Genomic DNA, 57671 nt, shown 5'->3' on the forward strand with positions numbered 1-57671 from the left:
GTCATACCTTTATGAATTTTGGACGCGTCATTAGGTGATAAATAGTTACCCTGATTAATATCAGGCCGGTAGACCACCTTCTCCAGCGTTGAACAACCCGCAGTAAGCATTGCAAGCATCACAGCGGCGGCAGTCAGCATTTTACAGCGCATAGTAATCACATTCCTTTAGGGCGTAGGATGACGATGATAATAGACCTTGCAGCAGTTGGAAACCTTTACAGGGCACCTGTATGACCTCTGGAAAGGAAAAAAGTTAATCTTTTCTACGCTGCGAGCAATTCTTTTGCATTTGCCAAGGTGTTTTTCGTCACTTCACTGCCACCCAGAAGGCGCGCCAACTCTTGCAAGCGGGCTTTTTTATCTAACCGATGCATATGGGTTTCGGTTTCTGTGCCATCGGTTTGTTTGCTCACAAAGAAATGTTGATGACCACAACCCGCAACCTGCGGAAGGTGAGTGACACACATAACTTGAGTCGATTCACCAAGCTGACGCAACAGGCGGCCTACTATGGCTGCCGTTGGCCCACTGATACCAACATCTACTTCATCGAAGATAAGCGCCGGAGTGTCCATTTTACGCGCTGTAATCACCTGAATCGCCAATGCGATGCGAGACAGTTCACCACCGGAGGCCACTTTAGCCAGCGCTTGCAGCGGTTGACCAGGGTTGGTAGTGACGCAGAACTCAATGCGGGTCGCCCCTTCAGCACTGAGGTGCTCTGGCTCAAAATGGGTATCAATCGTGAATCGACCATGTGGCATTGATAATTCATGCATACTTTCGGTAATTAGCGCGGCCAATTCATCAGCATAATGCTGGCGCTCGTGGTGCAACCGCTTAGCTATCTCTAAAGCATGTTGATAGTGAGTATTTACTGCATGGCTGAGTTGCTCATGATCGTTTTCTTGGCGTGATAGCTGTTCTTGCTCATCCAGCAACTGCTGATAAAACAACGGTAATTCTTCCGGCGTTACATGGTGTTTACGGGCCAGATTTAATTGACGAGATAACCGTTGCTCCAGTTCATACAAGCGGTTAGGGTCCATATCAAATTGTTCTGCATAGTGGCGCAATTCATCGCTGGCTTCACTAATTTGAATAGAAGCCTCTTCTAGCATATTCAAAAGGTTATTAAATTGCTCATCCATACTAGCCAGTTCAGTTAACTGATGTTTGGCGGAGTAGAGTTGGCTGAGAATGTTATTCTGTTCATCATCTGACAGTAATTGTAAGGTCTGTTGGCTGAGTGACAGCAATTGCCCACTGTTGGCCAGGCGTTTATATTCGATATCAATTTGTTCATATTCCCCCGCTTGTGGGGCAAATGAATTTAGCTCTTTCAACTGATATTGCAATAATTCCTTTCGAGCGTTACGTTCCAGCGATTGCTGTTGATGAAGTGCCAGCGCCCGGCAGCTTTGGTGCCAGATTTGATAGGCTGCTTTCATTTCGCTTAGCAGAGCAGGTTGGTCTGCGTAGGCATCTAATAACTGTTTTTGATGATCTGCTCTTAATAGCAACTGATGGGCATGTTGGCCGTGAATCTGGATGAGATGCTGGCCTAACTCCCGCAGTTGTGACAGCGGGACTGCTGTACCATTAATAAAGCCTCTTGAGCGGCCATCGGTTCCAATAGCTCGCCGCAGTAGGCACTCATTGCTGTCATCAAGATGGTTATGTTCCAACCATTGGCGGGCCGATGGGGTGTCTGCCAGTGAAAAGCGAGCACAAATATCGGCACGCGTTGCACCTAAACGCACCATACTGCCATCTGAGCGGCTACCAAGGCATAGCCCCAATGCATCTATGGCGATAGATTTACCTGCCCCTGTTTCGCCAGTAATTGCTGTCATTCCGGGTTGAAAATCAATTTCTAACTCACGCACAATTGCAAAATTACTGATGGTTAATTGGGCCAGCATGGTAAATCTCCTGTACATAAACACATGGCTGTATTTGAATACAGTATAAACTGGTTTTATATACAGTAAAGTCCTTGCGGTGTTTTTTAGAATAATTTTTTCGACCAACCCAATTTTGTGCTTAACGTATTGAAATAACTGTAGTCCTTTGGATGAATAAGATTGAGGTGGAAATCACTACGGCGAATTAATACTTCTTCACCTTCTTGAATCGGTAGCGCTATCTGGCTATCACAGCTTATTTCCAGGTCGCTGGTGATTTGCGAAAACTTCAATCGGATGGTGCTGCTACTATTAATAACCAAGGGTCTGGCGGTTAGAGTGTGGGGGAACATCGGGACCAATACGATGGCGTCCAGTGTGGGGGTGAGGATTGGGCCACCTGCCGAGAGCGAATAAGCCGTCGAGCCGGTGGGGGTGGCAATGATCAGGCCGTCTGAACGCTGAGAGAACGCGAAGCGGTTATCGATATACACTTCGAATTCAATCATATGTGCCACCTTACCCGGATGCAAAACCACTTCATTGATTGCTGTGCTGATGCGGCTTTGTTGATTGGTGCGGGTCACTTGTGCTTCCAGTAAGAAGCGTTGTTCGCTTAGGTATTCACCTTCCAATACATCTGAAAGTTGTTGTTGGGCGTTATCTGGGTCTAAATCAGTTAGAAAGCCCAGATTGCCTCGGTTGACACCGATGACTTTGATATCATAGCGAGCGAGTACTCGTGCGGCACCGAGCATGTTGCCATCGCCTCCGACCACCACGGCTAAATCAGCTTTTTGGCCAATATCAGCCAGACTGCCGGTAACGGCATCGGTTAAATTAAGATCTTTGGCGATCTGCTGTTCAACCATCACGGCATAACCTCTGGAGTTCAACCAGTGGTAGAGCATCTCATGGGTGGCAAGTGCAGCCGGGTGCCGTGGGTGACCGACAATACCAATACAATTGAATCTTTTATTATTCATTGCCGTGATTTTCCTTACTGGGGGCGTCTTTTACCCCACATTATGACCGGTTCCCTTGAATCCCCGGTTTTGATCCCCATAATAAGCCAAGTAGCGAGATTAATGCTAAAACGCGGAGATATCCATGAGTAGTAAAGAACAGAAAACACCAAACGAGCAAGTCTCGGAAGAAATGGAAAATGCAGCAGAGCAGCAAGTGGAAGCGACACAAGAGACGGGTGAAGGTGTAGATCCGCGTGTTGCCGAGCTTGAAGCGCAGTTGGCTGCAGCCGTACAGCGTGAGCGCGAAAGCTTGCTACGCGCTAAGGCTGAAGTTGAGAATATCCGTCGTCGTACTGAATTGGATGTTGAAAAAGCGCATAAGTTTGCACTGGAAAGATTTTCATCTGAATTATTGCCAGTGATCGATAATCTGGAACGTGCACTGGATACTGCTGATAAAACCAATGCCGAACTGACTTCGATGATTGAAGGCGTCGAGTTGACGCTGAAATCACTGCTTGATGCAGTAGGTAAATTCGGCATTGAAGTTGTTGCTGATACCCATGTGCCGTTTAATCCTGATGTTCATCAGGCAATGACGATGCTTGAATCTGCTGATCATGAACCAAATCATGTGATGATGGTGATGCAAAAAGGTTACACGCTGAATGGTCGTCTGCTACGCCCTGCGATGGTTGCGGTATCTAAAGCGAAAGCTTAAGGTGTTTTGACGTGAAAAAGGCACCTTCGGGTGCCTTTTTTTATTTAACTACCTTGGTAGTTTATTCTGCTGTTGGTAGTTTTGGTTGCCAATCAATAGGCTGTTGACCCTGTTGTTTTAGTAACTGATTTGCTTGTGAAAAGTGCTTGCAACCAAGAAAACCACGATGGGCAGACAGCGGTGATGGGTGTGGTGCTTTTAAAATAAAGTGGCGTCGGGTATCAATGATTCGGCCCTTCTTCTGAGCATGTGCCCCCCACAACAGAAAAATCACTCCATCACGATGCTCATTCAGTGCTGCAATGACTTTATCAGTGAAGGTTTCCCAACCAAGGTTAGCATGTGAGTGTGCATTACCTGCTTCAACGGTTAGCACCGTGTTAAGCAGTAATACCCCTTGTTCAGCCCAGCTTTGCAAGAAACCATGGTTAGGGCGTTCAAAACCGGGGATATCAGTAGCCAACTCTTTGTACATGTTCACCAAAGAGGGGGGAGCCGGCACGCCAGGTAACACAGAAAATGATAATCCATGTGCCTGATTGGGGCCGTGGTAGGGGTCTTGCCCCAAAATAACCACTTTAACCTGATCCAGTTCGGTCAGGCGGAAGGCGTTAAAGACATCTTTTTGTGCAGGATAGATAGTCTTGCCCGCACTGCGCGCTGCTGCCACATAGGCCAGTGTATCTTTGAAGTAAGGCTGTTCTTTTTCCAGGCCGATCACATCGTGCCAGGTAAGGGAGGCAGACATAAACACTCTCCTTGGTTTCTGTAAAGTATTGATGTGCGTTAGCTTACCGGTTCAAACCGGTGAGTGAAACCGTTAAACCTGACTCTGTGACGTGATGATGCTTTTTTGACCTCTTTATGCAAAAAATGTTGAAAATTTACAAAAATAATTGCTGTCAGTGCTTTTGATAAAATTGATATAAAACATAAATTTGCTGATTGAGCCGTTGCTGGTGTGGCTGAAAGATTGATTTAAGTCAAAGAATTGCGGCTGTCTGGCTGGTATACAGAACAATAAGACAACAATGGTTTTACCAAATAACCAAGATAGTTTCTCCCCCTTGGAATTTATATCCGCATTATGGAGGCACCAAATGATTACTGGTATTCAAATTACTAAAGCTAACAATGAAGCCTTGCTGAACTCTTTTTGGCTGTTGGATGATGAAAAATCTGAACTGCGCTGCGTTTGCGCTAAAGCCGGTTATGCCGAAGATCAGATAGTTCCTGCCAGTGAGTTAGGCCAGATCGAATATCGCGAAGTTCCACTGGAAGTGCAGCCTACAGTGCGTGTTGAAGGTGGTCAGCATTTGAACGTTAACGTTCTGCGCCGCGAAACACTGGAAGATGCAGTGAAAAATCCAGAAAAATATCCTCAGTTGACGATTCGTGTTTCTGGCTATGCAGTGCGTTTTAACTCACTGACACCAGAACAACAACGTGATGTGATTACCCGTACTTTCACTGAAAGTCTGTAATTTTTGCCATAACGTTTAAGTCATTCAAAAATCTTAAGGGAGCTTCGGCTCCCTTTTTCATATCTGCTATTTATTGGTCGATAAATTTGATAACGATCACACTTCTCTGTATTTATAAATAAATCTTACCATTTCCATTTAAGAACTCATCCGATGTGTCGATAGATAAACTCATAACGCCGAAATAACTATCTGGATTATCTTTCGACAAGGAGTTGGCATGAGTGGATCTGTCAGTTTGATTGGGCCTACTGCATTAGCAGGCTTAATGAGTCAAGTGAATCCATCGGAACTGGTCGGGAGCGATGCTACCACCGCAGACAAGCCTTCAGTGGCGCAAACAACTCATTTTACAGCAGCAACGTTGGCCGGTAATGAGCTTTGTTACAGTATGCAGGCTAACGTTAGCTTGCCACGAAGTGATGGATCCACCATAGGGAGTGAGCGTGTTGCGATATCTAGTGGACAAGGATCACAGCAAGGGGACTATTCATTAGCATTACTTGCTAAAGATGTTTACGCTCCTGCTGTCGGGAGCATCGGCGGGTTTACACGTTTGAGTGATGGTGAGTTACTCACTGCGGGAATAGATCCGGCAAGTTTATTTGATAGTGCTTCAGGCTTTCAGGCTGGAGTTTACCGTGATAGTCAGCAGTATGTTTTATCCTTTGCGGGTACCAATGATTTCAGTGATTGGTTAAGTAACATCCGGCAAGCCACTGGCTATGATGATGTTCAGTATAATCAAGCAGTTGCTTTAGGTAAAACAGCAAAAATGGCATTTGGTGATGCGCTGGTGATCACTGGGCACTCATTGGGAGGCGGTTTGGCGGCGACCGCAGCATTAGCGAGTGGAACATTTGCGGTGACATTTAATGCCGCGGGTGTTTCAGACTACACAATAAATCGCCTTGGCATGGACCCGACTCAAGCACGCATTTTCGCAGGAAACGGCGGTGTAAGGTGCTATAGCGAACAATATGATTTGCCGACAGATGCTCAGGAATCGACCTCGCTAATTCCTGATGCGATTGGCCATAAAATCACGCTGGCAAATAGCGACAAACTCACCGGAGTGGATGACTGGCTGCCACATAAGCACCTTGAACGCGGCTTATCGGCACATAGCATTGATAAAGTGATCAGCTCAATGAGTGAACAACAACCTTGGGAGCGGCAGTATGCCTGAATCGACACTGGCAATGAGGGTTAAGCGCCATTTGCGTTATGCCATCTACGGTGTTTTGATGCCATTAATCAGTTTTGAGGGGCAGGCGATGACAGATATTAATACAGCTTTTACTGATCCGGCGATAATGCCGATCGCTGATGCGATTGTTCGCGGAGATGTGAAACAGATCCATCAGTTAGCAAATGAAAAGTTGTTACAGCAGCAAGGTGATCGGTCAGTAACACTGATGCAGTGGGCTATTCTCAACCAACAGCCAGAAAGTTTAGCCGCGTTGCTGCAAGCACATGCTGATCCTTTTCAGTCGGGGATGCAGGGTGATACCGCCTGGCATACGGCGGCCAGCGTGCAAGATGCGCATTACATGCAAATTTTACTTGAAGGCAGCATGAAACCTGATGTGCGCAATAGTGTGACACTGGCGACGCCTTTGGCCGCTGCTGTTATGGCGGGGCGCGGGGTTCAGGTGATCCTGCTGCTGGTTGCCGGGGTTGATCCGAATATAGCTGATCGGATGGGGGATACCCCCCTGCATTTAGCGGGTAAAACCAATGCGCCAGACCTGGCATTACGGTTATTAAAAGCCGGAGCTGACCCTGAATTACGCAACAAGCAGGGGGCAACTTTTCAACAATATTTTGCGATGACGCCTTTGAATATTCAAAGTGCTGAAATGCAGCAAAAACACCAGCAATTGAATACCTGGCTGCGCGGGAAGAAACTCGCTGAGGTCTATCAGCAGTAGCAGAATATTCGCCGGATAGGCTAAAACGCGACTTGGGTGCGAAACACACTGCGGTTGTCGCAATAGTGCTGATAATAAAAAAGCCGCTGTTATAAGCGGCTTTTTCGCAAGGATGCTAAATCAATCGGCACTCTTGGTATCTGGTTTTTCCTTTGGCTTACGCCGCTTACCTACATTTTTGGCATCGCGGTGACGGACCTTAACCTTGACCTTCTCTTTGCTGGCTTCTTTTAGCTCTTTACGCTTTGCTAAAACCTTTTTAGAGGGCTTGCCGGTGGTTTTTTCGCTTGGTGCCTTGCTGGTCGGGCGCAATTCATCAATAACCCGTGGCTTCAGCGGCTCGTTAAGATAACGGCCAATTTTACCCAGCAATAAATGGTCATGTGCTTCAACTAATGAGATAGCAACACCTTTGCGCCCGGCACGGCCAGTACGGCCAATTCGATGCAGGTAGACGTCAGACGTCAGCGGCAGATCAAAGTTGAAGACGTGGCTGATATCGTCGATATCCAGGCCGCGTGAAGCTACATCAGTGGCAACCAGAACGTTAACTCGGCCATCGCCTAAACGAATAACTGCTTCGGTACGCTTAGCTTGAACCATTTCACCTTCAAGGAACCAGGCGTTAATTCCGGCCTCACGTAACCAACTGACCAGTTGGTGTACCTTTTCACGGGTGCGCACGAAAATAATGGATTTCTGCACTTCCGGTTGCTTGAGCAGATGCACTAGCAGCGCGGTTTTGTGTTCTATATTGTCTGCACGATAGTACCATTGCTGAATTTTTTTACGTTCGCGACGAGATGGATCGGCTTCCAACTCTACCGGCTCATTCAGGATGCGTTCCGCAAACTCACGGATAGCTTCACCTTCAAGGGTGGCGGAGAACAGTAAGGTTTGTTTACGCCAGCGGGTTTCTGCGGCAATGGTTTCAATGTCCTGCGCAAAGCCCATATCCAGCATCCGGTCGGCTTCATCCAGAATCAGGGTTTCTACTGCCCGGCAGTCAAAGTTCTCTTCTTTGATGTATTGCAACAAGCGGCCAGTGGTAGCAACAACAATATCCTGATTTTCACTAAACACTTCCGCGTGGTTCATATAAGCCACACCGCCGGTGATCGTGGCGATATCCAACTGTGTATGCTTGGCCAATTCACGGGCTTGATCCGCAACTTGCATAGCTAGTTCACGGGTTGGCGTCAGGATCAGTATTCGTGGTGGGCCAGATTTTTTGCGTGGGAAATCGAGCAAATGCTGCAAGGCGGGCAGCAAAAAGGCGGCAGTTTTGCCAGTACCTGTTGGAGCCGAACCCAATACATCGCGCCCATCCATAGCTGGCGGAATAGCCGCAGCTTGAATGGCTGTAGGGCGCTCATAGCCTTTGTCGCGCAATGCGTCAATCAGGCGTTCATCGAGATCGAGTTCGGAAAAATTGGTTACAGTCATGGTCTTCCTCTACTTGGGGCGCCGATTATAGACGGGTTAGCCGAATTCTTCACCTGTTTAAGCGGTAATGATGTCTTTTCCCTTCAATCATATTGTCCTATGCTACGCCGGTTATGGATTCTGGTGACTAATGTGGGCGATCAATTGAAAAAAAAACCGGCGTTGCGTGGTGGTGGTTTCACTTTTAAACAATTCTTTGTGGCACATGACTGTTGTGCGATGAAAGTCGGTACTGACGGTGTTCTACTTGGGGCTTGGGTGCCGGTAGAAAAAGCCCGTAAAGTGTTGGATATCGGTTGTGGCAGTGGGCTTATTGCTCTAATGATTGCTCAGCGTTCAACATCTGAGGTATTGATTGATGGCGTTGAACTGGAGCCAGAAGCCGCGCGGCAGGCAAGCAGCAATGCAGCATTATCTCCCTGGGCTGAGCGGGTTTGTATCTATGAGCAGGATGTGCACCAGTTTGCTGAAAACCACTCTCATCAATACGATCTGATCGTCAGTAATCCACCTTATTTCGCTCCGGCGGTCGCTTGCCGGGATGAAGCCCGTGATACTGCGCGTTACACCGGCTCCTTAACGCATGATGCTTTATTAAACTGTGCAGAGAAGCTTATCACAGAGAACGGTGTGTTTTGTGTGGTTTTACCTCACGACTTGGGAATTGAGCTTTCCCGCCGGGCTGTTCAACAAAATTGGTATGTGCGCTGCCAGGTAGACATCAGGGATCGCCCTGGTAAGCCGTTAAATCGAATGCTATTGACGTTATCGCGCCAGCCGGGAGAGACAGAATATCAGCATTTGGCTTTGCGCCAATCTGAGGGGGTCTATTCCGCTGAGTTTTGTCAGTTGATCAGCGAGTTTTATCTCAACTATTAGTTGTAGTGATAAATGATTGTAGTGATAAATCAAGATAAGCAGGGCGCGATATTGAACCGCGCCCTGAAACGCTACTATGGGTGGAGAATGGTAGGTTGTGGGTTCTCTATTTGATCAGGATAATCAAGCGTATAATGCAAACCACGGCTCTCTTTACGCGCCATGGCACAGCGCACGATTAACTCGGCTACTTGCACCAGATTACGTAATTCCAGCAAATTATTGGAGATACGGAAATTGGCATAATACTCATCAATCTCCTGCTGTAATGTATTAATCCGACGTAAAGCGCGTTCTAAGCGTTTAGTGGTGCGTACAATACCGACGTAATCCCACATGAATAAACGCAGTTCATGCCAGTTATGCTGAATGACGACACGCTCATCAGAGTTATCAACACGGCTTTCATCCCAATCAGGCAAATGTTTCGCCAATTTGGCATGTGGTAAGCGCATAAGAATATCCTCAGCAGCAGACCAGCCATACACCAGACACTCAAGTAGAGAGTTAGAAGCCATACGGTTAGCGCCATGCAAGCCGGTATAGCTGACTTCGCCAATCGCATATAAACCATCGAGGTCAGTACGCCCATGTTGGTCTACCATTACACCGCCACAGGTATAGTGGGCGGCAGGCACGATAGGGATGGCTTCTTTAGTCAGATCGATACCCAGCGACAACAGCTTTTCATAGATCATTGGGAAGTGCTGCATCACGAAATCAGTCGGTTTATGGCTAATATCCAGATACATGCAATCAGCACCGAGGCGCTTCATTTCATGGTCAATCGCGCGGGCGACAATATCACGCGGGGCCAGTTCACCACGCGGGTCGAAATCAAGCATAAAGCGGCTGCCATCAGGGCGCTTAAGGTAAGCACCTTCACCACGTAATGCTTCGGTCAGCAAAAAATTACGCGCTTGCGGGTGGAATAGGCAGGTAGGATGAAATTGGTTAAATTCTAAGTTAGCAACACGGCATCCGGCACGCCATGCCATGGCGATACCATCGCCAGAGGAGATATCTGGGTTGGTGGTATATTGGTAAACTTTGGCGGCACCACCGGTAGCTAAAACGACGGCTTTAGCCCGAAAAGTTTCAACTTTCTCAAGCTCACGGTTCCAGATATAAGCGCCGACCACACGTTTAGTGCCTGTCAGACCAATTTTGTTGGACGTGATAAGATCGACAGCATTGCAGCGTTCTTTCACTAAAATATTAGGGTGGGTCCTTGCTTTACCTACCAGTGTGGTTTCTACTTCTTTACCTGTAGCATCAGCAGTATGCAGTATACGGCGATGGCTATGGCCGCCTTCACGGGTAAGGTGATAACGTTCTACGCCGCTGGCATTGGTTTCGGTATCGAACAGAACGCCTTGATCAATAAGCCATTGCACGCAAGAACGGGCGTTACTGGCAATAAACTCTACGGCGTCTTTGTCACAAAGCCCGGCCCCAGCAATCAGGGTGTCATCGACATGTGAACTAATGCTGTCAGTTTCATCAAAAACGGCAGCAATGCCCCCCTGAGCATAAAACGTGGCCCCTTCATTAAGTGGCCCTTTGCTCAGAACAGTTACTTTACAATGTGGCGCCAGGCGTAAAGCCAATGACAAACCGGCGGCGCCACTCCCGATGATCAATACATCGCTAACGTGTTCAGATGATGATTGCATATCGTATGATGTGTGCAGAAGAAGAGTGAAATTCATGTTAGCCTATCTGCCAGAGCAAAAGCTATGGCTATAAGATGTCTAAAGAATATTCAGACAAATAATCTGGCAACATGGAACTTTGCAATTTTTATAAACTCCAAGCGTGTGCTTGCTCAGGAAAATAAAGATATGGCTGGCAGTACTACTTTTAGCGTGGGGATAGATTTCGGGAGAGTTCACCTCGGATGAGCGAGCAGTTAACGGATCAAATGCTGGTTGAACGGGTCCAGAAAGGTGATCAGCAATCGTTCAATTTACTGGTAATTCGATACCAGCATAAGGTTGCGAGCCTCGTATCCCGCTATGTGCCTCAGGGCGATGTCCCTGATGTAGTTCAGGAATCTTTTATTAAAGCTTATCGTGCGCTGGAGTCTTTCCGTGGCGATAGTGCTTTCTATACATGGCTTTACCGTATTGCTGTGAATACAGCAAAAAATTACTTAGTTGCTCAGGGGCGGCGTCCGCCATCCAGTGATGTAGATGCAAATGATGCTGAAAATTACGAAAATGCAGGTGCATTGAAAGAAATATCGAACCCTGAGAACTTAATGTTGTCTGAAGAATTGAGGCAGATAGTTTTTAAAACCATAGAGTCACTTCCTGAGGATCTGCGGATGGCGATTACACTCAGGGAGTTAGATGGTCTAAGCTATGAAGAGATAGCTGTGATTATGGACTGTCCGGTCGGTACTGTTCGTTCCCGTATCTTCCGCGCCAGAGAGGCTATCGATAACAAAGTTCAGCCGCTAATTCAGCGATAAGCGGACACATAAAGGGTATTTGGCATGCAGAATGAAAAGCTTTCCGCTCTGATGGACGGAGAAACTCTCGATAGTGAGCTGCTTGGTTCTTTATCAAGAGATAAAGCATTGCAGCAAAGCTGGCAGAGCTATCATTTAATCCGTGATACCCTGCGGGGGGATGTTGGTGAAGTCTTGCATCTGGATATCGCCAGCCGCGTCGCAGAGGCACTCAAAAACGAGCCAGCTCGCTTTGTACCTATTGCTGTGCCCGAATCTCAGCCACAACCTCATGTCTGGCAGAAAATGCCTTTCTGGCAAAAAATCCGCCCATGGGCAAGTCAGATTACTCAGGTTGGTGTCGCCGCGTGTGTTTCTTTAGCGGTAATTGTTGGTGTCCAACAATATAACCAACCTGAAACCGGTAATTTGCAATCAGAATCACCTGCATTTAATACCTTACCGATGATGGGCAAAGCCTCACCAGTAAGTTTTGGTGTGCCTGCTGATGGTTCTTTCGGAACGTCTCAACAACATCAGGTTCAGGAGCAACGTCGGCGCGTCAATATGATGACTCAATTGCAAGATTTTGAGTTGCAACGTCGCTTGCCACAAACGGATGTGTTGCAGCAGCCTTCAACATCAACGCAAGCCGCTATTCAGGTCCCTGGAACTCAGTCCTTAGGAATGCAGCAGCAGTAATGAAGCAACTTTGGTTTTCCGTCTGTTTAATGGCGGGCAGCCTGCTCATGCCAACAATTGCTTCGGCGGAAACGACGCCGATAGCAATGTTGCAGGATATGAGCAGTGCCAGCCAGTCGCTCAACTATGAGCTATCCTATATTAATGTTAACAAGCAAGGGATTGATTCCCTCCGCTACCGGCATGCCATTCTAGATAAAAAAACATTTGCGCAATTACTGCGTATGGATGGCCCGCGTACTGAGATTTTACAGCGCGGTAATGAAATAAGTTATTTCGAACCCGGTTTCGACGCTTTCACATTGTCTGGTGAGCATATAGTTGATGCATTGCCATCTATTGTATTCCCCGATTTTGAAAAATTGTCAAAATACTATAACTATATTGCACTTGGTCGTGCCCGCATTGCAGACCGACCATCTCAGGTTATTCGGGTGGTAGCTCGTGATAGCACGCGATACAGCTATATTATTTGGATGGATGAAACGAGCAAACTCCCGATGCGGGTAGATCTGTTAGATCGTGATGGTGAAACACTCGAGCAGTTTCGTGTGATTTCTTTTGCCATCGGTGAACCTATCAAGGATATTCTGCAAGACATGGTTAAACTCTCGTTACCGCCACTGCTGGCGTTACCGGCTAAAACTAAGGTCGACTTTACCTGGGTTCCTCGTTGGTTACCGGACGGTGTTAGCGAAGTTTCACGTAGCCGCCGTACATTACCAAATATGGATGCACCAACCGAATCACGGTTATATTCTGATGGCTTATTCAGTTTTTCAGTAAATATAAACCCAGCGGGTAAAGATGCGCCTTCAGAGCAATCTTTGCGTCAGGGGCGGAGAACTGTGCATACTGAAGCGCGTAATAATATTGAAATCACCATAGTGGGTGAACTGCCGCCTTCAACCGCGAAACGTATTGCTGATAGTATCGTTTTGGAATCAGCTAAATGATGAAAGAATGGGCTACGGTTATCTCGTGGCAAGATGGTGTAGCACTGCTGCGTTGTGAACCACAGTCTGGCTGTGGGAGCTGTAATGCGCGTACTGGATGCGGTAGTCATTTATTAAATGAGCTGGGGCCGGAATCGGAACACCAATTGCAAATAGCCATCTCGCAACCGCTTGAGCCAGGCCAAAAGGTTGAAGTTGGCATTAGCGAAGGCAGCTTATTACGTTCTGCTTCTCTGGTTTATTTAACGCCTTTAGCCGGATTAATCGCGGGTGGTGGTTTGTTCCAAACTTTATTTATCACCGATGCTTTTACTGCTCTTGGTGCTATTTTGGGGGCGGGGCTTGGTTTCTTGCTAGCCAGAACATTAGCCAGCAGAATTGAAGGGCAGAGTGATTATCAACCGACTATTTTGCAGATCGGTTTACCACCAACAGCGATACGTATTCAGTAAGAGTAATTATCCCTTTCCTATTCCCCATGATAGGCTGGAATACGGTTTTGTATCATGTGCTCAACTAAAGCAATAAAAAGGTCGGCACTGACCAGCGCTGAGTAATCTACTGAGAAAAGCATGTTACCTTTGGCATCGAATAATCGGATTTTATCATGATGTTTCTCACGTAACGTCTCGATACGCAGAATATCTTCAATGCTGATAATACCCTCCGTTGTAATTAATGAGTGTGCGCTAAGGGACAGTGGCGTGGTGTCCATCGGAACATTTTTTATCATGATGATATTTAAAAGACCATTGTATATGAGTGATTTTAGCCAGTTATCATTTTTTTTAATTACATCAAATACAATCGTATTTCCTCTTGATAACATATTCAAACTGATTATCCCGACATGCATGACTTGCTGATGGATTATTGTATTTATCAGAGGATAAGCATTGGTTATATTATTGATTATAATATTCCATGGTTGGAGTTTTGAAGTGCGAAATGCCATGGTGTTTATTTTACCATTAGGGTTTATTCCGCTATGGTATTTATGAATGTATTGTATTTTACTAAACGTAATAAAATAGACATTTCCATTATGATGATTGAAAACTCGGACACCTTTCTCATAAAGGAAGTAGGTAAACATTGGATTACTGTATAAGCGTAAATACAGGAAGGTACTCAGCGAAATAGCTGCAATAGTGACACATAAGATTGAAAGAACCGACGGGGTTGAAAAAACAGATGTTGTCACTGATAGCGTAATTATTACAAAACTAAATACCAATATAAATATTATTGCGGCAATTGTTGCTAGGGAGTTTTTTTTTCTAAACTCATGGCGGCTCAGTATTTTTCCTTCGTCAATCATAATATTCTCCATATGTCCGCCAAGAGAATATTTCACTTGGTGTTATAAAGTCACATTACTACTCTAGATTATTACCCAACCGGGTAAATGAGCATTTTCCGAAAATGAATGAATAATCAGTTTGGCAAAATAGAAATATATCAACCGACTAAGTTAGGGCGTTATTGTATCTATATCACTGATTGTTATCAGTAAAATATTGGGTTTCAGCAAGGGCTATAAGCTATAGCCATAATATAATTATAGGTATTAAGCTGTTTTTACCGGGATATCAGCCAGGAGTAGCGCTAAGCGTGTGTGCTATCAATCACTATGTGAGGTAAAGCGCTGATACATTTTAACAGGGCAAATCAGCTAACAAGCTAAGTGTGATGCCTTTCACGAGGCAGACTTACAGTGTAAGATGCGTGCATATTTATGTGGGTAGTTTTGGGTTTGAGTCCATCGCTGTGTCCACCAATAATCAATTAAAGACAACGACTAGAGAAAAATTCATATAAATGAAGCACATAAGAAACTTTTCTATTATTGCCCATATTGACCACGGTAAATCGACACTGTCGGACCGTATTATTCAGATTTGTGGCGGATTAGCTGAGCGTGAAATGGCCGCTCAAGTGCTGGATTCTATGGATCTGGAGCGTGAGCGTGGTATTACCATCAAGGCACAGAGTGTGACCCTTGATTACCATGCTAAAGATGGTCAAACCTATCAGCTCAACTTTATCGATACTCCTGGCCATGTTGACTTCTCCTATGAAGTTTCCCGCTCTTTGGCGGCTTGCGAAGGGGCATTGCTGGTTGTGGATGCAGGGCAAGGTGTTGAAGCGCAGACGCTGGCTAACTGCTATACCGCGATGGAAATGAATCTGGAAGTGGTGCCGGTTTTGAATAAAATCGACCTGCCTGCAGCCGATCCTGAGCGCGTTGCTGAAGAGATTGAAGATATCGTAGGCATTGATGCCACCGATGCGGTGCGTTGTTCAGCGAAAACCGGCGTAGGCGTGCCTGATATCCTTGAGCGTTTGGTGCGTGATATTCCGCCGCCACAGGGTGATCCTGATGGCCCATTGCAAGCGCTAATTATCGATTCCTGGTTTGATAATTATCTGGGTGTTGTATCGTTAATTCGTATTAAAAATGGCTCATTGCGTAAAGGCGATAAGGTCAAAGTAATGAGTACCGGGCAGAGTTATAATGCTGAACGCCTCGGTATTTTTACACCAAAACGTATAGATCGCGATGTGCTGAACTGCGGTGAGGTTGGCTGGTTGGTGTGTGCGATAAAAGACATTTTAGGCGCACCGGTCGGCGATACATTGACTCTGACCCGTAACCCGGCAGAGAAGTCATTACCTGGCTTTAAGAAAGTAAAACCACAGGTTTATGCAGGTCTGTTCCCTATTAGTTCAGACGATTATGAAGCTTTCCGTGATGCGCTGGGCAAGTTGAGTCTTAATGACGCCTCTTTGTTCTACGAACCAGAAAGCTCTACTGCATTGGGCTTTGGTTTCCGCTGTGGCTTCCTCGGCTTACTGCACATGGAGATCATTCAGGAGCGTCTGGAGCGTGAATACGATCTGGAGTTGATCACCACTGCACCGACGGTCGTATATGAAGTAATCACCACCAGTCAGGAAACCGTTTACGTTGATAGCCCATCCAAGCTGCCTGCGTTGAACAACATCGAAGAGCTGCGTGAGCCGATTGCTGAGTGTCATATGCTGTTGCCACAGGAATACCTGGGTAACGTCATCACTTTGTGTATTGAAAAACGCGGTATGCAGACCAACATGGTTTACCACGGTAACCAAGTGGCACTGACGTATGAAATCCCGATGGCTGAAGTGGTTCTCGATTTCTTCGATCGCCTGAAGTCAACATCCCGTGGCTACGCCTCGCTGGATTACAATTTCAAACGTTTCCAAACCTCTGACATGGTGCGTGTTGATGTGTTAATCAACAACGAACGTGTTGACGCGCTGGCGCTTATTACCCATCGTGATAATGCGCAATACCGTGGCCGTGATCTGGTTGAGAAAATGAAAGAACTGATCCCGCGCCAGCAATTTGATATTGCTATTCAGGCTGCTATCGGCAACCACATTATTGCTCGTTCTACTGTGAAACAGTTACGTAAAAACGTACTGGCGAAATGTTATGGCGGTGATGTTAGCCGTAAGAAGAAACTTTTGCAGAAACAGAAAGACGGTAAGAAACGTATGAAGCAGGTCGGTAACGTTGAATTACCGCAAGAGGCTTTCCTGGCTATTCTGCACGTCGGAAAAGACAGCAAATAAGGAGTTTTGATGGCTAACATGTTTGCCTTGATTTTAGCGATAGCGACACTGCTGACAGGGATTATCTGGTGCTTTGAGCGGTTTAAATGGGGACCGGCTCGCCAGGCAAAAATTGCGGCTGTTAATGCGCAAACTGCGGCGATCAAGGCACAAACGGGTTGTGCTGTAGATAATAAGACTTTAGCACAGGCAGCAAGGCAGCCTGGCTGGATAGAGACTTGTGCGTCAGTCTTCCCGGTGTTAGCTCTGGTATTTATCGTCCGTTCGTTTATTTACGAACCCTTCCAGATCCCTTCTGGTTCGATGATGCCAACGCTCTTGATCGGTGACTTCATTCTGGTTGAGAAGTTTGCTTATGGGATTAAAGACCCCATCACGCAAACCACGCTGATCCCTACGGGGCATCCCAAACGTGGCGATATTACGGTATTTAAATATCCGCTAGATCCACGTTTGGACTATATCAAGCGAGTCGTGGGCTTGCCGGGGGACCGGGTGAGTTATAATCCAATCAGCAAAGAGGTCACGGTTCAGCCTGCGTGTAATACCGGTACTTCTTGTGATAGCGCGTTGCCGATTACTTACAGTGCATCTGAGCCAAGCGACTTTGTGCAGACATTCCGCTATAGCGGCAATGGTGAGGCTTCTGCTGGCTTCTTCCAGATCCCGACAAACCAAGCGGTGCCTGATGGTGGCGTGCGTCTGCGCGAGCGTACTGAAACGCTTGGGCCGGTTGCACACCATATTCTGACTGTCCCTGGGCGTCAGGATCCGATTGGTTCTTATTATCAGCAACCTGGCCAGCCGTTAGGGGTATGGGTGGTGCCGGAAGGCCATTACTTTATGATGGGCGACAACCGGGATAACAGCGCCGATAGCCGCTTCTGGGGTTTTGTGCCGGAACGTAATCTGGTTGGTAAAGCTACGGCTATCTGGATGAGTTTTGAAAAGCAAGAAGGTGAATGGCCAACGGGTGTTCGTTTAAGTCGAATTGGTGGAATTCATTAATATCGGCTATACCCAAAATCGTTGGAGTTGCAGCAAGCGAGTAAACGAGTAAATCACGATGAGCTGACAAAAGTCAGTGATTCGGGTGACAAATCTGCTGGGAGTAGATTTGAACGCCGTTTGCGGCGGCCTCGTAAAGGCGAGGCCCAAGGATGGGCTGAGTAACGAAAGCCGCTAGCGCTGCTGCAACTTCAAGTAAGCAGGGTATTTAAACGCAGCATTATATTTCCACTCGTTGTAGAATAACCTTTCGAGCGATAAAAGTTGGCTTCTTTATGGGAGCCACTGCAAACGAAACAGCTTTGTCCTGCATATTGGCGGATCAGACCTGTTCCGTATGCTGTAGTTTTTGACGCATTCTTGATCTATTGGTAACTCATGAACCCCATCGTAATAAACAGGCTACAGCGGAAGCTGGGCTACACTTTTCAACAGCAGGAGCTCTTGCTGCAAGCACTGACTCATCGTAGCGCCAATAGCAAACACAATGAGCGTTTGGAGTTCCTGGGTGACTCTATATTAAGTTTTGTTATCGCCAATGAGCTGTATCACCGTTTTCCCCGTGTTGATGAAGGGGATATGAGTCGGATGCGCGCCACATTGGTTAGAGGGAATACACTCGCCGAAATGGCCCGTGAATTTGACCTTGGTGAATGTTTGCGCCTTGGGCCGGGTGAATTGAAAAGTGGTGGTTTCCGCCGTGAATCAATTTTGGCAGATACCGTCGAAGCCTTAATTGGCGGTATATTCCTCGATAGCGATATTCATATGATTGAACGGCTGATTCTCGACTGGTATCGCAGTCGCTTAGATGAGATCAGCCCTGGTGATAAGCAGAAAGACCCAAAAACGCGCTTGCAAGAATATTTGCAAGGCCGTCATCTGCCATTACCTTCTTATCTGGTTGTGCAGGTTCGCGGTGAAGCGCATGACCAGGAATTTACTATCCACTGCCAGGTGAGTGGCTTGAATGAACCGGTAATAGGTACCGGCTCAAGTCGCCGTAAAGCTGAGCAGGCGGCAGCGGAACAAGCGCTGAAACAGTTGGAGCTTGAATGAGCGAAGTAGAAAAAACGTATTGTGGTTTTATTGCAATTGTAGGTCGCCCGAATGTGGGGAAATCTACCTTGCTAAATGAACTGTTGGGGCAAAAAGTCTCCATCACTTCACGTAAACCGCAAACCACACGCCACCGGATTATGGGGATCCATACTGAAGGGCCTTATCAGGCCATTTATGTTGATACCCCAGGGCTGCATATTGAAGAAAAACGCGCCATTAACCGCTTAATGAATCGCGCGGCAAGCAGCTCTCTCGGTGATGTGGAATTAGTGATTTTTGTCGTTGAAGGCACCAATTGGACTGCCGACGATGAAATGGTTGTTAATAAGCTGCGCAGTTTACAATGCCCGGTATTATTGGCGATCAACAAAGTTGATAACGTAACAGACAAAACCAAGCTGTTGCCCCATATTCAGTTCTTAAGTAAGCAGATGAATTTCCTGGATGTTGTTCCTATCTCTGCTGAGAAAGGAATGAACGTGGATACCATCGCCAGCATTGTACGCAAGCTTATGCCGGAAGCGGGTCATCATTTCCCAGAAGATTACATTACAGACCGCTCCCAGCGCTTTATGGCGTCAGAAATCATCCGTGAAAAACTGATGCGCTTCTTGGGTGAGGAATTACCTTACTCGGTAACGGTTGAAATTGAACAGTTTGTACCAAATGAGCGCGGTGGTTATAACATCCATGGGCTGATTTTGGTTGAACGCGAAGGCCAGAAGAAAATGGTCATCGGTAATAAAGGTTCGAAAATCAAGACCATCGGTATTGAAGCCCGTCAGGACATGGAGCAAATGTTCGAAGCAAAAGTACATCTTGAGCTGTGGGTGAAAGTGAAATCAGGTTGGGCAGATGACGAACGTGCATTGCGCAGCTTAGGCTATACCGACGATCTGAAGTAAGGCTCGCCAATGGACGGTTGGCAACGCGCATTTGTCCTGCATGGGCGGCCCTACAGTGAAACCAGTTTAATGCTGGATTTATTCACTGAAGGGGAGGGGCGTATGCGGGTGTTGGCAAAAGGTGCACGGGGTCGCCGTTCTAATCTAAAAGGCTGCTTGCAGCCTTTTACGCCATTATTGGTCCGTTGGGCTGGGCGCGGTGAAGTTAAAACCTTACGCAGTGCTGAGCCTGTATCATTGGCTCTTCCATTGACTGGCTCTATGTTATACAGCGGCTTATATGTCAATGAGCTGCTCTCCCGCGTGTTAGAACATCAAACCAATTACTCTGCTCTATTCTTCGATTATCTGCATTGCTTACAGGCGTTGGCAGGCAGCGATGGATCGCCTGAATATGCTCTGCGCCAGTTTGAGTTGGCGATATTGGCCCATCTTGGTTATGGTGTGGACTTTCTCCATTGTGCAGGGAGTGGTCAGCCAATATCAGATACCATGACCTACCGCTATCGGGAAGAAAAAGGATTTATCGCCAGCTTAGTGGTTGATCACTATAGCTTTACCGGTCGCCAATTATCAGCCTTAGCTAACCGTGAGTTTCCTGATGCTGATACTTTACGCGCCGCTAAGCGATTCACCCGCATCGCCCTTAAACCCTATCTGGGCGGTAAGCCGTTAAAAAGCCGTGAACTGTTTCGCCAGTTTGTGATTAAACCGCCAGCAGATCCCACACCATAGCGGCAATCCCCTCATTTTTTAAACTGCCCACCATCAACTTTCCCGCACAGTAACCTATCCGCTGACAGTCTAGTCGGTGTAAACTGCGAGGCACTTACGCGTTTAAGGGCAGGCTTTCTTTGCGTGCTTATTGACCTATTAAAGATGCATCCATATCTGGAGGGCTGTCATGGCTGATTTATTGTTGGGCGTCAATATTGATCACATTGCGACATTACGAAATGCACGTGGGACCATTTACCCCGATCCTGTTCAGGCAGCGTTTATTGCCGAGCAAGCCGGTGCCGACGGTATTACCGTGCATTTACGTGAAGATCGTCGCCATATCACTGATCGGGATGTACGCATCTTGCGCCAAACCATCCAGACCCGCATGAATCTGGAGATGGCGGTTACTGATGAAATGGTTGATATTGCCTGTGAGTTACAACCGCACTTTTGCTGTCTGGTGCCGGAAAAACGCCAGGAAGTCACCACCGAAGGCGGGCTGGATGTTGCCGGTCAACTCGATAAAATGACCATTGCGGTGAGCCGATTATCTGAGGCTGGTATTCTGGTGTCACTGTTTATCGATCCCGACATGCGCCAGATTGATGCAGCCGTTGCCGTGGGTGCCCCATATATTGAGATTCATACCGGCGCATACGCGGATGCTACTACCGATTTGGTGCGTCAGGCTGAATTAGTACGCATAACCAAAGCCGCGACCTATGCCGCAGGCAAAGGATTGAAGGTAAATGCAGGCCATGGACTGACTTATCACAATGTGCAACCGATCGCAGCCTTACCAGAGATGCATGAGCTGAATATCGGTCATGCCATTATTGGTCAGGCAGTAATGACGGGCCTGGCGGCTGCCGTTACTGATATGAAAGTATTAATGCGGGAAGCGCGTCGTTAATGGCGATTTTGGGGTTAGGCACTGATATTGTTGAGATTTCAAGGATTGAGGCCGTGGTGGAACGCAGTGGCGAAAAACTGGCTCGGCGTATCCTTAGCCCATCGGAATGGCAGCATTATCAGCAGCATCAACAGCCAATTCGGTTTCTGGCAAAACGCTTTGCCGTTAAAGAGGCCGCAGCTAAGGCATTTGGCACCGGTATTCGTAATGGTTTGGCATTTAATCAGTTTGAAGTCGTTAACGATGCACTGGGTAAGCCGACATTGCATTTACATCAACGAGCGGCAGAATTGGCCGTTGAGCTGGGTGTCAAATCCCTGCATGTAAGTTTGGCCGATGAACGGCGTTATGCCTGCGCGACCGTCATTATTGAAAGTTAAGACAGTGTTAGCGGCTAACCGTGGCAAGAGAGAACGAGGGTGTGCATGAGAATGCAGCCCTTTTTGCTATGCGCAAATGTAGGTATTAAAAACGAATATTGCAGCGGGTATTACAAACGTTCGGCGTGATGCAGTTGGACAAACTTATCCCACAGTTGTTCGTTACTCTCAACCCAGGCAGGATCGATAGCAATCGTATTATCGATAGGACAGACCAACTGGCAGGTTGGTGTTTCGTAATGACCGACACATTCCGTACAGCGCATCGGATCAATCTGATAGATCTCTGCACCCATGGAAATTGCCTCATTAGGGCATTCCGGCTCGCACATGTCGCAATTAATACATTTACGAGTGATCAACAGGGCCATGCTTTCTTTTACCTTAGGTCGGGTATTCTCAACTGCGGGGGATTATACCCCTCTGGTATCCTTAGACCAGTTTTTTTACCAGTGCCGCACTGTGCTTAATATGATCCTGAGCGCTTTCCAAGTCTTGCTGGATCATCGCCATAAATAATAGATCAGTTAGAGCATATTGCGCGGTACTTGAGGAGATCGCTGCACTGCGAATCGCTGGCTCTTCCGAAATGGTATATAAGCAATGGTCGGCACGTTGCTGCAAACTGTTAGGGGAGAAGCTGGTCAGTGCCAGCACTTTGGCACCAGAACGCTGTGCCTCTTCAGCCGCCAGATTTATCTCGCGGCGTTCACCGCTAAATGAGATAGCCAGCAGTAAATCCCGCGCATCCAATGCTTGTACTGCGGCCAATTGTGCATGCATATCGGTTTCCGAGACCGCCATAATACCGATTTTCAGTAGCTTATAAGCCAGATCTTTTGCTACCAGCCCGGATGCTCCAATACCGGTCAGAATAATTCTTCGCGCCGACAATAACATCTCTAATGCTTGCGTAAGTCGTTGTTCACTGTTGATATCCAGAGTTGCCCGTAGTGCTGCGGCTTTCTCGCTCAGGAGTTTTTCCCCGACGATCTTCAAACTGTCAGTGCTCAAGATTTGATTATGCAGTGTTACAGCCTGTGCTGGGGCCGCGACAATTTCACTCAGGGCCAGTTTTAGCGCCGGGAAGCCTTTGTAGCCTAATTTTTGGGCAAATTTAACTACCGCAGATTGGCTGACACCGGTTTGCTGCGCCAACTTTTGCGAACTAAGATGGCGTGCCTGCTCAGGATTGGTTAGCAGGAAATCGGCTAACTTACGGTCATTTTGTGCCAGCGTCGGATAAAGCTGACGGATGCGAAGAAGACTACTCATAAATCAGTTCCTGAATGCGGGAAAAATAATACCCGGAAATACTCAAGATAAACGGCAAGTGATGGAGCATAGCACCCTTTTTTGTGTTCATTAGATGAATAGCGCAAGAAAATAGTCGCTTAAATGAATATAATATTCATTTGTAAATTAAATGTTATGAATTAAAAATTCAATGAAGGACATATCATGAATTTGGGTACATTGATTTCAGAAAGTCGTAATCCGGCTACGATGGAGTTGGATAAGTTTTCTACGCTCGAGATGTTGACCTGCTTTAATGATGAAGATCGCAAAGTGCCGGAGGCCATTCGTTTGGTCTTACCGGCTATCGTTCAAGCGGTAGATTTAGCCGCAGAGTCCTTAAAGCAAGGTGGGCGGCTAATTTATCTGGGGGCCGGTACCAGCGGGAGGCTCGGCGTGTTGGATGCTTCCGAATGTCCACCGACCTTTGGCGTACCTCATGGCAGGGTGATCGGCTTAATTGCCGGAGGCCCAGGCGCTTTACTTAAGGCGGTGGAAGGTGCTGAGGATGATATCGCGCTCGGTGTACGGGATCTGCAAGATTTAAAGCTGACAGCCACTGATATGGTGGTCGGGTTGGCAGCGTCTGGTCGCACGCCTTATGTCATCGGTGCGCTACGTTATGCCCGCCAGCTTGGGTGCCCAACGGCGGCCATTTCTTGTAACCCAGACTCTCCCATCGCGCAGGAAGCTCAGGTTGCGATTTCACCGGTAGTCGGGCCAGAAGCCCTCACTGGCTCTACGCGTATGAAGTCGGGTACTGCACAAAAGTTGGTGCTGAATATGTTATCCACTGGGGCGATGGTGAAACTGGGTAAGGTTTATCAAAATCTGATGGTCGATGTGAAAGCGACCAACGTGAAGCTGATCGATCGCGCTTGCCGCATTGTGGTTGAAGCCACCGGTGCCAGCCGTGTAGAGGCTGAAAATGCCTTATCACAAACGGAGTTTGAGGTAAAACCGGCCATTTTGATGATTCTGAAAGGCGTGAGTGCCGAGCAGGCTCGTCAGGACCTACAGCAGCATAACGGCTATTTGCGTGCTGCATTGTAAGACTCACACTCAGGGAGCCAGCATCAGTTGATTGTTGGCCCTGGTGCCACAGGCAAAGTGATGTTGTATTTAGCTACGATGGTTGTCACCATACTCGTAAGCTTTATATTTACCTGGTTTATGGGATTCAATGACCCTGAGGAGTAACGTTTGAGCGCAGAGCAGGCTACATCAACCTTTAAGCATGCTGGCAATAAGTGCGAGGGGACGGCTGAGGCACCATCAACAAGTGCCAAACGCATTGTCTTCTTTGATCTGGATGGCACGTTGCATCAACAGGACATGTTCGGCAGTTTTTTGCGTTTTCTGTTGCGACATTTGCCGCTAAATCTGTTGCTGGTGGTCCCATTATTGCCGGTGATTGGGCTGGGATTGCTGGCGGGAGGCCGTTGCGCTCGTTGGCCTATGAGCCTGTTACTGTGGGCGATAACCTTCGGTCGGCGCGAAGCGCATTTGAACGATCTGGAATTACGTTTTGTGAATGATTTTCGCCAGAAAGTGACGGAATTTCCCGTGGTCGTGATGCGTTTGCGCCAATATTTGGAGAGTCATGACGTACAGGTATGGTTGATAACCGGCTCGCCGCAACGGCTGGTGGAACAGGTTTATCATGATTCTACATTTATTCACCGTTTGCGGCTGGTCGGTAGCCGCATGGCGCGGCGTCATGGCGGTTGGGTGCTACCTTTACGCTGTTTGGGGCCAGAGAAAGTGGTGCAACTGGAACAGCGTTTGGGATCACCGCTGAAACTTTATAGCGGATACTCGGACAGCAAGCAGGATAACCCGCTATTGTATTTTTGCGAGCATCGCTGGCGGGTCAGTAAAAGCGGCGAATTACAGCAATTAGAATAAACGTCCATTGAAGTCATTCGCCATGTTAAGCGGTTTGGATTTTAGTGGGTGACGTCATTGTCATGGTGGCCAAGCCGCCATATGCGCTCGGCATGTCGGCCCAATAACCACAAGCTGATGCCGAGCAGCAGGAAGAAAATAGTTTTCGGCATCGCATCCCAGAAGAACTCAAAGAAACGGGTATATAAGTTGATGGCTAGAAACGTTAGGCCAAACCCGCGTAACATAGCATCATCGCGCTTTAGTCCTAGCCAAATAGCCACACTGGCAGCAATAGCAAACAGTAGGCTCCAATGCAGCAACTCGATCTGGCGCACCTGGTACCAATAGTCCAGGTCACCGTAATTGCCAAAAATAGACAATAACCACAGGGCAATAAACAGATAAAGCAGCCCCATCGCCTGTGACACCCTATCTAGCCTGCGTTGTGCCAACTGTGGTTGTAATGTCAGTGCCGCTGCACAAAGTAGCAGGCCAAACGCAATAAAGCGTATCGGGTAGCTCATTCCCAGCCAGTAAGCTCCCCAACCGGACAGATAACCGGTTTCCGCCCCAAACGCATTACCCAGTGACAGCAAGGCAAATAGCCATACCAACGGCGCACGGCCAAACCAGCCCACGACACCGTAGATGACGGTACCCAAAAGCAGTAATACTGAAATGCGCCCACTACCGTTATCCAGCCACACGCCGAGTTGGCCGATGGCGGCTGCGGTAAATATTACGCCGAGAAAGAGTACGGCCTCATTACTGTAGATCTTACTGGCGTCTCGCCGGCGGCGGTTAAAGCCCCAACCGTAAAAAGCGGCGGCCAATATCGCAGTGACCACCACCCGTACCGGGGGATCGAAGCGGAAAAACTGGCTTATCCAGTTGAGCAGGAAAGTATCAGCCATCAGGCTGCCAATGGCGATAACCAGCGAAGCCAGTGCGGCAAGAAAGGCGTAACCGGCTAATCTGCGCCAGTCAAAAGGTTGAATATCGATATTCTGTAACAGACGTTGATGCTCGCCCTCAGGGATAACGCCTTCACTGGCCCATCCACTCAGGGTTTTACGCACCACAGCGGCATTTTTCTTACTGAGTTTCATGTGTTTGCCTTCTCATATTTCTATCCTGCCGGAACATTAACCGATCATTATGGACTGAGCTACTTTATATTGGAGATAGCGGGTATAGCGGTTGTCGCTGGCTGTGTATAATGCACGCCGCCAAAGTACCAGAGAGGTTTATGTGTCTGCTGATAAAAGTTTGTCTTCTGAATTTGATTCGCCTGCTGAATACAGTGATGAGTACTGGATGCAGCGGGCGTTGACGCTGGCTCTGCGGGCGCAGAATGAGGGGGAAGTCCCGGTAGGTGCGGTGTTGGTGCTGGGTAATCAGGTTATTGGTGAAGGGTGGAATAAATCTATTCGCGATAACGACCCTACCGCTCATGCAGAAATCATGGCGCTACGGCAAGGCGGGCAGGTGGTGCAGAATTATCGCCTGCTGGAAGCCACGCTATATGTGACGCTGGAGCCATGCGTAATGTGTGCCGGAGCCATGATACACAGCCGGATCCGTCGCTTGGTCTATGGGGCTAATGATTTAAAAACCGGTGCTGCCGGTTCGCTGGTGGATATCTTGCACCATCCGGGGATGAATCATCAAATAGAGGTCAGTGCCGGGGTACTGGCAGAGACGTGTTCCCACCAATTAAGTGCTTTTTTCCGCCTACGGCGTGAGCAGCAAAAGGCGTTGAAACTCGCGCAGCAAGCCTCTACCCGTCAGCCATGACTCGGCCCATCCGTGGGCCTCTCCCTCTACGGAGCCACTGCTGGCAGCATCTTAGTTATTGATTGACCAGCCTGGGCCGACAACGGGATAAGCTTTACCCAGTTCTGCTTCGATAGCGGCATGTTGGGCTGCTTTTTTCTCTCTTTCCTGCAAATATCCCACCAGACTGACCTGATAACGACGGATGTTTTCGACATAGTTATAAGCCTCATGACCACGGGCGTAACCATAGGTGGTGCTTGGGTAGTAGCGTTTTTGACTCAACATGGGTAAACGCATTTTTACATCAACCCAACTGTCTGGATTACCATTCTGATTTTTAGTCAGGCGACGAGCATCCAGCATGTGGCCATAACCTAGATTATAGGCAGCCAGCGCAAACCAGATACGCTCATCTTCTGGAATGGTCTCCGGCACTTTTTGCATTAACCGCTGCAAGTAAATGGAACCGCCTTTAATGCTTTCCTCAGGATCAACCCGGTCTTTAACCCCTAAACCATCTGCTGTGGCGCGGGTTAGCATCATCAAACCGCGCACGCCAGTGGGCGAGGTGGCTTGCGGGTTCCAATGGGATTCTTGATAAGCAATTGCTGCCAGCAGTTTCCAGTCAATTTCCCCGGCATGTTTTTCAAACAAGGATTGGAAAGCGGGCAACACACTGTCGATGGCTGAGAGGAATGTTTTGGTATCGACATAATCAAAGCTACCGACATGGCCGAGATATTTTTCTTCCAGCCGTGCCAGACTGCCGTCTTCAACCATCTGGCTGTAGAAATCGAGCATTGCGGCATACAGGCTGTCATCATCCCCCTTTTGGAAATACCAAGTGACTGGCTCTTCATCTGTGACATCAAAAGCAACCGCCAATTGCGGGTGGATGCGTTGCAGTAGGGCGATTGTCACCGAATCACCCAAGGTATAGTCAAGTTTGCCGTCCGCGACCTGTTCCAGTAACTCTTTGCCAGAACGATCAATGGATGATCCCCAGTTAAGATCGGGATATTTGCTCTGCTTAAGTTGTTTGAGGGTGGTCATATGGGCTGAACCAGAGGCGACAATCAACTGACCCTTCAGATCACTGAATGATTTTGGCCGTGGTTTACCCAGTCGATATACTAATTGTTGCGAGACTGAATAATAGGCAGGGCCGGTACGCGCCCGATTAAGACGCTCACGGTTATAAATTAGCCCGGCAGCCAGCATGTCTGCATCATCGCTATCAAGTGCATCAAACAAGTCATCAATATTATGATGCGGGGTAATGACTAGCTTAACCCCCAGATAGTCGGCAAAACGTTTGGCTAGCTCGTAGTCAAGACCGGAAGGGCCATCCTTTCCGGTGAAGTAGATAAGTGGTGAGCTAATCGTGCTAACACGTAGCTCGCCACGGGCTTTTATACGGTCTAGTTGTCCTTCTTGACTACTGCGCCAGGGAATATTGGGCCACAGCGCGAGGGCCAGAAGTAAGGCAACTACACCGATAACAAAGTAATTTAATTTTATGCGCGTCAAATAGTTATCTCTCGGCAGCGCTCTTTATGTGTGTGTTGTGAAGTAAGAATCGACATGGTTAAATCCCCAGTGGAGTGGCATTTTGCGCAACAAATCGTCAGTGTGCAACTTTATTGCGAGCTTATTTATCTGCTATTCATCTTCTAGAGATAACGACAATTTCTGACGCAATTATTAATAATAGCTACGCAAACGGTTTCGTCGGAGGTTTAGATTCACTATAATGGCGCGCGTTTTCCCCTGTTTTGCGCCAATAAATGCTGCGCCCAATGAAGTGCTGTTCCAGTCGCTTCGAAGAGAGAGAAACTTAGATTATGGAAATACTGCGTGGTTCGCCCGCTTTGTCGGCTTTTCGCATTACCAAACTGCTGTCCCGTTGCCTGGATGCTCACCTTTTAGTGAGTGATATCTACGCCGAATATGTTCACTTTGCCGATGTTAGCGCCCCGTTAAGTGCTGATGAACACGCCAGACTTCAACGGCTGCTTAAGTATGGACCCTCTCTCCCTGAACACGCACCGGAAGGGCGTTTGTTACTGGTTACGCCAAGGCCGGGGACCATTTCTCCGTGGTCTTCCAAAGCGACGGATATCGCGCACAACTGTGCGTTGCCACAGGTTCTGCGTCTGGAACGTGGTCTGGCCTTCTATATTCAAGGCCCAGAGCTGAATGAAAGCCAATGGCAACAATTGTCGGCGCTGCTGCATGACCGCATGATGGAAACGGTATTCACCGATTTGCAGCAAGCAGAGCAGTTATTCTCTCATCATCAACCCGCGCCAGTACAACGGGTGGATATCTTGGCGCAGGGCCGCAGTGCACTGGAGCAGGCCAATATTAAGTTGGGTCTGGCTCTTGCTCCTGATGAAATTGACTACTTGCTGGCTGCCTTTACCGGCCTGGGGCGCAACCCGACGGATATTGAGTTGTATATGTTTGCTCAGGCAAACTCTGAGCATTGCCGCCATAAAATCTTTAATGCAGATTGGATAATCGACGGTGTTTCTCAGCCTAAAACACTGTTTAAAATGATCAAAAATACCTTTGAACACACACCGGATTACGTGTTGTCAGCCTATAAAGACAATGCGGCGGTGATGGAAGGTTCTCAGGTCGGGCGCTTCTTTGCTGCACCTGATAATGGCGTTTATGGTTACCATCAGGAAGCTGCGCATATCCTGATGAAAGTAGAAACTCATAACCATCCGACGGCAATTTCACCTTGGCCGGGTGCCGCTACGGGATCAGGTGGCGAAATCCGTGATGAAGGTGCTACCGGGCGTGGCGCTAAACCTAAAGCCGGTTTGGTGGGGTTCTCTGTTTCTAACCTGCGTATTCCCGGATTTGAACAGCCGTGGGAAGAGAATTTTGGTAAGCCGGATCGCATTGTGACCGCACTGGATATCATGACCGAAGGCCCACTGGGCGGCGCGGCCTTTAACAACGAATTTGGTCGCCCGGCGCTGCTGGGCTACTTCCGTACTTATGAAGAGCGCGTCAATAGTCATAACGGCACTGAGTTACGTGGTTACCACAAGCCGATCATGTTGGCCGGTGGGATCGGTAATATTCGGGCCGACCATGTACAAAAAGGCGAGATAACAGTCGGTGCCAAGCTGGTGGTGCTCGGCGGCCCGTCAATGAATATCGGTCTGGGTGGCGGCGCGGCCTCTTCCATGGCCTCTGGCCAGTCAGATGCGGATCTGGATTTTGCTTCAGTACAACGTGATAACCCGGAAATGGAACGCCGCTGTCAGGAAGTGATTGACCGCTGCTGGCAGTTAGGTGATCACAATCCGATTTTATTTATTCATGACGTCGGTGCGGGTGGGCTGTCTAATGCCATGCCAGAACTGGTCAGCGACGGTGGTCGTGGTGGCCGTTTTGAACTGCGTGACATTCTTAATGATGAGCCGGGCATGAGCCCGCTGGAAGTGTGGTGTAACGAGTCTCAGGAACGTTATGTTCTGGCCGTTGCCCCTGCGCAGATGGCTCAGTTTGATGAAATTTGCCGTCGTGAACGTGCGCCCTATGCCGTCATTGGTGAAGCCACGGAAGAAAAACATCTGACACTGAATGACCGCCACTTCGATAATCAGCCAATTGACATGCCTTTGGATGTCTTGCTGGGTAAAACGCCGAAGATGCTGCGCGATGTCACCCGCCTTCAGGCGCAGGGTGATGCAGTGCAACGTGCTGAGATAAGCATCGCTGATGCGGTCAAACGGGTGATGCATTTACCGGCAGTGGCAGAGAAAACCTTCTTGATTACCATTGGTGACCGTAGTGTGACCGGTATGGTGACGCGTGATCAAATGGTTGGCCCGTGGCAGATTCCGGTGGCTGATTGTGCGGTCACCAGTGCCAGTCTGGACAGCTACTATGGTGAGGCGATGTCATTGGGCGAACGTGCGCCAGTGGCATTGCTGGACTTTGCCGCCTCGGCCCGTTTGGCGGTAGGTGAAGCACTGACCAATATCGCAGCCACTCAGATTGGCGAGCTAAAACGCATTAAACTGTCAGCTAACTGGATGTCAGCAGCCGGTCATCCGGGTGAAGATGCCGGTTTGTATGACGCGGTGCGTGCGGTGGGCGAAGAGCTATGCCCTGCGCTGGAGATTACTATCCCGGTGGGCAAAGACTCTATGTCGATGAAAACCCGCTGGCAGGAAGGTGATGAGCAGCGCGAAATGACGTCGCCGCTCTCTCTGGTCATTACTGCCTTCGCCCGTGTTGAGGATGTTCGCCATACAGTGACACCACAGTTACGCACCGATAGAGGCGATAACGCGCTGTTACTGATTGATTTAGGTGCAGGCCACAATGCGCTGGGTGCAACCGCACTGACGCAAGTCTACCGTCAGTTAGGTGATAAACCTGCTGATGTGCGCGATGTACAGCAACTGGCGGGCTTCTTTAACGCGATGCAGTGCTTAGTAGCCTCTCAGGCTTTATTGGCCTACCACGATCGCTCTGACGGCGGCTTGCTGGTGACACTGGCTGAGATGGCCTTTGCCGGTCACTGTGGGGTGCAAGTTGATATTCACACCTTGGGTGATGACGCGCTGGCGGCACTGTTTAATGAAGAACTGGGTGCGGTGATTCAGGTTCGTGCTGAACAACGTGCCGCAGTGGAAAAAGTGCTGGCAGATCACGGTCTGGCAAACTGTGTTCACTATCTGGGCCGTGCTGTTGAAGGTGATAGTTTCGATATTCTCAGTGGTACTGAGGTGGTATACCGCGAGAAACGCAGTACTCTGCGCTTGTGGTGGGCAGAAACCACCTGGCAAATGCAGCGCCTGCGCGATAACCCTGATTGTGCTGATCAAGAGCATCAGGCTAAACAGGTTGAAACTGATCCGGGCTTGAATGTCCAACTGACCTTTGATCCCGCAAAAGATATCGCTGCACCCTATATCATCAAGCAGGTTCGGCCAAAAGTGGCCGTATTGCGTGAGCAGGGTGTTAACTCCCACGTAGAAATGGCTGCCGCCTTCCATCGTGCCGGGTTTGATGCAATCGATGTACATATGAGTGACCTGCTGGCCGGCCGAACTGATTTGCAATCATTCCAGACCTTAGTGGCCTGTGGTGGTTTCTCTTACGGTGATGTGCTGGGTGCGGGTGAAGGTTGGGCGAAATCTATTCTGTTTAACAACCGGGTTCGTGATGAGTTTGAAGCCTTCTTCCATCGCCCAGAAACATTGGCATTGGGGGTCTGCAACGGTTGTCAGATGATGTCTAATCTGCGTGAACTTATTCCAGGGGCTGAACATTGGCCACGCTTTGTCCGCAACCTGTCTGATCGCTTTGAAGCGCGTTTCAGTTTGGTTGAAGTGGCCAATAGCCCATCGCTGTTTATGCAAGATATGGCCGGATCTCGCCTGCCTATTGCGGTTTCACACGGTGAAGGGCGGGTTGAAGTGCGTGATGCGGCACATCTGGCGCTGCTTGAGCAGAACAATCTGGTGGCTTTGCGCTTTGTGAATAATCTGGGGGAAGTGACTGAGGTTTATCCGGCTAACCCGAATGGCTCAGCTCACGGGATTACTGCGGTGACTAGCGCCAATGGGCGGGCAACAGTAATGATGCCGCACCCAGAGCGGGTCTTCCGCACGGTCAGTAACTCATGGCATCCAGAAGAGTGGGGCGAAGATAGCCCATGGATGCGTATGTTCCGTAATGCGCGTAAGCAATTGGGTTAAGTGAATCAGCCTTGATTGTGATAACAGGGGCATCAGTTGATGCCCCTTTTTTACGCATGCTGATAAGGGCTTAAGATATATTCATTTATCTTTAATAACTTGAGTCATACCCCGAGGTCTGATTCGCTAATGTCATATGAAAGGTTTTGCTAGAAATCTGGTGGTCGGTTGCCAATCCTGTAACAACTAATCGATAGTTCCCAGGCGGCAAATTCACTAAAAACAAGGTCATATTCTTAGAGCGATTATCGATAAGTGTCGCAGTCTGTGTTTTCTCATCATCATATTGATCATAGAGATAGGTCGTAATTAGCAGGTGTTCAAGCGTTGTTACCGTCATCGGTATCTCACCCGAACTGTTTTCGAGCCAATAATGTGTTTGCACGCCATGTACGGAAAAATTATCAGTGAGAATATGACTATTATTTATCAGTATGGGTTTTACCCGTAAATCTTCAAGGGTTATAGGTTGTGCCATTACAGATAAATTGATCAACATAATGTTGGCGAGAATCATAAGACTGATTTTCATATGAGTACCTTCCTAATGATAAGTTGTGCAACTCCACGGCAGATACCTGTGAATCACCTTATGGGCATAAACCATTACCAGTGTTTTCTTTTGCTGTACGTTGGCAATTTCTTGTCGGTACCTGAGTCAAGTAATCAACGTGACTCATTCTTGTGAGTTATTAAACATCATAATTTATAAAGTAATAATGATTTAAACAGCATGCTTCCAAAGGGAAGAGTAACAGGCAGCCAGAGATACACGGATAATTAAATGCCATCATGACTTTTTAACTTGTTGATTCTAAATCACTTTATTATTTTGTCGGTAAATTGCGACAATAGCCCGATAATCTGTCTCAAATAGGAGACATATAAGTATTTGATTTATATAATATTTATTTAATCAGGGAATTGCTGTCGTGAATAGACGACAAAACAGCGGTAATTGATAAAAGCTGGCGGGTGACACCTCGGTGATAATCTTCTTAATTATTTTATTCTCTTTTTAAATCATAAGTTTAATATTTTTTTGATAAACTTGGCACGCAAGCTGCATTATTACTTACAGTTGCTCATTCAACTTATTATGATAGTCCCGCGATTAAGCGGAATATGCGCTTCATAAACCATCGAATGATGCCTAAGACTGGTACCTATCGTCCACCAAACCGATATCGTGTGAATTCACTTTATCAAACATCGGACGACACGTTGAGTGAGGTACCGCCTATGTCCTGCTGTGATGAATGGTTCATCAATTTTGGACATGTTTGGATGCTATTCGTCTCATCCTCCCGATGATTGCTTCGGCTTCATCAAACTGGAGACGATGTTTAAGGGCATCCACATATTCTGCGACGGGGCAATTTATTGCCCCGTTGTCACATCTATACCCGCCATACTTCACGAATTATTCAGGGTATATTACGGTCAAAGATAAGCTAAGCTCGCCGTTTTTACTGCAAATAACAATAAAAGCAGGTCTGATGATGATATCTGACGATATGGACAAGCAGCCTTAATTAAAAGCACTTAGCTCAAAGCCAGGTGCTTTTTTTTTATCTCAATCAAGAGACATTGTTCCTGGTACATACCCAATAGATTTCAAGTTGTGGGCAGGCGACAAACGAGATACAAATCGGTCGGGAACCGATTGAACAGTATTTCTGCTAGCCCGCAGGGTGAGCCTCAAGGATGAGGCTCATTAATCCCAATGAGCTGACATCAGTCAGTGATTCGGGTTATTGAGTGCAATCAACACACCTGCAACTTAAAATATGACGGGTAATTGGGCCACAAGCATTGTAATCCTCACGCAGTCAGTTAGCATCACCACAGAATGATAGGTAATGAGATGATTTCGTTGAAAAGATGGCGTTTATTCCCCCGTTCTTTACGTCAATTGGTGCTCATGGCATTTCTGTTGGTGCTGTTACCTTTATTGGTGCTGGCATATCAGGCTTATCAAAGCCTTGACCACCTAAGCACGCAGGCGGCCGACATTAATCGTACTACGCTGGCAGATGCGCGGCGCAGTGAGGCGATGACCAGTGTGGCGCTCGAAATGGAGCGTAGCTATCGCCAGTACTGCGTATTAGGTGACGCAACACTGGCAAAGTTATATCAGCATCAGCGTAAACAGTACGCTCAAATGCTTGATACTCACGCCCCTATCCTGCCAGATGCCCGTTACTATCAGACCCTGAGCGGTTTACTGGCACAACTTTCTGATATTAAATGTAAAAACAGTGGCCCGGAACAAAGTGCGTCAACGCTGTTGGAGCAGTTCTCCCGCTCGAATGCCGAGATGGTACAGGCAACGCGCGATGTGATTTTCTCCCGTGGTCAGCAACTACAAAAAGATATTGCCGAACGTGGGCAATTCTTTGGTTGGCAATCCCTGTTGCTGTTTTTAGTCAGCGTACTGTTAGTGGTGTTATTCACTCGGATGATAATCGGGCCGGTTAAAGGCATTGAGCGGATGATTAATCGCTTGGGTGAAGGGCGGCCATTGGGTAATACTGCGCTGTTTAAAGGGCCACGCGAGTTACGATCACTGGCACAACGTATTATTTGGCTCAGCGAGCGCTTAGCGTGGTTAGAGTCACAACGCCACGAGTTTTTGCGCCATATCTCTCATGAATTGAAAACACCATTAGCCAGTATGCGCGAAGGGACTGAATTGTTAGCGGATGAGGTTGCCGGGCCGTTGACGCAAGATCAAAAAGAAGTTGTGGCTATCCTTGATAACAGTAGCCGCCATTTGCAATTATTGATTGAGCAATTATTAGACTATAACCGTAAACTGGCAGACGGCCCCGGCGAACATGAAAATGTTGAGCTGGCAGAAATGGTCGAGGATGTTATTTCAGCCCACAGTTTACCTGCAAGGGCCAAGGCTCTGCGCACCGAAACGGATCTTCAGGCGGACATTTGTTGGGCAGATCCGACACTATTAATGCGGGTATTGGATAATCTCTACTCCAATGCGGTGCACTATGGCGAGGAATCCGGTACCATTTGGATTCGCAGCCGTCGGGTGAATAACCGCGTACAAATTGATATTGCCAATACTGGGGCTCCGATCCCGCGTTCTGAAGAAACCATGATATTTGAGCCTTTTTATCAGGGAAGCCACCAGCGAAAAGGGGCTGTCAAAGGCAGTGGATTGGGGCTGAGTATTGCCCAGGACTGCATCAGACGTATGCAGGGCGACTTGCAACTGGTGGCCGTTGATTACGCTGCGGTCTGCTTTCGTGTTGAATTGCCACTAACCGCCGAGAATGAATGAATAATGTACAAAAGGTCTATGAGCAGCGTTATTAAAAAGACCGTCTTTTTATCATGTCCGACATCAACTGCGGCAGCGATGCCAGCGGCTAAATCTGCTATGGGTATTTTTTGGCAAGCTTTGTTGCTGGCTCCACTTTTGCTCACTGGATGTAGTGATAATCCAGCCAGTAGCCGTTTTTCACAAGCAGTACAGATGGTCATACCGGAAACGAAAATTGTTGATTATCGGACCTTATCTTGCGATGTGTTATGGGATCTTGATGATAAAGAGACGTTGGAGAACTCCCTTTACTGGCTACGGGCAATGGATTGTGCTGAACGCTTGGGTTCTACTCAAGCACGAGTATTAGCGAAGTCACTACCGGTAACGGCATGGCCTTCGGCCTTTAAGCAGGGCATTTTAGTTAGCAGTGCTGAGCCGACAATGGCGGAACGTCGCCAAGTGGTTGAGCGTTTAAACAATTATAGCCAAAGCGTCCCTGGGGCTGTGCGCCCATTGATTCAGCTATGGCGTGAGCAACAGGTGCTGCGCATCTCCCTGGCAGAAGAGCGCATTCGCTATCAGCGCTTACAAGACGAATCGGACGCCCAGATTGATCGCCTGCGGGAAAGCCAGACCCGGTTGCAATATAACTTGCTGGATACCACCCGTAAGTTAGAAAACCTGACTGATATCGAACGGCAGCTTTCAACACGCAAGCAGTTGCAGAATGAAATTCCAGATACTGATGCAGATAGCAAATCAGCCATCGTGCCGAAATCGGTAGAGGCTAAACCTCAGCCAAAAGTTGAGGCGACTAAACCAGTTGCAGCTAAGCCAGTAGAGGCTAAACCGGTTGAAGCTAAACCGGTTGAAACTAAACCGGTTGAAGCTAAACCAGTTGAAGCTAAACCAGTTGAAGCTAAACCAGTTGAAGCTAAACCGGTTGAAGCTAAGCCAGTTGAAGCTAAGCCAGTTGAAGCCAAACCAGTTGAAGCCAAACCGGTTGAAGCTAAACCAGTTGAAGCTAAGCCAGTTGAAGCCAAACCAACAGCACCTCAAGCTGACACTAAACCGGCTCCGCAATCGGTAGAAAAACCGGCTGATACTTATACTCCGCCAGTGGTACCCCCAACGGATGTACCACCTGCCACCAATAAGGAATCTCATGACGCCACGCAAACCGGCCAATCTACTGCTGGTTGATGACGACCCCAGCTTACTTAAGTTACTGGGGATGCGTTTAACCAGCGAAGGGTTTAATGTCACTACGGCTGAAAGCGGCCAGGAAGCGTTGCGCCTGTTAATGCGTGAGAAGATAGATTTGGTTATCAGTGACTTGCGGATGGATGAAATGGACGGCATGGCGCTGTTTGTGGAAATTCAGAAGCATCAGCCAGGCATGCCAGTGATTATCCTGACCGCCCACGGCTCGATCCCTGATGCCGTGGCTGCCACCCAGCAAGGGGTGTTCAGTTTCCTGACCAAACCCGTTGATCGCGATGCTTTATATAAAGCCATTGATGCAGCTTTAGAGCTTTCTATTCCTGCCGGTGATGATACCTGGCGTGAAGAGATAGTGACCCGCAGCCCGGTTATGTTGCGCTTGCTAGAGCAGGCTAAAATGGTGGCGCAATCTGACGTTAGTGTGCTGATTATCGGGCAAAGTGGAACCGGTAAAGAGGTTCTGGCACAAGCTATTCATGCTGCCAGCCCTCGGGCGAAAAAAGCCTTTATTGCCATTAACTGTGGTGCATTGCCGGAACAGTTGCTGGAGTCTGAATTATTCGGCCATGCCAAAGGTGCGTTTACCGGTGCGGTCAGTAGCCGTGAAGGGCTATTTCAGGCCGCAGAAGGCGGCACGCTGTTTTTAGACGAAATTGGCGATATGCCACTGTCTTTACAGGTTAAATTACTGCGAGTGTTGCAAGAGCGCAAAGTGCGCCCACTGGGCAGCAACCGTGATTTAAGCATCGATGTGCGGGTCATCTCAGCCACCCACCGTGATTTGCCTAAAGCCATGGCAAAAAATGAATTCCGCGAAGATCTCTACTATCGTTTGAATGTGGTGAATCTGAAGATCCCGGCGCTGCATGAGCGCTCAGAAGATATCCCGCTACTGGCTAATCATCTGTTACGTGAATCAGCTAAGCGGCATAAGCCATTTGTCCGCAGTTTCTCAACCGATGCCATGAAGCGGTTAATGACCGCCAGTTGGCCGGGGAACGTGCGCCAGTTGGTCAACGTGATTGAACAATGTGTCGCACTCACCTCGGCTCCGGTCATTAGTGAGGCACTGGTTGAGCAGGCGCTGGAAGGGGAAAATACGGCATTGCCAACCTTTGTTGAAGCCCGTAATCAGTTCGAATTGAATTATTTGCGTAAGTTGCTACAAATCACTACAGGTAATGTGACCCAGGCTGCCCGGATGGCAGGGCGTAACCGTACCGAGTTTTACAAGTTGTTGTCGCGCCATGAGCTGGATGCCAATGATTTTAAAGAATAATTATTGTGAGTTAGTGGTAATAATTATTCCCTGATAAAGCTGAAATAGAGTTTAAACACAAATGAGCAGATCACTTTCCATTGCGTTAGCCCAGTTGAATTGGCTGGTTGGCGATATTGAAGGCAACACGGAACGTATGTTGCAAACCTTAAATGAGCAGCAGAAGGCGGGTGCTTCACTGGTTATGTTCTCCGAGCTGGCTTTGTCCGGTTATCCGCCAGAAGATCTGCTGTATCGTGATGATTTCTATCAACGTTGTGAAGCACAACTGGATCGTTTGCAGGCGGCAACACAGCAGACGGCGGTGCTGGTAGGGCACCCGTGGCGTGAAGAGGGCAACTTGTATAACGCATTGTCCCTGTTTGCGGAAGGCAAATTGCTGGGGCGCTATTTCAAACAGCAATTGCCTAACTACGGCGTGTTCGACGAGAAACGTTACTTCTCCGCAGGCCATGAAAGCTGTGTCGTGGAACTTAATGGCTACCGGTTGGGGCTGCTTATTTGTGAAGATTTATGGTTCGATGGCCCGGTAGATGCCGCTAAAGCTGCCGGTGCAGAAGTGATATTGTCGATCAATGCTTCGCCATATAACCGTGAAAAACCGTATATTCGTAAAACTTTGATGGCAGGCCACTGCCAGCGCACTGGGTTGCCACTGGTTTATCTCAACCAGATTGGCGGGCAGGATGAGCTGATTTTTGACGGTTGTTCCAAAGTGTTCGATGCGGCGGGTAATATGACGCATCGTTTAGCGGCCTTTGCGGAACAGACCACCATGTTGCAATTGAATGAGTGCAATGTGGTACCCATGACGGCCCCTGCCGCAGAGTTACCGCCATTAGCACAAGTGTATGAAGCGCTGGTGTTGGCGGTGCGTGATTATGTGACAAAAAATGGGTTTAATGGCGCAGTGCTGGGCTTGTCCGGGGGGATTGACTCGGCGCTGACCTTGGCGATTGCAGTTGATGCGTTGGGCAAAGATAAAGTTCAGGCATTGATGATGCCGTTCCGCTACACCGCCGATATCAGTATTGCCGATGCTAAAGAAGAAGCTGAAATTCTCGGTATTGAATTTGATGTGCTGTCCATCGAGCCGATGTTTGATGCCTTTATGAGCCAACTGGCACCGATGTTTGCCGGTACTGGCCGCGATACGACAGAAGAAAATCTACAGGCACGCTGCCGTGGTGTCGTGTTAATGGCTTTGTCTAACAAACGCCGCAGTATTGTATTAACTACCGGTAACAAAAGTGAAATGGCGGTAGGCTATGCCACGCTGTACGGTGATATGGCCGGTGGTTTTGATGTGCTGAAAGATGTGCCAAAGACCCTGGTATTTAAACTGTCGGAATACCGTAATACCGTCTCTTATGTGATTCCGCAGCGGGTGATTACTCGCCCACCGTCTGCCGAGCTGGCTCCTGATCAGAAAGATGAGGACAGTCTGCCACCTTATGATATTTTGGACGCTATTCTCGAAGGGTACGTCGAGCAGGATAAGTCGGTGGCTGATTTGGTCGCAGACGGTTTTGATGAAGCTATCGTGCGTAAGGTCATCCGCCTGGTAGATATCAATGAATATAAGCGGCGTCAGTCGGCTGTCGGGCCACGTATTACCGCCCGCAATTTTGGTAAAGATAGACGCTATCCGATTACATCAGGCTTTGGCCGCAAGAATTGGTAAAACAGGGATTCACCATGAAAAAAATTGACGCGATTATTAAGCCATTCAAACTGGATGATGTCCGTGAGGCACTGGCTGAAGTCGGTATCACCGGGATGACAGTGACAGAAGTAAAAGGTTTTGGCCGCCAGAAAGGGCACACCGAACTGTACCGTGGCGCTGAGTATATGGTGGATTTCCTGCCAAAAGTAAAAATAGAAATTGTGGTTGCTGACGATATTGTCGATACCTGCGTTGAAGCGATTATGCAAACCGCCCAGACCGGCAAAATCGGCGATGGCAAAATATTTGTATTTGATGTCTCACGCGTGGTGCGTATCCGTACCGGTGAGCAAGACGAAGAAGCGATTTAAATTTGGCGACTGCACCGATGGGCACTCCGGCGGTGCACACTGCTACGACCCATTCGGTACATTTCCCCCACCTATTGACGTGATAATAAGCCCGTTTCCACCAGCGGGCTTTTTTTACCCCTAAATTCGACGTACTTGGCGTTGCAGGTAGGCCGCAAGCGACCCCCCTGCAACGTCAAGTACCAAGGATTTATGCTGGAACAAATAACCCCAGCCAATAGAATAGATTCAGCACGATACCGGCAAGAATCACCGCCACCACCGGTGCGGCAATCTTCATCACCGGGCGACCAATGGCTTCATTCAGGAAATATAAGGCGGTGGTGATGGTGAAACCGGTATAACCCGCCATTTTGATCGATGCAAAAATTGCCCCGATTAACAGCGCGTATTCCATCAGCAAGTTCATGGCGTTACGGATATTATCAGACGCATTGCGTACTGATGGGAAGCGGCCTAACCATTTTCCGATTGAACGCAGCATCAGCACTTCCAGTGATATCACCACCGCGCCTATTATCCCCGCCAGCAAGGGGTTGGGGACCAGATAACCGACCACAAACACAAAAGTGAAACCGGCAACGGCATAAACACCGGTCGCCAGCGCCGTGGTGGCAATCAGCGGCACAAATCCGAGGCCACGCATAAACTCAGCCAACGACGCCTGATGGATTAATGCCAATGACTCTTCCGGCGTGATGCCCGGTGCGTAAGCTTTTGCCAGTGTATAAATGGACACTTCGCTACCACCAAAAATCTTCATACTGGCGACGGCTGAAATTAATCCACCCACCACCGCCAGCATCGGTAAGTTCTTAATAATTCGCTGGGTTCGCTCTTCAAATACAGAGTGCCCGCCACCACCCCCCAAGTGGGTTTTTGCCCGTAAGTCTTGAGCAATAGCAATGCCGATAAGCAGGATCATACCGACAAAAATTTCAATTGATTCAGGGAATAACCCGGTGAAGCGGATAATAAGTAGCCGGGTTAGCAGCACGATAAAGGCGGAAATAACCGCAGTTTTCCAGCCAAACTGATAGAAAATAGCCACCAATGGGAACAGGGCAAAGGCTGATATCACCGGGCTACTCAACTCCCCCAGAGAGCCGATAAAATTCACTGGCAATGAGGTGAGCGCAGTATTAACCGCCGGTAAGCTGGTAAGGGCCAAAATACCCCACGCGGCCCCCAGTGCGAATGCCAGATAGCTATTGATTGCCAGCACACCAATGATGTCAGTCGGCAAAAACAGTAACCAGGAGTTAAGTAAGCCGGTCGAAAGGGTAAATGAGATACCGACTGAGGCGATAAAACCCACACTCAGACCGAAAGCGATACTACCCGCTTCACGGCGGCTCATATTACCTTCAACCAACTGTGGCAAAATAGGGCGGATGCCATCATGGAACACGGCAACGGAACGGTGAGAAAGCAGCGCGGTCATCCCTGTTAGTAGAGCAACCACAACTATATGAATATAATCCACGGTGGTCTCCCCTTAGCGCAACTGTGTAATAAGCAGTGGGATGGCATGTTCAATATGTTCGACGGATAAGCCAAATGCCACTTTGCCATCGGTCACCAACTTCGCTATTTGCTCAGGTTTAGCTTTGATGCCAGGTTTGGCGATAGTGGCGCTTTTGTTATAACCGATAATCGCGATAGCCATCGACAATGCTGCTCCGGCTCCGGTGTTACAGGCTCCGATATAATAGTCCAACTGGCCTTCTTTCACTTTGATAGCCGCATCCATGTCCGAGAGAATAAATGTCTCAAAGGTATTCGGTGCCGTCTGCTCGATCATTTCGCGTATTAACTCTCGTTGCAGCCCGGCAATGCCAATCTTCTTCATAATCACTTTCCTTGCGTGGCGAAAAATTTATTAGGATTGTGGCGCAACATCATTTCCACCTGAGCGTGGGAAATCCCTGCGGCCAGTAACATGGGAACAAACGAATCAACTAAATAACTAAACCCGCTGCCGCCATTCGCTTTTAAATGTGAACGGCGGGTGATATCCATCGATAGCATGACTCTATCCAGCAACCCGCGTTCAGCCAACGTCAGTAACATCGCGACCCGACGTTGGTCCGGGAAATAACTATTTTTACCGATGGTATCGAATTGGACATATACGCCCCTATCGATCATTTGCACAATAAGATCAGGCTGTTCTTTCAGGTCACAATGGCCGATGACCACTCTATCAAGTGGTACACCATGTTGTTTGAGTAGATCAATTTGCTGCAACCCCATGGTACTGAAACTGGTATGGGTTGAGATGGCCAGGCCAGTTGCATGGTGAGTCAGTGCTGCGGCATGAAAGACTTTTGCTTCATCAGGGGTAATCACCCCCTCACTGGTGCCTATCTCAGCAATGATGCCCGCTTTCAGTTCGGTGCCATCAATACCTGTCTCGATCTCATCAATCATGGTTTGTGCCAATTGCTGTGCGGTACTTGTACGCACCTTCGGCGGGTAGAAACTGTCGGTGTAGTAACCGGTTGATGCGATGATATTTATGCCACTGTCATGCATCAGATTCAATAAAAACTGAGGGTTACGACCCATGTAACGGTTGGTCACTTCGACGATGTTTACCACCCCTTTACTCACCAGTTCACGCATTTCGTCACAAATTGGCTGATATTGATCCAAGCGGCAGTCCAGATTATTTTTGAAGCCAGACAAGTCAATGTGGAGATGTTCGTGTGCGTAGGTGTATCCATTGGGATTGATCATCGAGTAGGCTCCGACGAAGGGCGGTATAGGGGCCAAAGTTCACCCGGATATCGACAGTCTTTTATTGCAGGATGATTGATTTCATTAATATCGCTTATGATAATGACACTACTATATCGGCAGTTTTATTAATCAGTACAGCAACAATATGGTTTATTAACCCTATTATTCAATAAGAGTATCACGAGAACATATTACCAGGGCTAAAGCGTTGGCTTCTTGTTTTACCTGAGCTGATTACCCAGACTGTCGTAACAGCCCAGTAGACGGGGCTTGCCACTCTGAATTCCATCAATCAATACTACGTCGCTGCGGGTAACAAATATCTGCGTGCGGAAACTCATGATGGTCGGGCTGCCAATGGGGAATTTACCCGCCAAACGCAGACAGTAATCGATACTGCTATCTTCCATCGGTGATACTACGCTTTGACTGAAGCGGTTGCCATGCCAGACCAATGCGTTTTGCAAATGACCACGGCGATAATAACCTCCGCCAAAAAAATAGCTGCTATCAGCGACATGATGCGAAATCTCCGACAGATAAAGCATGGAAATCTGTTCAGGTTGGTTACCATGCTGATTGGCGGGAATGGTGCCGGTGAGTGCATGCCCAGGTTCACTGTGTGTTACGCCTAGCTGGGCTAATTGGGGTAGGGTAGTGCAACTGGTGGCGGAAGGGGCGTTGATTTGCTCAAGGCTAATGCCTTGCGTCAGTAGGATATCGCGGGCGGCCAGTAAAGTGTGCATATTGGCCGTCGGTAAGGTCTGCCGTGATAGGGGATCATACAACATACAAGGGAAGTGTGTTATTCCGACCAGGCGCACCGCTGGCATTTCATTGATCGCAGCAATGGTTGCGGGTAAATTCTCTAATGCGAAACCGGCTTCCTGCCCGGCATACAGCAAATCACCGGGTTGAAATACTTTCAGCATCAGCGGTTGGATATGATGTTGGTGGTGGGCGGCTTGAGAGACCTCCCGTGCCTTCTCCAATGAGAAAACGGTAATCACTTCTGGCCGCTGGCGCACTATCGACGCTACCATTGCTGAGGGCGGCTGCACTAAATGACCCACATGGGCGACAGGAATAGCATGGCGGTATAACTGCCGCGCCTCTTTAAAATCGACCGCGACCATTCCCTGAAAACCGCATGCCAGCAGGCGGCGGCATAGTTCAGGATTACGCCCGAACTGCTTACTCATCAGATACAGTTTTATCTGGTATCGATTGGCCGTTGCAACCAGTAAACGGGCATTAGCTTCAGTTTGTTCCACGTCAATAACATAACTATCTGGATAGATTTCCCCCTGTTGCCAGTAGGAGATAGCGGCATCGATTAATTTGGTATTTTGTTTTAAAAGGGTTTTTAAAAACATTTGATGTCCTAACTCCCTGAGGCAGAATTATTTTGTTTAATTATTATTATTTTGAATATTTACTAAAAAAAGACCCTGATATTAGTTGTTCAACAACGCATCCCGCTAAGCGCTGTTTCAGCGCAATGGGGGCATATCACTAGAAATGTATAGACCGTAAAGGTTAGCGAGTAAATATCCTATTTCGTTTTCTGCCGGTTTTAGTGAAAAATAGGCCAATAAATCCTGATTGATTTCACGGATATAGTGAATCTCTTCACTTTGGGTAATTTCCGCTAATATCGCCGGATCCAAAGCATGGATCTCTTCGCCCCGGCGGGTACGCATTAATGCATTCGCCATATGCGTAATGGCCATAATGCCCTGTTCACCCCTGGCGGGTAACTGCCAAAAATTTTCTAACCGGTTGATAACTTGATCTAAACCTTGACCAATATCAGTATCGATAACCCCTGATTGACACAGAATATTAAGACGCGCATCAATACAATTTGCCAAAGAGTAGGCCTCCTGAAAACGGCTTAGCTTGCAGCCAGGTAAGTAATATTAATAGCGAGGTTCTATCTCGCCCTTCTGTACTGCCCGCTGATGGTGCAGCAACAATGCTTCATTAATGCCTTTTTCCAGTAATAATTTGATTGGATGGTTATCTGGCCTGGTTAGGATCACCGCCTGAGAGGCCTGAATATAACGCTCATCGCCTTGTAATTTTATCGCCTGCAAATGTTCATGAGGAATATCTTCAGCCAGATTCCAAATAGCTGCATCAATATCACCACGGCTAATATGTGCGATACAGTCGCTATAAGGTAATTCAACCCGTTCAATGGGTTGACCAGAAAATTTAATGTCAGTCAGTAAACATTGGTCGGGCGAGCGCGGGTCCAATCCTACCCGCCGGATTTTGTGCTGTTCACCAGGGCGGCAAATAAGCTGGTGGCCATCCACGTAAGAGCCGTTTCCCAGATTTAATGCCAGTGATACTTTCCCTTCGTTCAGATAACTTTTCGCTGCCAGATGCGACACAACGGCCATATCGTAAACACCGTCTATTAGGCATTCGATACGCACTTCGGCCCCCCGCATATGGGCAAAATAGAGCGGGAGTAGGGTAAATTGTTCTCTTAAACCGCTGGCCAGCCCTTCATAAAGCTTGGTATAAGGCAGCGGCATGGCACATACCATGTTACCCAAATCAGCTTGTTGCAGTAGCTGCGACATATTGAGGTCAATAAGCAAAGTACCATTACGACCTCGACGCTCAACGACGATAGCCCCATCAGCTTCCAAAACTTTTAATGCGTGCTGAACTACACCGACGGAAATACCAAAATCTTCTGATAATTCATCAATGGTTTTAAGCCGATTACCAGAGCGCTCACCAATTAAATAGCGCGCTATTGATACCAATGCCAACCCTTCCTTTTTTATGAATTTCTTACTCATGGTAGGTCAATTCAGCCTTATTTCACCCGATAGTTAATGATGTTAGCGGGTAATAAATAGTAAGAGGGTAATTTTAGCCATACGGATAATTTTCAGTTGTATAGATATTGACACACTTGTCCAATGTATCATCGTGGCAATAATGAGTCAGGATATATGTGATACACATCACATTGCGCCAAATTTAAACGTAATAATTAGAGGTGTTTTTTGAACGGAAATGCAGGAGAGGCGCGGCGGCCTCTCCATGAGAAACTCAATAATTATATGACTTTATGTGGGCCGAAACATTCATAATGAATATGTGCAGGTGCGATCCCTTGCGCCAATAACTGCTGGCCAGCAAATTGCATAAATGCCAGCGGGCCACAGAAATAATAATGTCTATTGGGATCGGCTGCCAGCCACTGATGTGAACTGAGATCCATCAGCCCCTGGCTGTGGTAATCCTCACCGGCAATATCCTGAGCGGTGGGCGCGCGGTACCATACGTGGCGGCTAAGATTAGGCATATTCTGTGCAATAGCCGCGACTTCATTGGCAAATGCGTGTACTCGGCCATTTTCAGCAGCATGCAGCCAATGTATTGATGCAGCATGCTGCTTATCATGAAGGGTATTGAGCATACTCAACATTGGGGTTTGGCCTACACCAGCGGAAATCAGTGCAACAGGCGTTTCTGGTGAGATATCGAGAAAGAAATCGCCACGAGGAGGAGCGATACGCACACTATCCCCTTCGTGCAGTTGTTGGTGTAAATAGTTAGAAACGGTGCCTTGCTCTTCACGTTTCACTGCAATACGGTAAGTCTTACCGTTGGGTGCTGCTGTCAGGGAATATTGGCGGATTTCTTGATATTCAAGTTGCTCATCTTCAATATAAATCCCCAGATATTGCCCCGGTTTGAAATCTAGCACAGGGCCACCGTCTTGCGGCGCTAACACAAAGCTGCAAATCACCTCGCTCTGCATCTCTTTTTTGATGATGCGAAAACGGCGCAAGGTGCGCCAGCCACCGGTGCTGGCCTCCCCCTGTTGATAAATCTGACTTTCTCGCTGAATAAAAACATCCGCCAGCACACCATAGGCCTTACCCCAGGCATCTAACACTTCCTGGCCGGGGGAGAACATTTCATCCAGCGTACTGATGAGATGATGACCGACAATGGCATAGTGCTCTGGTTGAATATTCAGGCTGGTATGTTTTTGGGCAATACGCTCAACGGCGGGAAGTAGAGCCGCCAAATTATCGATATTGGCTGCATAGGCACAAATCGCATTAAACAGAGCCTCACGCTGATCACCATTAAACTGATTGCTCATATTGAAAATGTGCTTCAGCTCGGGGTTGTGCCCGAACATGCGATCATAAAAGTGTGCAGTGAGTTTGGGGCCAGTGGCGGCAAGTAGCGAGATGGTGGATTGAACGGTGGCGATGGTTTGGTTATCTAGCATGGTGTGCTCCTTATTCCCTTGGTACTTGGCGCCACAGCAGTGTTAGCCTGCTCTCGTTACTTAGCCCATCTACAGGCTTCGCCTTTACGAGCCCGTTGCTTGCGACCTTGCTGCAACGCGAATTACGTTGGGTATTATTGTGTGTAAATTAATACATGCATTTTAAATGCATCTTATAGATTGTGCCCTAATTTGTAAATGTAGATTCTACTTATAAGCGATTACTCTTACGGGTTAGTTCACAGAATGTGAAAAAATCACATGTTGAATATGAGGATAATTCCGTTGCATTGGATGAAGTCTGAACAGCTCAAAGCCTTACACCGTCTGGAGCCAATCGTTTGCGTAAAAACCTCTGTCAAGACCTATCTTACCGGGGGGAAAACAGTTTACACTGTGGGCTAGAACCCAAACGGGTAGCCCACTAGGTATAACTTGTTAGCTAAGTCAGGAGAGCCGGATGTTAAAGCGTGAAATGAACATTGCCGATTATGATGCAGATTTATGGCATGCAATGGAGCAAGAAGTGGTGCGCCAGGAAGAGCACATTGAACTGATTGCCTCTGAGAACTACACCAGCCCGCGCGTTATGCAGGCGCAAGGTTCTCAGTTGACGAATAAATATGCTGAAGGTTACCCAGGCAAGCGTTACTACGGTGGTTGTGAGTACGTTGACGTTGTTGAGCAATTGGCTATTGATCGTGCTAAAGCGCTGTTCGGTGCCGATTACGCCAACGTCCAGCCACATTCCGGTTCCCAGGCAAACGTCTCTGTTTACTCTGCATTGCTGCAACCCGGTGATACTGTATTGGGGATGAATCTGGCCCATGGCGGCCACCTGACCCACGGCTCACCGGTTAACTTCTCCGGTAAACTGTACAATATCGTGCCTTACGGTATCGATGAATCTGGTCAGATTGATTATGAAGATCTGGCGCGTCAGGCCGAAATTCATAAACCAAAAATGATCATCGGTGGCTTCTCTGCTTATTCCGGTATCGTTGATTGGGCAAAAATGCGTGAAATTGCTGACAGCATCGACGCATGGTTCTTTGTGGATATGGCTCACGTAGCAGGTCTGGTTGCTGCAGGCGTTTATCCTAACCCAGTTCCACATGCACATGTCGTTACCACTACCACGCACAAAACCCTGGCTGGCCCACGCGGCGGCCTGATTTTGGCGAAAGGCGGTGATGAAGACCTGTACAAGAAACTGAACTCTTCTGTTTTCCCTGGCAACCAGGGTGGTCCATTGATGCATGTTATTGCCGGTAAAGCAGTAGCATTGAAAGAAGCCATGGAACCAGAGTTCAAAATTTACCAGCATCAGGTAGTTAAAAACGCCAAAGCGATGGTGTCAGTGTTCCAGGATCGCGGCTATAAAGTGGTTTCTGGCGGTACTGAGAACCACCTGTTCCTGTTGGATCTGGTGGATAAAGATATCACCGGTAAAGACGCCGATGCCGCCTTGGGCCGTGCAAATATTACCGTGAACAAAAACAGCGTACCTAACGATCCGAGAAGCCCGTTTGTGACTTCAGGCGTGCGTATCGGTAGCCCGGCAATTACCCGCCGTGGCTTCAAAGAAGCGGAATCTCGCGAACTGGCTGGCTGGATGTGTGATGTGTTGGATAACATCAATGATGAAGCAGTCATTGAGCGTGTGAAACAGAAAGTGCTGGATATCTGCGCCCGCTTACCGGTTTACGCATAATATTGCTGGATCTATAGCTGTAAAAAAACCCGCGAATGCGGGTTTTTTTACAGCTGATATTGATATCTGTGGCGTGAAGGTAACGATGCGATAGCGGCCGCGCAATTTGTGGCTATTTTGTAAAACATAATGTTTAAATGTGAGGATTATCTCAAACTCTATGTTTACCTAATGACAAAGTTGCCAGCAGGCGAGGCCTCTGTCACAGTGTCGGGCTGAGCCTGGAGGGATTCATGGTATTGCAATCAACACGTTGGCTGTCGCTCAGCTATTTCACTTATTTTTTTTCTTATGGCATTTTCCTGCCTTTTTGGGGCATCTGGTTACAAGGGGAAGGCATTCCACCTGAAACCATCGGTATCTTGTTGGGCGCAGGCTTAATCTCCCGTTTCCTCGGCAGTCTGATTATTGCCCCCGGCGTCAAAGATCCTTCCCATTTGGTTACAGCAATCCGAATTTTGGCACTACTGGCATTGGCCTTCGCCGTCGGTTTTTGGTTTGGTAACGGTTGGGCCTGGTTGATGGTAGTGATCGCGGGCTTTAACCTGTTTTTTGGCCCATTAGTGCCACTAACCGATGCGCTGGCGGCCACCTGGCAGAAACAGATAACCATGGATTACGGCAAGGTCCGGCTGTGGGGGTCACTGGCTTTTGTTATCGGTTCGGCATTGACCGGTAAATTGGTCTCTGTTTGGGGCCACACCGCTATTCTCTATAGCCTGACTTTCGGTATTGCCGCCATGCTACTGGGGGCGTTGTTAAAGCCCAGTATTATGCCGCAAGGCGAGGTTAAACACCGTAATGTTGCTGCTACCCAGTGGAGGGTATTGCTGTCGGAACCACAGGTCTGGCGCTTTTTACTCTGCGTGACCCTGTTACAAGGCGCACATGCTGGTTATTACAGCTTCAGCTCTATTTATTGGCAAGATGCGGGGTATTCGGCCGCCACCATTGGTTATTTATGGTCATTGGGCGTGGTCGCTGAAATCCTGGTGTTCGCATTTAGCAATGTGCTGTTTCGCCGCTGGACCGCCCGCAGCTTATTACTGCTTTCCGCGATAACTGGGTTTATCCGCTGGAGCCTGATGGCATCGACCACCGACTTGCCGTGGCTAATTTTGATTCAGATTTTACATTGTGGCTCGTTTACTGTTTGCCACTTGGCGGCGATGCGTTTTATTGCCGCACGGCGTGGGCCGGATGTGATCCGTTTACAGTCAGTTTATTCTGCACTGGCGATGGGCGGTGGAATTGCGGTCATGACGGTGATATCCGGTTTCCTGTTTGAGCATTATCAGGGCGGGGTGTTCTGGGTGATGGCATTGATTGTGATCCCTGTGCTGTTTATCCGGCCTCAGGTTGTGCCCAATCAGTCTGCCAGTTAAGGCAGCTCCAACACACTGCGTAACTGTTTGTTTTGTTGCTCAGTGAGCGGTAATTGTACCTGAATCAGCGGGGGCGTTGATTCAGGTTGCCTTACGGCATACGGTGTCAGCACCAAGGTGGTACCGGTTGGGGCACCTGATTGCAGATAAACGTCGTGGGGCAAATATTTAATATGTAGTGGCAGTAACGTTAGTTCACGTACTTGTTGTTCCACTTGCTCTTCCAATTCGGGGTTATTCCGCGTCAGCAGTAAAATCTGCTTTTCCTGTAATGCATTTTCCTGCATCAACCAGGCACCAAAGCTAATGGCAATCAGACCCACTTCATCAGCAGAAAATTGAATCTGATATTCCTGTTCGAAAGTAACCAGCGCCTGTCGCGTGGTTTGTAACAGTAGCGGGTATTTTCGGATAACGTCCTCTAGCAAGGAATTATCAATTCCGATATTGAAATAACAGCGCTCAATAGCGGGAGCAAGATGGGCGAAAAGCTGGCTGATCAGTGCTTCATTGCTACTGAGTGTCATACCAGAAAGTTGCTGAAAATGCGTGATCAATTGGTCAATAGCGTTGATTAGGCGGGTATCTTCTGCCGATTGAGTACTGTGATAACTGTGCGCTTTAATCATCGTCAACATCAGAATCAGCATATCCCGTTCAACTCTATTCAGCGAATGACCTAACAATGGATTAAATGAATCAAACAAACTGTCAGCCGCTGCCAGTGCGGGCTTGCATTCTAACCATTGCTGCTGGGTCAGTGATAACTCGGGCAACACCTGCTGCTGGTTTTCCCAAGCACAATAAGCCAGATACAGTTGTAAAAACTGACGATCTTTTTCATTTAACTGCCGACTGAGATGGGGTTCACATTGGCTAACTATCTGTGGCAGATGCTGTGATAACACCGTGTTATCCCATGACAATGCCTGATACAGGTGGGGAGCAAACTGATTTTCCACGAAATGTGGGCAATAGCGTAGCCCACGCCGTAACCAATGAATTAGGCACAGTCTTTTATCCAGGTGGCTGCCCTGAATCAGACAACTATTGTCGCTATCGGCATTGAGTTGCAAATGGTAGAAACGCTGGATTTCATTAGCAACCTCGGTTATATCTTGCCGAGTAGTCGCTAGCCCAACGCCATTGAATTGGCTGATAGCCTCCAGTTGTACTTTATGCGCAGGCATGAACAACATCAGCACCATATGACAGCGTCGCTGTTGACCGGATAGCGGTTGATCGGATAACTGGGGCACAGGGGTAGTGTCCAAGCTCATATAACCTTCCGTGATGGATGTGTTGTTATTTATCAGGCTTAAGCATAGCAAAAGAGATTCTATTCGGTTTGGTGGGTTAATGGGCTTTTATATCGACTTACAACTTGCATCACAGTTTTTCCCTTCGTGTTTGATGCTACAGGGCACCGGTGCTCCCATGATTTTGAGCATATCGTAGAATATCTAAGGATTGATTAATGTTTGATATGTTATATCATAACTATTTTTGGGTGATTAAACGGTCGATAGCCTTGCTGTTGGCGGGTGGGATTTTTGTTTATAGCCAGTTGGCACAGGCTCATCCCCATAGTTTTATTGATATGGACGCCACTTTCGTCAGTGATAAACAGATGCTGGTGGGCATGAAAATGGTATGGACTATGGATGAAATCACGTCTGCTGATCTGTTATATGATGCGGAAAATGCTAAAAGTGACTCCGAAATCTGGAAAAAACTGGCTGCTGAAGTGATGGCCAATGTGCTGGGGCAGCACTATTTTACTGATATTTATCGCAACGGTAAGCCGGTGAAATATAAAAATTTACCAACAGAGTATCAGTTGTCCCGCAAGGGGCATCAGGCAGTTTTAGAATTTGTGTTACCCCTGGCGGAACCGCAACCGTTGGCAGGTAAGCCGTTCATTATCTCCACTTATGACCCGACCTATTTTGTTGATATGAGTTATGCCAGTAACAAGATGGTAAGGTTATCAACCGAAATGGAGCAACGTTGCCAGTTAACCTTATTTACCCCAAATCCCAATGCTTCGTTACAGGCGTATGCATTATCGTTGGATAAAAGTGATTCTCCGGGAGATGACATGGAACTAGGAAAACAATTTGCACAGCGGATCACCGTACAATGTCAGTAGGTATCACGGCAGTTTCACGGCCTCGGCACTGGCTGATAAATTTATGGCCACTATTGCTGTTTTTACTGGTCTTAGCCGGTGCAGCCCAGGTCGCATGGCTCTACTGGCCTGAGTTGCTGTTCAAAACAGTGGTTTGGCAGAAGAACATGCATCAGCAGATGGCCCAATTACTGCAACAGGTTAAAGCCAATCCCCATCAGACCGGTTTGACATTGATGATGTTTAGCCTGATTTATGGCGTATTGCATGCTATGGGGCCAGGGCATGGCAAAGTGGTGATTGTCACTTATCTGGCGACCCATCCGGCACAATTAAAAAGTAGCCTGAAGCTGACCTTTGCCGCCTCAATATTGCAAGGTGGTGTAGCAATCTTGCTGGTAACGTTACTGCTTGGTGTTTTACAGCTTTCATCACGGTATCTGCATCAAAGCAGCTTCTGGTTGGAGAAGGGCAGTTTTTTACTGGTTATCGCACTGGGGATTTTGCTGTGTTTGCGGGCATTAAAGCGTCTTTATCAGCAAATAAAAGCAGTGAAACCGCAAAAAATCAGTATCCAGCGTATACAACCTTTGCCTGCGAACCATATTCATAGTGACCATTGTGGCTGTGGGCATCGCCATCTCCCCAGCGCTCAAGAGTTGCAAGCTGGCAATGACTGGCGCACCCGTCTGGCGATTGTTCTGGCCATGGGGATGCGGCCCTGTTCTGGTGCGATTATGGTGTTGTTATTTGCCAAAGTGATCGGCGTCTACTGGTGGGGAATTTTGTCAGCGATAGCAATGGCAATTGGGACATCCCTGACCATTTCACTACTGGCGCTATTTGTTCATTATGCGCGGCGTTTGGCGGTGCATTTAAGCCGTAATCGTGCCCCTGCGGCCTGGGGAGCAATTGCGTGGTCTACGCTGGCATTAACCGGTGGGATTATTCTGCTGTTTGCCGGTGTGCTGCTCTATCTTTCCAGCCAGCCGGAGTTTATCGGCGGCATACGGCCCTTTGGCCGCTAAAGTTAACAATGAAAAAAGCCAGTCAGGATTAGCCGACTGGCTTTTTTATATGGCTGGAAACGTATATACCCTATAGATTTCAAGGTGTAGGAAGGCGGCAAACAAGAGAACCCCGATGAGCTTACACGAGTAAGTGATTCGGGTGAACGAGAGCGGCCAACACACCTGCAATTTGAAAGATGACGGGTATATGATATTAACGTTTCAATGCATCACTAATCTCATCGCTCATCGCTTGAACGATAGATTTAACAATTCGTGGATTACCGGCTACGATATTGCCAGAACTGAAATGGTTATGACCGCCAGCAAAGTCAGTCACGATGCCGCCTGACTCACGTACCAACAGTTCGCCACCAGCAAAATCCCATGGCTTCAGACCAATCTCAAAGAAACCGTCAACACGGCCTGCGGCTACATAAGCCAGATCCAGCGCCGCTGAACCGGTGCGACGGAAGTCTGCACACTGCTCAAACAGTTTACCCACAACGCGCAGATAAGCCGGCGCATGTTGTTTTACTTTGAATGGGAAACCGGTCGCCAGAATAGTACCGTCTAAATCTTTCGCATTGGTGCCACGCAGACGATAGCCATTTAATTGAGCGCCCTGACCACGGGTGGCTGTAAACAGTTCGTTACGCATTGGGTCATAAACCACCGCAACTTCGGTACGGCCTTTGATACGAACAGCGATAGATACAGCGAAGTGAGGGAGGCGTTTGATGAAGTTGGTAGTGCCATCCAGTGGATCAATAACCCATTGCACATCATCGTCTTCGCCAACCAACTCACCGCATTCTTCACCAATAATGGTGTGTTTTGGGTAAGATTTACGGATAACCTCGACAATCAGGCGTTCTGCATCACGGTCTACATTAGTAACAAAGTCGTTAGTCCCTTTCTGGCTCGCTTCGACAGCGTCTGGGGTTTCATAATTTTTGGCAATCAGGTTACCGGCCTTACGCGCAGCGCGTATGGCGATAGTCAGCATCGGATGCATGGGTATCTTCCACTAGGATGTTAAAGAACGAGAAACGGCGCGTAGTATAGCAGGGGTTCTGATAAATGCCTATACCCGTCACCTTTCAAGATGCAGAGGTGTTGGCTGCCCTTATTTGCCCTGGTCACTTAGTTATCTAAGCTCCCAGGACTCACTCGGTTGCCGCCTGCCTGCAACTCGAAGTAGCTTGGGTATATGTCTGTGTTAAGATATGGCGATTCCCCGTTATCTTCAGAGTTTGTATGCTACACAATATTCGTATCGTTTTGGTCGAGACCTCACACACCGGTAATATGGGCTCGACAGCCAGGGCTATGAAAACCATGGGATTAACCAATTTGTATCTGGTCAATCCTTTAGTCAAACCCGATTCTCAGGCGATTGCACTCTCCGCTGGTGCCAGCGATGTCATTGGTAATGCTACTATTGTCGATACTTTAGATGAAGCATTGGCTGGGTGTAGTCTGGTTGTCGGTACCAGTGCTCGTTCACGCACCTTACCTTGGCCAATGTTAGAGCCGCGTGAATGTGGTGTGCGTAGCGCCCACGAAGCAGAACATGCTCCGGTTGCCTTGGTATTTGGCCGCGAACGGGTGGGGCTAACAAATGATGAACTACAAAAGTGCCACTATCATGTGGCGATTCCGGCAAACCCCGAATACAGTTCATTGAATTTGGCAATGGCCGTGCAAATTTTAGCCTATGAAGTGCGGGTAGCATTCCTTGATCGCCAGCAGGCTACGGCACCGGCAATAGAAGAAGAGGAAGCCCCTTATCCTTTGGTGGATGATCTAGAGCGTTTTTATCTGCATCTGGAGCAGGTGTTATCCCATACTGGTTTTATCCGACAGGCTCATCCAGGCCAGATTATGAGTAAATTGCGCCGTCTGTTTACCCGTGCACGCCCAGAGGCTCAAGAGCTAAATATCTTGCGCGGTATGCTGACATCCATTGAAAAACAGGATAAATACCCACAGCATGATGCGGGTAATAGTGCGCTAGATAACAAAAAATAAGGCTTTATATCAATTGGTTATTATTAAAATTCTGCCATATTATTCAAAATGGAATGAGTTAATAATACTTGAGTGAATTACTAGGTTAAATAGTTGACTAAAACACTCAAGAATGTCAAAATTCTGGCTTGTTTTCACCAACAGGTAATTTTAGCTATGAGACTGACATCCAAAGGCCGTTATGCCGTGACCGCCATGCTTGATGTGGCATTACATTCCCAGGACGGGCCAGTTCCTCTGGCAGATATTTCTGAACGCCAAGGGATCTCATTATCCTATTTAGAACAACTGTTCTCACGGTTACGCAAAAATGGCTTAGTTGCCAGCGTTCGTGGTCCAGGTGGCGGTTACCTGCTGGGTAAAGATGCATCAGCAATCGCAGTAGGTGCAGTAATCACCGCTGTAGACGAATCTGTCGATGCTACCCGTTGTCAGGGTAAAGAAGGCTGTCAGGGCGGTGATCGTTGCCTGACTCACACCTTATGGCGTGATCTGAGTGAGCGCATCAGCAGCTTCCTCAACAATATCACGCTGGCAGAGCTGGTAAATAACCAAGATATCCTAGAGGTTGCGGATCGTCAGAATAACGATACGCGCCGTACGGCTAATGGCCGACCGCAAGAGACGATTAACGTTAATCTGCGCGCATAAGCAGAATCTGCGGAATTTTACGTTTTGGAAGTGATGTACGGAGCATAAGAGCAATGACCGAATCAAAAATAAAGACACCGATCTATCTGGATTATGCAGCAACTACCCCGGTAGACCCTCGTGTCGCTGAAAAAATGATGCAGTATCTGACTCTGGACGGTATTTTCGGTAATCCCGCCTCGCGTTCTCACAAGTTCGGCTGGCAGGCAGAAGAAGCTGTTGATATTGCACGTAATGATATTGCTGCTCTGGTAGGTGCTGACCCTCGCGAGATTGTCTTCACCTCCGGTGCAACTGAGTCTGATAACCTCGCAATAAAAGGTGCGGCTAATTTCTATCAAAAGAAAGGCAAGCACATCATCACCTGTAAAACCGAACATAAAGCGGTGTTGGATACCTGCCGTCAACTGGAGCGTGAAGGCTTCGACGTGACTTATCTGGCACCCCAGTCTAACGGTATTATCGACCTGAAACAGCTTGAAGCGGCCATGCGTGAAGACACTATTTTGGTCTCTATCATGCACGTGAATAATGAAATCGGTGTGGTGCAGGATATCGCTGAAATCGGCGAAATGTGCCGCAGTCGCGGGATCATTTTCCACGTCGATGCGACGCAAAGTGTCGGTAAATTACCAATTGATCTCAGCAAATTGAAAGTTGATTTGATGTCCTTCTCTGCCCATAAAGTTTATGGTCCGATGGGCATTGGCGCACTGTTTGTTCGCCGTAAACCACGCATTCGCATCGAAGCACAACAGCACGGTGGTGGTCATGAGCGTGGTATGCGTTCAGGCACCTTACCAGTCCATCAGATAGCCGGCATGGGTGAAGCTTACCGTATCGCCAAAGAAGAGATGGAAAGCGAAGCTGCGCGTCTGCGCGCATTGCGCCTGCGTTTGTGGAATGGTTTGAAAGATATCGAAGAAGTTTACCTGAATGGCGATTTAGAGAATGGCGCACCTGGCATTCTGAACATCAGCTTCAACTATGTTGAAGGTGAGTCGCTGATCATGGCGCTGAAAGATCTGGCTGTTTCATCGGGTTCAGCCTGTACCTCCGCGAGTTTGGAACCTTCTTATGTGTTGCGTGCGTTAGGGATGAACGACGAACTGGCTCACAGTTCAATTCGT

Annotated in this window: 53 protein-coding genes and 1 pseudogene (2 of these 54 only partly in view); 33 read left to right on the top strand and 21 right to left on the bottom strand. The window is 48.0% G+C overall.

The window, feature by feature from the left end:
* The 3 genes from bamE to nadK all read right to left on the bottom strand — a co-directional run.
* On the bottom strand, positions 1-152 hold the beginning of the coding sequence (gene bamE, locus EL015_RS05425; protein WP_019212230.1) for an outer membrane protein assembly factor BamE. It extends 190 nt beyond the left edge of the window; the window shows 152 of its 342 coding nt (coding positions 1-152); it begins with the start codon at positions 150-152; the stop codon falls past the left edge of the window.
* Positions 153-265: 113 nt separating this feature from the next.
* Positions 266-1927 carry a DNA repair protein RecN gene (gene recN, locus EL015_RS05430; protein ID WP_005188670.1) on the bottom strand — a complete coding sequence of 554 codons (1662 nt, stop codon included), beginning with the start codon at positions 1925-1927 and terminating at the stop codon, positions 266-268.
* 86 nt (positions 1928-2013) lie between these two features.
* Positions 2014-2895 carry an NAD(+) kinase gene (gene nadK, locus EL015_RS05435; RefSeq protein WP_005188668.1) on the bottom strand — a complete coding sequence of 294 codons (882 nt, stop codon included), beginning with the start codon at positions 2893-2895 and terminating at the stop codon, positions 2014-2016.
* Between the two features lie 124 nt (positions 2896-3019).
* On the opposite strand from nadK, the gene grpE reads away from it, so the two are divergent.
* Positions 3020-3598, top strand: coding sequence for a nucleotide exchange factor GrpE (gene grpE, locus EL015_RS05445; RefSeq protein ID WP_005188665.1), 579 nt, complete (start codon positions 3020-3022; stop codon positions 3596-3598).
* 61 nt (positions 3599-3659) lie between these two features.
* Here the strand turns inward: grpE and ung are convergent, their stop codons facing one another.
* A complete protein-coding gene (gene ung, locus EL015_RS05450; protein ID WP_032906999.1) occupies positions 3660-4346 on the bottom strand; it encodes a uracil-DNA glycosylase in 687 nt (228 codons plus the stop codon).
* Between the two features lie 352 nt (positions 4347-4698).
* Between ung and grcA the strand changes: the two genes are divergently transcribed.
* From grcA to EL015_RS05465, 3 genes are all read left to right on the top strand, one after another.
* Positions 4699-5082 (top strand): autonomous glycyl radical cofactor GrcA, encoded by a 384-nt coding sequence (grcA, locus tag EL015_RS05455; protein WP_005188661.1) that lies wholly within the window; start codon positions 4699-4701, stop codon positions 5080-5082.
* A gap of 220 nt (positions 5083-5302) precedes the next feature.
* The gene (locus EL015_RS05460) at positions 5303-6271 is read left to right on the top strand and encodes a Tle-like phospholipase domain-containing protein (RefSeq protein ID WP_005188658.1); all 969 of its coding nucleotides are present in this window, start codon (positions 5303-5305) and stop codon (positions 6269-6271) included.
* Between the two features lie 88 nt (positions 6272-6359).
* Positions 6360-7016 (top strand): ankyrin repeat domain-containing protein, encoded by a 657-nt coding sequence (locus EL015_RS05465; protein ID WP_032907021.1) that lies wholly within the window; start codon positions 6360-6362, stop codon positions 7014-7016.
* A gap of 120 nt (positions 7017-7136) precedes the next feature.
* Here EL015_RS05465 and srmB read toward each other — a convergent pair whose 3' ends face one another.
* Positions 7137-8462, bottom strand: a complete 1326-nt coding sequence (gene srmB / locus EL015_RS05470) for an ATP-dependent RNA helicase SrmB (protein ID WP_005188653.1) — start codon at positions 8460-8462, stop codon at positions 7137-7139.
* Between the two features lie 132 nt (positions 8463-8594).
* On the opposite strand from srmB, the gene trmN reads away from it, so the two are divergent.
* On the top strand, positions 8595-9341 hold the full coding sequence (trmN, locus tag EL015_RS05475) for a tRNA(1)(Val) (adenine(37)-N(6))-methyltransferase TrmN (RefSeq protein ID WP_032907020.1): 747 nt from the start codon (positions 8595-8597) through the stop codon (positions 9339-9341).
* 74 nt (positions 9342-9415) lie between these two features.
* Here the strand turns inward: trmN and nadB are convergent, their stop codons facing one another.
* Positions 9416-11017 carry an L-aspartate oxidase gene (nadB, locus tag EL015_RS05480; RefSeq protein ID WP_005188647.1) on the bottom strand — a complete coding sequence of 534 codons (1602 nt, stop codon included), beginning with the start codon at positions 11015-11017 and terminating at the stop codon, positions 9416-9418.
* Between the two features lie 224 nt (positions 11018-11241).
* On the opposite strand from nadB, the gene rpoE reads away from it, so the two are divergent.
* The 4 genes from rpoE to rseC are packed head-to-tail and all read left to right on the top strand — an operon-like array spanning position 11242 to position 13906.
* On the top strand, positions 11242-11817 hold the full coding sequence (gene rpoE, locus EL015_RS05485) for an RNA polymerase sigma factor RpoE (protein WP_005159396.1): 576 nt from the start codon (positions 11242-11244) through the stop codon (positions 11815-11817).
* Positions 11818-11841: 24 nt separating this feature from the next.
* Positions 11842-12498 carry an anti-sigma-E factor RseA gene (rseA, locus tag EL015_RS05490; RefSeq protein WP_032906996.1) on the top strand — a complete coding sequence of 219 codons (657 nt, stop codon included), beginning with the start codon at positions 11842-11844 and terminating at the stop codon, positions 12496-12498.
* Positions 12498-13454 carry a sigma-E factor regulatory protein RseB gene (rseB, locus tag EL015_RS05495; RefSeq protein ID WP_005188643.1) on the top strand — a complete coding sequence of 319 codons (957 nt, stop codon included), beginning with the start codon at positions 12498-12500 and terminating at the stop codon, positions 13452-13454. The genes rseA and rseB overlap by 1 nt, the downstream gene beginning before the upstream one ends.
* The gene (gene rseC, locus EL015_RS05500; RefSeq protein WP_032906995.1) at positions 13451-13906 is read left to right on the top strand and encodes a SoxR-reducing system protein RseC; all 456 of its coding nucleotides are present in this window, start codon (positions 13451-13453) and stop codon (positions 13904-13906) included. Before rseB ends, rseC begins: the two co-directional genes overlap by 4 nt.
* 17 nt (positions 13907-13923) lie before the next feature.
* Here rseC and EL015_RS05505 read toward each other — a convergent pair whose 3' ends face one another.
* A complete protein-coding gene (locus tag EL015_RS05505) occupies positions 13924-14775 on the bottom strand; it encodes a hypothetical protein (RefSeq protein ID WP_032906993.1) in 852 nt (283 codons plus the stop codon).
* Between the two features lie 500 nt (positions 14776-15275).
* Here EL015_RS05505 and lepA point away from each other — a divergent pair, with 500 nt between their 5' ends.
* The 7 genes from lepA (at position 15276) to acpS (ending at position 22066) form a co-directional block, all read left to right on the top strand.
* Positions 15276-17075 carry a translation elongation factor 4 gene (gene lepA / locus EL015_RS05510; protein WP_005188636.1) on the top strand — a complete coding sequence of 600 codons (1800 nt, stop codon included), beginning with the start codon at positions 15276-15278 and terminating at the stop codon, positions 17073-17075.
* A 9-nt stretch (positions 17076-17084) separates the two neighbouring features.
* The gene (gene lepB, locus EL015_RS05515; protein WP_005188633.1) at positions 17085-18083 is read left to right on the top strand and encodes a signal peptidase I; all 999 of its coding nucleotides are present in this window, start codon (positions 17085-17087) and stop codon (positions 18081-18083) included.
* Positions 18084-18461: 378 nt separating this feature from the next.
* Complete coding sequence (gene rnc, locus EL015_RS05520) at positions 18462-19142, top strand: ribonuclease III (protein WP_032906991.1); 681 nt, start codon at positions 18462-18464, stop codon at positions 19140-19142.
* On the top strand, positions 19139-20050 hold the full coding sequence (era, locus tag EL015_RS05525; RefSeq protein ID WP_032906990.1) for a GTPase Era: 912 nt from the start codon (positions 19139-19141) through the stop codon (positions 20048-20050). Before rnc ends, era begins: the two co-directional genes overlap by 4 nt.
* A 9-nt stretch (positions 20051-20059) precedes the next feature.
* A complete protein-coding gene (recO, locus tag EL015_RS05530; protein WP_005188626.1) occupies positions 20060-20785 on the top strand; it encodes a DNA repair protein RecO in 726 nt (241 codons plus the stop codon).
* A gap of 169 nt (positions 20786-20954) precedes the next feature.
* Complete coding sequence (gene pdxJ, locus EL015_RS05535) at positions 20955-21686, top strand: pyridoxine 5'-phosphate synthase (RefSeq protein WP_005188623.1); 732 nt, start codon at positions 20955-20957, stop codon at positions 21684-21686.
* A complete protein-coding gene (acpS, locus tag EL015_RS05540; RefSeq protein ID WP_032906989.1) occupies positions 21686-22066 on the top strand; it encodes a holo-ACP synthase in 381 nt (126 codons plus the stop codon). The genes pdxJ and acpS overlap by 1 nt, the downstream gene beginning before the upstream one ends.
* A gap of 110 nt (positions 22067-22176) precedes the next feature.
* Here acpS and EL015_RS05545 read toward each other — a convergent pair whose 3' ends face one another.
* Positions 22177-22437 (bottom strand): YfhL family 4Fe-4S dicluster ferredoxin, encoded by a 261-nt coding sequence (locus tag EL015_RS05545; protein WP_032906988.1) that lies wholly within the window; start codon positions 22435-22437, stop codon positions 22177-22179.
* Positions 22438-22498: 61 nt separating this feature from the next.
* Positions 22499-23341 carry a MurR/RpiR family transcriptional regulator gene (locus tag EL015_RS05550; RefSeq protein WP_005188617.1) on the bottom strand — a complete coding sequence of 281 codons (843 nt, stop codon included), beginning with the start codon at positions 23339-23341 and terminating at the stop codon, positions 22499-22501.
* 186 nt (positions 23342-23527) lie between these two features.
* On the opposite strand from EL015_RS05550, the gene murQ reads away from it, so the two are divergent.
* From murQ to yfhb, 3 genes and pseudogenes are all read left to right on the top strand, one after another.
* A complete protein-coding gene (gene murQ / locus EL015_RS05555; protein ID WP_005188614.1) occupies positions 23528-24415 on the top strand; it encodes an N-acetylmuramic acid 6-phosphate etherase in 888 nt (295 codons plus the stop codon).
* A 48-nt stretch (positions 24416-24463) separates the two neighbouring features.
* Positions 24464-24562, top strand: a pseudogene (locus EL015_RS21890) (PTS transporter subunit EIIC); the annotation flags it as partial.
* 3 nt (positions 24563-24565) lie between these two features.
* Complete coding sequence (yfhb, locus tag EL015_RS05565; protein ID WP_005188606.1) at positions 24566-25270, top strand: phosphatidylglycerophosphatase C; 705 nt, start codon at positions 24566-24568, stop codon at positions 25268-25270.
* Positions 25271-25311: 41 nt separating this feature from the next.
* Here the strand turns inward: yfhb and EL015_RS05570 are convergent, their stop codons facing one another.
* Positions 25312-26361, bottom strand: a complete 1050-nt coding sequence (locus EL015_RS05570; protein WP_005188602.1) for a hypothetical protein — start codon at positions 26359-26361, stop codon at positions 25312-25314.
* A 103-nt stretch (positions 26362-26464) separates the two neighbouring features.
* Between EL015_RS05570 and tadA the strand changes: the two genes are divergently transcribed.
* Positions 26465-27049 carry a tRNA adenosine(34) deaminase TadA gene (gene tadA, locus EL015_RS05575; RefSeq protein ID WP_032907019.1) on the top strand — a complete coding sequence of 195 codons (585 nt, stop codon included), beginning with the start codon at positions 26465-26467 and terminating at the stop codon, positions 27047-27049.
* Positions 27050-27100: 51 nt separating this feature from the next.
* Here tadA and mltF read toward each other — a convergent pair whose 3' ends face one another.
* A complete protein-coding gene (gene mltF, locus EL015_RS05580) occupies positions 27101-28561 on the bottom strand; it encodes a membrane-bound lytic murein transglycosylase MltF (RefSeq protein WP_005188596.1) in 1461 nt (486 codons plus the stop codon).
* A gap of 314 nt (positions 28562-28875) precedes the next feature.
* Between mltF and purL the strand changes: the two genes are divergently transcribed.
* Positions 28876-32766 carry a phosphoribosylformylglycinamidine synthase gene (gene purL, locus EL015_RS05585; RefSeq protein ID WP_005188592.1) on the top strand — a complete coding sequence of 1297 codons (3891 nt, stop codon included), beginning with the start codon at positions 28876-28878 and terminating at the stop codon, positions 32764-32766.
* 91 nt (positions 32767-32857) lie between these two features.
* Here the strand turns inward: purL and EL015_RS05590 are convergent, their stop codons facing one another.
* Entirely contained in the window at positions 32858-33298 is a 441-nt protein-coding gene (locus EL015_RS05590) for a hypothetical protein (protein WP_032906987.1), read from the bottom strand.
* 1335 nt (positions 33299-34633) lie between these two features.
* Here EL015_RS05590 and EL015_RS05595 point away from each other — a divergent pair.
* From EL015_RS05595 to glnB, 5 genes are all read left to right on the top strand, one after another.
* Positions 34634-36070, top strand: a complete 1437-nt coding sequence (locus EL015_RS05595) for a sensor histidine kinase (protein ID WP_032907966.1) — start codon at positions 34634-34636, stop codon at positions 36068-36070.
* Positions 36071-36148: 78 nt separating this feature from the next.
* Complete coding sequence (gene qseG / locus EL015_RS05600; protein WP_005192765.1) at positions 36149-37258, top strand: two-component system QseEF-associated lipoprotein QseG; 1110 nt, start codon at positions 36149-36151, stop codon at positions 37256-37258.
* Entirely contained in the window at positions 37221-38558 is a 1338-nt protein-coding gene (glrR, locus tag EL015_RS05605) for a two-component system response regulator GlrR (protein ID WP_032907964.1), read from the top strand. Before qseG ends, glrR begins: the two co-directional genes overlap by 38 nt.
* 61 nt (positions 38559-38619) lie before the next feature.
* Positions 38620-40242: an NAD+ synthase gene (locus tag EL015_RS05610; protein WP_005192759.1), complete on the top strand. Its 1623-nt coding sequence runs from the start codon at positions 38620-38622 to the stop codon at positions 40240-40242.
* 14 nt (positions 40243-40256) lie between these two features.
* Complete coding sequence (gene glnB / locus EL015_RS05615) at positions 40257-40595, top strand: nitrogen regulatory protein P-II (protein WP_002231018.1); 339 nt, start codon at positions 40257-40259, stop codon at positions 40593-40595.
* Positions 40596-40785: 190 nt separating this feature from the next.
* On the opposite strand, the gene EL015_RS05620 is transcribed toward glnB, so the two are convergent.
* From EL015_RS05620 to hmpA, 7 genes are all read right to left on the bottom strand, one after another.
* Positions 40786-42081 (bottom strand): YhfT family protein, encoded by a 1296-nt coding sequence (locus tag EL015_RS05620; protein WP_032907963.1) that lies wholly within the window; start codon positions 42079-42081, stop codon positions 40786-40788.
* Between the two features lie 12 nt (positions 42082-42093).
* Positions 42094-42447, bottom strand: coding sequence for a DUF2620 domain-containing protein (locus EL015_RS05625; protein ID WP_005192751.1), 354 nt, complete (start codon positions 42445-42447; stop codon positions 42094-42096).
* Positions 42448-42449: 2 nt separating this feature from the next.
* Positions 42450-43337, bottom strand: coding sequence for a phosphotriesterase-related protein (locus EL015_RS05630; protein WP_032907962.1), 888 nt, complete (start codon positions 43335-43337; stop codon positions 42450-42452).
* 224 nt (positions 43338-43561) lie between these two features.
* The gene (locus tag EL015_RS05635; RefSeq protein WP_005192743.1) at positions 43562-44716 is read right to left on the bottom strand and encodes a YhfX family PLP-dependent enzyme; all 1155 of its coding nucleotides are present in this window, start codon (positions 44714-44716) and stop codon (positions 43562-43564) included.
* A 117-nt stretch (positions 44717-44833) separates the two neighbouring features.
* Entirely contained in the window at positions 44834-45214 is a 381-nt protein-coding gene (locus tag EL015_RS05640; RefSeq protein ID WP_005192739.1) for a PRD domain-containing protein, read from the bottom strand.
* Positions 45215-45262: 48 nt separating this feature from the next.
* Positions 45263-46162 (bottom strand): GntR family transcriptional regulator YhfZ, encoded by a 900-nt coding sequence (gene yhfZ, locus EL015_RS05645; RefSeq protein ID WP_005192736.1) that lies wholly within the window; start codon positions 46160-46162, stop codon positions 45263-45265.
* 263 nt (positions 46163-46425) lie between these two features.
* On the bottom strand, positions 46426-47616 hold the full coding sequence (hmpA, locus tag EL015_RS05650) for an NO-inducible flavohemoprotein (protein WP_005192733.1): 1191 nt from the start codon (positions 47614-47616) through the stop codon (positions 46426-46428).
* Positions 47617-48076: 460 nt separating this feature from the next.
* Between hmpA and glyA the strand changes: the two genes are divergently transcribed.
* Together glyA and EL015_RS05660 are read left to right on the top strand one after the other, a co-directional pair.
* On the top strand, positions 48077-49330 hold the full coding sequence (glyA, locus tag EL015_RS05655) for a serine hydroxymethyltransferase (protein ID WP_005192731.1): 1254 nt from the start codon (positions 48077-48079) through the stop codon (positions 49328-49330).
* Between the two features lie 233 nt (positions 49331-49563).
* Positions 49564-50715, top strand: coding sequence for a 3-phenylpropionate MFS transporter (locus EL015_RS05660; protein WP_005192729.1), 1152 nt, complete (start codon positions 49564-49566; stop codon positions 50713-50715).
* On the opposite strand, the gene csiE is transcribed toward EL015_RS05660, so the two are convergent.
* Positions 50712-51995 carry a stationary phase inducible protein CsiE gene (gene csiE, locus EL015_RS05665; RefSeq protein WP_032907961.1) on the bottom strand — a complete coding sequence of 428 codons (1284 nt, stop codon included), beginning with the start codon at positions 51993-51995 and terminating at the stop codon, positions 50712-50714. The two genes, EL015_RS05660 and csiE, sit on opposite strands and share 4 nt — an antisense overlap.
* A gap of 206 nt (positions 51996-52201) precedes the next feature.
* Between csiE and EL015_RS05670 the strand changes: the two genes are divergently transcribed.
* Together EL015_RS05670 and EL015_RS05675 are read left to right on the top strand one after the other, a co-directional pair.
* Complete coding sequence (locus tag EL015_RS05670; protein ID WP_161597815.1) at positions 52202-52867, top strand: DUF1007 family protein; 666 nt, start codon at positions 52202-52204, stop codon at positions 52865-52867.
* A complete protein-coding gene (locus tag EL015_RS05675) occupies positions 52858-53874 on the top strand; it encodes a nickel/cobalt transporter (protein ID WP_032907959.1) in 1017 nt (338 codons plus the stop codon). The genes EL015_RS05670 and EL015_RS05675 overlap by 10 nt, the downstream gene beginning before the upstream one ends.
* 196 nt (positions 53875-54070) lie before the next feature.
* Here EL015_RS05675 and suhB read toward each other — a convergent pair whose 3' ends face one another.
* A complete protein-coding gene (gene suhB, locus EL015_RS05680; protein ID WP_005192722.1) occupies positions 54071-54874 on the bottom strand; it encodes an inositol-1-monophosphatase in 804 nt (267 codons plus the stop codon).
* A 242-nt stretch (positions 54875-55116) separates the two neighbouring features.
* Between suhB and trmJ the strand changes: the two genes are divergently transcribed.
* The 3 genes from trmJ to EL015_RS05695 form a co-directional block, all read left to right on the top strand.
* The gene (trmJ, locus tag EL015_RS05685) at positions 55117-55890 is read left to right on the top strand and encodes a tRNA (cytosine(32)/uridine(32)-2'-O)-methyltransferase TrmJ (RefSeq protein WP_005192718.1); all 774 of its coding nucleotides are present in this window, start codon (positions 55117-55119) and stop codon (positions 55888-55890) included.
* 156 nt (positions 55891-56046) lie between these two features.
* Positions 56047-56541, top strand: a complete 495-nt coding sequence (iscR, locus tag EL015_RS05690; RefSeq protein ID WP_004707916.1) for a Fe-S cluster assembly transcriptional regulator IscR — start codon at positions 56047-56049, stop codon at positions 56539-56541.
* Between the two features lie 68 nt (positions 56542-56609).
* A protein-coding gene (locus EL015_RS05695) for an IscS subfamily cysteine desulfurase (protein WP_032907967.1) crosses the window boundary here: on the top strand, positions 56610-57671 show its 5' portion. Its footprint extends 153 nt past the window's final position; only the first 1062 of its 1215 coding nucleotides appear in the window; its start codon is at positions 56610-56612; its stop codon lies beyond the right edge, outside the window.

This window comes from Yersinia intermedia (assembly GCF_900635455.1).
Lineage (GTDB): Bacteria > Pseudomonadota > Gammaproteobacteria > Enterobacterales > Enterobacteriaceae > Yersinia > Yersinia intermedia.

Coding starts and splice junctions, on each gene's coding strand:
- recN (WP_005188670.1), bottom strand. CDS start 1,927: ATGCTGGCCCAATTAACCATCAGTAATTTTGCAATTGTGCGTGAGTTA.
- nadK (WP_005188668.1), bottom strand. CDS start 2,895: ATGAATAATAAAAGATTCAATTGTATTGGTATTGTCGGTCACCCACGG.
- grpE (WP_005188665.1), top strand. CDS start 3,020: ATGAGTAGTAAAGAACAGAAAACACCAAACGAGCAAGTCTCGGAAGAA.
- ung (WP_032906999.1), bottom strand. CDS start 4,346: ATGTCTGCCTCCCTTACCTGGCACGATGTGATCGGCCTGGAAAAAGAA.
- grcA (WP_005188661.1), top strand. CDS start 4,699: ATGATTACTGGTATTCAAATTACTAAAGCTAACAATGAAGCCTTGCTG.
- EL015_RS05460 (WP_005188658.1), top strand. CDS start 5,303: ATGAGTGGATCTGTCAGTTTGATTGGGCCTACTGCATTAGCAGGCTTA.
- EL015_RS05465 (WP_032907021.1), top strand. CDS start 6,360: ATGACAGATATTAATACAGCTTTTACTGATCCGGCGATAATGCCGATC.
- srmB (WP_005188653.1), bottom strand. CDS start 8,462: ATGACTGTAACCAATTTTTCCGAACTCGATCTCGATGAACGCCTGATT.
- nadB (WP_005188647.1), bottom strand. CDS start 11,017: ATGCAATCATCATCTGAACACGTTAGCGATGTATTGATCATCGGGAGT.
- rpoE (WP_005159396.1), top strand. CDS start 11,242: ATGAGCGAGCAGTTAACGGATCAAATGCTGGTTGAACGGGTCCAGAAA.
- rseA (WP_032906996.1), top strand. CDS start 11,842: ATGCAGAATGAAAAGCTTTCCGCTCTGATGGACGGAGAAACTCTCGAT.
- rseB (WP_005188643.1), top strand. CDS start 12,498: ATGAAGCAACTTTGGTTTTCCGTCTGTTTAATGGCGGGCAGCCTGCTC.
- rseC (WP_032906995.1), top strand. CDS start 13,451: ATGATGAAAGAATGGGCTACGGTTATCTCGTGGCAAGATGGTGTAGCA.
- EL015_RS05505 (WP_032906993.1), bottom strand. CDS start 14,775: ATGATTGACGAAGGAAAAATACTGAGCCGCCATGAGTTTAGAAAAAAA.
- lepA (WP_005188636.1), top strand. CDS start 15,276: ATGAAGCACATAAGAAACTTTTCTATTATTGCCCATATTGACCACGGT.
- lepB (WP_005188633.1), top strand. CDS start 17,085: ATGGCTAACATGTTTGCCTTGATTTTAGCGATAGCGACACTGCTGACA.
- rnc (WP_032906991.1), top strand. CDS start 18,462: ATGAACCCCATCGTAATAAACAGGCTACAGCGGAAGCTGGGCTACACT.
- era (WP_032906990.1), top strand. CDS start 19,139: ATGAGCGAAGTAGAAAAAACGTATTGTGGTTTTATTGCAATTGTAGGT.
- recO (WP_005188626.1), top strand. CDS start 20,060: ATGGACGGTTGGCAACGCGCATTTGTCCTGCATGGGCGGCCCTACAGT.
- pdxJ (WP_005188623.1), top strand. CDS start 20,955: ATGGCTGATTTATTGTTGGGCGTCAATATTGATCACATTGCGACATTA.
- acpS (WP_032906989.1), top strand. CDS start 21,686: ATGGCGATTTTGGGGTTAGGCACTGATATTGTTGAGATTTCAAGGATT.
- EL015_RS05545 (WP_032906988.1), bottom strand. CDS start 22,437: ATGGCCCTGTTGATCACTCGTAAATGTATTAATTGCGACATGTGCGAG.
- EL015_RS05550 (WP_005188617.1), bottom strand. CDS start 23,341: ATGAGTAGTCTTCTTCGCATCCGTCAGCTTTATCCGACGCTGGCACAA.
- murQ (WP_005188614.1), top strand. CDS start 23,528: ATGAATTTGGGTACATTGATTTCAGAAAGTCGTAATCCGGCTACGATG.
- EL015_RS05570 (WP_005188602.1), bottom strand. CDS start 26,361: ATGAAACTCAGTAAGAAAAATGCCGCTGTGGTGCGTAAAACCCTGAGT.
- purL (WP_005188592.1), top strand. CDS start 28,876: ATGGAAATACTGCGTGGTTCGCCCGCTTTGTCGGCTTTTCGCATTACC.
- EL015_RS05590 (WP_032906987.1), bottom strand. CDS start 33,298: ATGAAAATCAGTCTTATGATTCTCGCCAACATTATGTTGATCAATTTA.
- EL015_RS05595 (WP_032907966.1), top strand. CDS start 34,634: ATGATTTCGTTGAAAAGATGGCGTTTATTCCCCCGTTCTTTACGTCAA.
- qseG (WP_005192765.1), top strand. CDS start 36,149: ATGCCAGCGGCTAAATCTGCTATGGGTATTTTTTGGCAAGCTTTGTTG.
- glrR (WP_032907964.1), top strand. CDS start 37,221: ATGACGCCACGCAAACCGGCCAATCTACTGCTGGTTGATGACGACCCC.
- EL015_RS05610 (WP_005192759.1), top strand. CDS start 38,620: ATGAGCAGATCACTTTCCATTGCGTTAGCCCAGTTGAATTGGCTGGTT.
- glnB (WP_002231018.1), top strand. CDS start 40,257: ATGAAAAAAATTGACGCGATTATTAAGCCATTCAAACTGGATGATGTC.
- EL015_RS05625 (WP_005192751.1), bottom strand. CDS start 42,447: ATGAAGAAGATTGGCATTGCCGGGCTGCAACGAGAGTTAATACGCGAA.
- EL015_RS05630 (WP_032907962.1), bottom strand. CDS start 43,337: ATGATCAATCCCAATGGATACACCTACGCACACGAACATCTCCACATT.
- EL015_RS05635 (WP_005192743.1), bottom strand. CDS start 44,716: ATGTTTTTAAAAACCCTTTTAAAACAAAATACCAAATTAATCGATGCC.
- yhfZ (WP_005192736.1), bottom strand. CDS start 46,162: ATGAGTAAGAAATTCATAAAAAAGGAAGGGTTGGCATTGGTATCAATA.
- hmpA (WP_005192733.1), bottom strand. CDS start 47,616: ATGCTAGATAACCAAACCATCGCCACCGTTCAATCCACCATCTCGCTA.
- glyA (WP_005192731.1), top strand. CDS start 48,077: ATGTTAAAGCGTGAAATGAACATTGCCGATTATGATGCAGATTTATGG.
- EL015_RS05660 (WP_005192729.1), top strand. CDS start 49,564: ATGGTATTGCAATCAACACGTTGGCTGTCGCTCAGCTATTTCACTTAT.
- csiE (WP_032907961.1), bottom strand. CDS start 51,995: ATGAGCTTGGACACTACCCCTGTGCCCCAGTTATCCGATCAACCGCTA.
- EL015_RS05670 (WP_161597815.1), top strand. CDS start 52,202: ATGTTATATCATAACTATTTTTGGGTGATTAAACGGTCGATAGCCTTG.
- EL015_RS05675 (WP_032907959.1), top strand. CDS start 52,858: ATGTCAGTAGGTATCACGGCAGTTTCACGGCCTCGGCACTGGCTGATA.
- suhB (WP_005192722.1), bottom strand. CDS start 54,874: ATGCATCCGATGCTGACTATCGCCATACGCGCTGCGCGTAAGGCCGGT.
- trmJ (WP_005192718.1), top strand. CDS start 55,117: ATGCTACACAATATTCGTATCGTTTTGGTCGAGACCTCACACACCGGT.
- iscR (WP_004707916.1), top strand. CDS start 56,047: ATGAGACTGACATCCAAAGGCCGTTATGCCGTGACCGCCATGCTTGAT.